Here is a 56,620-nt window from a genome sequence, read left to right on the forward strand (position 1 = left end):
GGGTAGGTGAGCAGAAGGCCGGTGAGCTCATGGCCCGAGGCCTTCATCTCGGCCTTGACCGTGGGGTTGCGAGCCAGCTCGGCCTCGGACACCAGCGACAGGAACGGCAGCATGAGCTGGTTGGCTGCGGGCACGGCGGAGTGCGCGTAGATCATGGTCTTGTCGGGATCGATACCGCAGGCAAGGTAGTCCATGACCATGTTGTACACGTTGTCCTGGATGTTATCGGTGCTGTCGCGGTCGGTGATGACCTGGTAGTCGGCGATGAGCACGTTGGTGTGCACGGCCATGTCCTGCAGCTCGACACGGCTCTTGAGCGTGCCGAAGTAGTGGCCGAGGTGCAGGCGGCCGGTGGGGCGGTCGCTGGTGAGCATGGTGTACTTCTCGGGGTGCTGCGGCAGGTCGGCGCGGATCTGGTTGCTGCGCTCGAGGCTGACCTCATAGCTGGGCTCGTTGGGCATGCTGTCTCCTTTTGGGTTGAGTGCCCGGCCGGCATTGTCGGTCTTGGTTGAAGATGAAGCTACCAGAGAAACGGCGTCTCTTGCCGGAATCAACGATGGTTTTCGCCTTGTCGTCCCGCAGGGTCGTTTCCCTTCTTGGGAAGGAGCCCCTCGATATGCTCGAGCCGCTCCTCATGGGCCACGTGCGCCGCGCGCTCCTCGGCGGCGAAAGCGTGGTCTTCGGGCGTGACGGTCTCATCTCGCTGAGTCTTGGGATTGTAGTGGTGACGCAGTACTGGCTCAAACAGGTGCAGGCGCGCGGCGAATAGCGCCGAGCACGCGAACAGCAAGAGGAAGATCACCACGCGGGCTCCCACGGGGACCTGGTTGATCACCATGGCGCCGAGGGAGAGCAGTAGACACCATGCGTAGATGAGCAGGACCGCCTGTCGCTGGTCGTAGCCCTCCTGGATCAGGCGATGGTGGATGTGGCCCTTGTCGGCCTCACCCATGTGGACCTTAATTACCCTGAGCACGTGGTGGGCATCCCCGCCGAGGAGATGAAGGCCAAGCTCGACGCACACGATCTTAAGCTCAACGGCACGGCTCTTCGCTTTCGCAGCGATTTTATCAATGGGGACCTGGGCAACCAGGATCCCGCGCTCGCTGGAGAGGCGCTTAAGCTCTGCTATGAGGCCTGCGATTACTGTCGCACCTGCGGCGGCGATACCGTGACGATCTGGCTCGGCCACGATGGCTTCGACTACAGCTTCCAGATCGACTACACCCACGTGTTTGACAACCTCGTTAAGGCGTTCCAGGCGGTCTGCGACTATGCGCCCGACCTGCATATCTTCATCGAGTACAAGCCCTATGAGGAGCGCAGCTACGCCTATATCGATACGATGGGCCTCACCGGCATGATCCTCAACGCGGCGGACCGCGAGAATCTGGGTGTCACGCTCGATTACTGTCACATGCTCATGAAGCACGAGAACCCCGCGATGGCTACCGATATCTTCGGCCGTGCCGGCAAGCTCTACGGCATTCACCTCAACGATGGTTACGGCGTGATGGACGACGGACTCATGATTGGCATGGCTACGCCTGTCAAGATGCTCGAAATGCTCTTCTATCTCAAGAAGTACGCCTTTGACCGCGCCGTCTACTTCGATACGTTCCCGATTATCGAGGATGCGGAAGGGGAGTGCGCTCATAACCTCGTTATGATGAAGCTTATGAATGACGCCCTGGAAAGCGTGGGCCAGGAAAAGATTCAGTCCGTGATCGATGCAAACGATGCGCTTGCAGCGGCCGCGCTCGTGCGCGAGCTCTTCTGCACGATGGGGGGTAATCATTATATGAAACGCGATTGGGAAGCTACTGCCAAGGGCATTCTTGCCGCCGTGGGCGGCCCCGAGAACATCTCGGGCATGACGCACTGCGCCACTCGTCTTCGCCTGAACCTACGCGACGATTCCAAGTGTGACGACGCGGCCGTCAAGGAGGTCGACGGCGTGGTCAACACCGTCAACTCGGCCGGCCAGTATCAAGTGCTGATCGGCACCGAGGTGCCCAAGCTCTATGAGAAGTTCGAGCCGCTCGTCAAGGGCTCGGGCGCCGAGGTCTCCACGAGCACCTCCTCCGATGAGGGTATCGTCTCCAGGATCTTCTCTGCTATCTCGGGCGTCTTTGCTCCGCTGCTGCCCGCCATGGCCGGCTCCGGTATCCTCCGTGGCCTGCTAATCCTTGCGGTTCAGCTTGGCCTTATCACCGAGGGCACGGGTACCTACACCATCCTCTACACCCTCTCGATGAGCGTGTTCTACTTCCTGCCGGTGCTTCTAGGCTTCTCCTCGGGCAAACGCTTCGGTGCGAGCCCGTACCTGTCGGCTCTGATCTGCGCCTGTTTGCTCTATCCCGATTTTATCGGCTTGATGGGCGATGCGGGCAACGGCGCCATGAGCGAGTTCTTCGGCATCCCCGTGGTGCTCATGAGCTACAACTCCACCGTTATCCCGGCCATCATCGCCATCTGGGTTTACTCGTTCCTCTATAAGTTCCTGGATGAGCATGTGCCCGAGACTCTCAGGCTCGTCGTGCTCCCCGCGGTCTCGCTGATCATCATGGTTCCCGCCACTATGCTCGTGATTGGTCCCTTGGGCGTCTATGCCGGCGAGGGCATTGCCTTCGTGGTCAACTGGCTCATCGCCTGCTCCAACGTACTTGCTGGCATCCTGGTGGGCGGCGGCTGGTCCGTGCTCGTCTCGATGGGTATTCACTGGGCCGTCAACCCTATCATGATCAACAACATCGCTTCCAACGGCTTCGACTACATTTGCCCGGCCACCTTTGCCTGCAACTTTGCCGTTATCGGCTGCGCCCTCGGCGTCTTCCTCAAGGCCCGCGACCAGAAGCTCAAGAGCTTTGCTATGACCGGCGCCGTGACCATCTGCCTCTCTGCCATCATCGAGCCCACGCTCTTTGGCATGCTCCTCAAGAATAAGAAGCTCTTCCTGGCTCAGATTATCGGCGGTGCCTGCGGTGGCGCGTTCCTCGGCGTTTTCAAGGTTGTCACCACTGCCTTTGTCTTTGGCTCCGTCACCACGTTCCCGGCCTTCGTCTCCTCCGATCCGATGAACTTCGCCTCCGCCATGATCGGTATGGTTATCTCGGCTGTTGTCGTCGGCGTGCTCGGCTACATCTTCACCGGTAAGGACGATCAGCTCGCCTAGTCTTGCTTTGAGGCCCCACACCATGTGTCCAAGGCTAAGACCGACTTCCATCTAATAAAGGGTCGCTGTTTATATCGCAGCGGCCCTTTTTTGCTTTTGATTGACATGATTGGAGTAAACTTTGAAAACAGATGAAAAGGACGGAACGCCGATGATTCCGTATGAGCGCATGAACTGATTCTCAATAAGCTTAAGGAGGTCGATCTGCTCAAGATCGACGAGCTCGCGGCCTTTATGCCCGATGTGTCGATGTCTACGCTTCGCCGTGACCTCAAAGAACTTGAGAAGCGGGGGAGCATCGAGTATCTGACCGGCGGCGCGGTTAAGTTGCATTCCGCGGCTCACGAGGCGAGCGTTTTTGAGAAGGGTGCGCAGCGGAGCAGCGAGAAGGACCTGATCGCGCGTTGTGCGGCGGCGGAGGTCGAGGACGGTGAGACGGTCTATGTCGACTCCGGTACCACCGCGATGGCGCTCCTGAGCCTGCTCGTCGACAAGCCGGTGACTATCTACACCACCAACGGCTATGCATGTTGGTTTACGGGCGAGCTTGCTGCTAAGGTGGTGGTAATTGGCGGCGACTTCAACCCCGTTACCTGCTCGCTCACCGGTCCTATGGTTGAGAGCGCGCTGCGCGAGCTGTACTTTGACCGAGCGTTTATAGGTGTCAACGCGGTGGACGAGGACCGCGGCATCATGACGCCAGGTTATCCCGAGGCTATCAAAAAACGTATCGTGATGCAGAATTCCCAGGCGAGTTACGTGCTCGCCGATAGCTCCAAGTTCCACGTGTTTTCAAATGTAAAGGTGTGCGACCTGGAGGGCTTTACTGTTATTTCCGACAAGCGCGACGCCAAAATCGGCGAACGCGTCAAAATGATCACGGCCTAGGACACTGGGGCATCGCATCTTGCCCTCAAGCCGTTGCCCACGTAACGAAGCGTGAGGCAAACGTGCGCCCCATTCCTGATTTGGGGACTAGCTTAGTTCGTCGGCTACTTGGTGCTCGTAGAAGGCTTCGACTACGGCGTTAAAGTCGCGGGCGAAGTCTTCCATGGTTCCGCGCCAGGTGGCGAGTCCCGGCTTTCCCTGGCCAACATAGGCAGTTTGGATACCGCAGGCGGGACTGGGGAAGTCGCGCTTGGGGTCGTTGCCTACCATAAGGACCTCGTGCGGCTCGAGCCCCATTGCCTGCAGCTGCTCGAGGTAATAGGTGGCATCGGGCTTGCAGCGGGTGGCATTTCCCATGTGCGTCACGAGCTCAAAGGGGGCGTCGGCCAGATCGCCCCAGCCCATACGGCACTCAATAGCCCCCTGGGGAAAGCTGGGGTTGGTGAAGAGCGCACAGCGCAGCCCTGCGTCCTGTACGGCCTGGAGTGCGGCGTGTGCGCCCGGCATGGCATGGGCGTTGATGAGTTCGTCATTCTTGTACGGAAGAACTTCGCGGTCGTAGTAGGTAAACGCCTCGTAGATAAGTGGGTCCGAGAGGCAAATGCCGCATCGGCGCTCGACCTCTTCTTGGTAAAACTCAAGATTGGTGCGATTGTCCGTGCTGCTGCGGCGATTGGCGTTGAGGTCGACCAGGATGGTGCCGAGGCGTGCCATCGTGCCACCGCGGCTGCGGCGCCCGATATCCGCGAGCATCGAAGAGACATCCTTAAAATATCGAAGGATGAACGCGTTGAGGTTGATGCTAAGAAGCGTTTCGTCCATATCGAAAACGACTGCTTTGAGCACGCGGGCACCTTTCTCGAAAAATCGATCTAGAATCGTTGGCTCCGGATACTTTACCCCAAAGCCGAATGCCTGGCTGGTTATCGTCAAGTTGCGGAGACGTGTGTTCATAAGATTACGAAAAAGTCTCCACACGAGTAAAAAATCGCAGTTCACGCTTGAAATCGAACTCATTTCCCCGTAACCTATACGAACGTGATTGCATAAGCGTCACATTAGTATCTGTCGGCTCCCGAGTGTTCCTAAACGTTGTGTGCTTGTCGCACCCTTCTGTAGGTCCTAGCAATCGGGGCCCCGTAGTTCGAAAGGGGTCCACCTTTGAGTGAGATTCAGAACTCGTCCATTTTCTCTCTTGACGATGTCAACGAGGAGGAGATGAACAACCTCATCGACGGTACGATTACCGACTTTGATGAGGGCGATCTCGTTAACGGCACTGTCGTTAAGATCGAGCATGACGAGGTGCTCGTTGACATCGGATTCAAGTCCGAGGGCGTTATCCCGGTCCGCGAGCTGTCCATCCGCAAGGACGCTAACCCTGCAGACATCGTTGCACTCGGTGATCCCATCGAGGCTCTGGTTCTCCAGAAGGAGGACAAGGACGGTCGTCTGGTCCTGTCCAAGAAGCGTGCCGAGTACGAGCGTGCTTGGAACCGCATCGAGGAGAAGTTCAACTCCGGCGAGAACGTCGAGGGCGAGGTTATCGAGGTTGTCAAGGGCGGCCTGATCCTCGACATCGGCCTGCGTGGCTTCCTGCCCGCTTCCCTCGTCGACCTCCGTCGCGTCAAGGACCTCACCTCCTACATGGGCACCCGCATCGAGGCCCGCGTCATCGAGATGGACCGCAACCGCAACAACGTTGTCCTCTCCCGTCGCGTCGTGCTCGAGGAGTCCCGTAAGGCCGAGCGCTCCGAGATCCTGTCCAAGCTCAAGTCTGGCATGCGTCTCCAGGGCACCGTTTCCTCCATCGTCGACTTCGGCGCCTTCGTCGACCTCGGCGGTATCGACGGCCTCATCCACATCTCCGAGCTCTCCTGGAACCACGTCAACCATCCTTCCGAGGTTGTCAAGGTCGGCCAGGAGGTCGAGGTCGAGGTTCTCGACGTCGACCTCAACCGCGAGCGCATCTCCCTGGGTCTCAAGCAGACCACCGAGGATCCGTGGCGCGCACTGGTCAAGAAGTACCCCGTCGGCGCTATCGTCGAGGGCACGGTGACCAAGCTTGTCCCGTTCGGCGCTTTCGTCGACCTGGGCGAGGGCATCGAGGGCCTGGTGCACATCTCCGAGATGGCCAACAAGCACGTGGACCAGCCTTCTCAGGTCACCCACGTTGGCGACAAGGTTCAGGTCAAGGTCATGGAGATCGACCTCGACCGTCGTCGTATCTCCCTGTCCATGAAGTCTGCTGCTGAGACTCTGGGCGTCGAGATCGAGGTTACCCCGCTGCCTTCCGAGAAGAAGGACGAGGAGACCGACGCCGAGTAAATCGGTTTGACGATCACTTGTTTTAAGGGATCCGTCCGTAATGGACGGGTCCCTTTTTGCATTTGGCACCGAGATGCGCAATGCTGCCGGGCTGTCCACAGGCTATTGGATTGTCGGTGCATGAAAAAAGCCGACATCCCGCCTCGGGGAGGAGGCGGGAACACACCGAGTAGACGGAGGGGTGCGGAGCGCGGTCGCGTCTCGACTGACGACGTTGCCCATCGACAGGATCATTGTAACGCATGGCGGTTCTTGGTTTATCGTGTCGAGCGTTTGCGTTGTGCCATTGCCTGCGGTAACGGTGTGTTACACTCTTGCACTGCTGAGTGGGCCAGACGGTCGCGCGATGTGCTGCTTGCAGTACGCGTGAGGAAAGTCCGGGCTCCAGAGGGCGGGATGCCGGCTAACGGCCGGGCGGAGTGATCCGACGGAAAGCGCCGCAGAAAAGAAGACTCCCACCTGCGCCGCAAGGCGTAAAGGGAAAAGCTGAAACGGTGGTGTAAGAGACCACCAGCGTCGTGGCAACATGGCGGCTTGGCAAGCCCCATCCGGAGCAAGCGCGAATAGGAACGCTATGGGCCGGCCCGGTCCGCGTTCGGGTAGCGTGCGTGGAGCTGCACGGTAACGTGCAGACAAGATAAATGACCGTTCACGACAGAACCCGGCTTATCGGCCCACTCGGCACTTTGTTGACGCTGCGAACCCGTCAGCGCGGCAATCTGCCTTTCAAGCCTTCGGGCATGACCATAAGGTCAATGCCCTCGGCTTTCAAGGCACCTTGCTCGCGCTGACGGGTTCTCGCTTTCGTTGACGGAATCATCGGCGTTGTCATTCTTTTTACTAGGGTTATCGTATTATTGAGGCTGTTTGTTGCTGCGCTTTATTTTGTTGAGGGTCTTTGTTGGACAGCTATTTTACTCTGCAATCGAATATTGAGGTTTCGGGCGAGTTTGTGGACCGCAAAAGCCGGTTTATTGCCCAGCTGGTCCATATTGAGTCCGAAGATGAGGCAAATGCCTTTATCGAGATGGTTCGCAAGCGTCATTACGATGCTCGGCACAATGTTCCCGCGTGGATTTTGGTCGATGGGCGCGAGCGTCAGAGCGATGACGGTGAGCCGAGCCGTACGAGCGGCATGCCGACGCTCGAGGTGCTGCGCGGCGTAGGACTCAAAAATGTTTGTTGCGTGGTGACGCGCTATTTTGGCGGCACGCTGCTGGGGCCCGGAGGCTTGGTACGCGCCTATACCGCGGCGACGCAGGCGGCGGTGGCCGCGGCTCAGGATGCCGGGCAGATCGTCGAGATGACGAGCGTCGTGCCCGTTGACGCGCATGTGGCCTATCCGCAGTATGAGCAGGTGCTTCGTTTGGCGCAGGATTGCGGTGCCAAGGTTTCGGACACCGATTACGCGGACGCTGTGACGATTCATTTGGTGTTTAAGGCGGGGGAGCAGGAACCGTTTTGCGCTAAGATGCGCGAGCTTATGGCGGGGCGCGAGCAGATTGAGGTCGGCGCCCCCGAATTTGCCGAGTTCTAACGACGAGGGCCGGCGTGCTTTTGGATGGATCCCAAGCGCGCCGGCCGTCGTTTTATGTCGCTGCCGTTTACTCGGCGAGCTGCTTTAGCACATCGCAGGCGATCTCGACCGCATCGTCGATGCAGCCGGGGCAGCTGCGCAGCGGTCCCTTATCCGATCCGATGCCCTTGAGCGTGCCGCAGATGGTCGTCGTGTTCTTCTCGCCAAAACGCTTGGCGACCTCGCGCGACAGCTTGTAGGTCTGGCCCTTGGTCTTGGGGTTTTCCATGCCGTCGCTCATCACGAAGCCCATGATGGCCACGGCGCCCGAGATGGCGCCGCAGGTTTCGGTCATGCCGCCCATGCCGGCGCCAAAGCCCTCGGTGAGAGTAAAGGCAATCTGGGGATCGAGGCCGACGGCTGGCGCGAGCGTACAGGCGACGGCCTGGGCACAGTTAAAGCCACGGGCGTGGTATTCGGCAGCCTGAGCCTGACAATCGGTGGTGTCGAGCTGGGTCGTATCGATGTGCTTCATCGTTGTCTCCTTGGTTGCGGTGTACCCGCCTATGGTACCCTTGCCGACGCATTCGTTCATCGAGAGCTTTGTGCATATCTCGCCGTTATTGTCGTACCAATACCTAAGTGTGGGGCAAATGAGCCCGATGTATCTGTCCAATAACCTACCTTGAGGATGGGTTGAGAGGGGTGCGGGGTAGCGGTATCGTGAACCGAATAAAAATGTAACCCAGGCAAGGGAGCTAAATATGAGTGAGCAGACCATCGGTACCACGTGTGTTCAGGGCGGTTATCGCCCGGGCGATGCGGAGCCGCGCCAGGTGCCCATCTATCAGTCCACCACGTGGAAGTACGACACGTCCGAGCATATGGGCAAGCTGTTTGACTTGGAGGAGTCGGGCTACTTCTACAGCCGCCTGCAGAATCCCACGTGCGACCTGGTTGCCGCCAAGATCTGCGAGATGGAGGGCGGTGCCGCGGCGATGCTCACGAGCTCGGGCATGGCTGCGAACTTCCTGGCGATCTTTAATGTGGCCGGTGCCGGCGATCACGTGGTCGCAAGCTCCGCTATCTACGGCGGTACCTACAACCTGCTCGCCCACACCATGGGCCGCATGGGCGTTACCTGCACGTTCGTTGCCCCCGACTGCACCGATGAGGAGCTCGAGGCAGCCTTTGAGCCCAACACCAAGCTCGTCTTTGGTGAGACCATCGCCAACCCCGCCCTTGCCGTGCTCGATATCGAGCGCTTTGCCAAGGCCGCGCATGACCACGGTGTGCCGCTGATGGTCGACAACACCTTCCCGACGCCCGTGATGTGCCGTCCCTTTGAGTGGGGCGCCGACATCGTTACGCACTCCACCACCAAGTATATGGATGGCCATGCGGCCTACCTGGGCGGCGTGATCGTCGACCACGGCCAGTTTGACTGGATGGCCCATGCGGACAAGTTCCCGGGTCTCACCACACCCGACGAGAGCTATCACGGCGTGACCTATGCCGAGAAGTTCGGCCGCGAGGGCGCCTTCATTACCAAGGCCACCGCACAGCTCATGCGCGATCTTGGCCCCATGCAGAACCCGCAGGCGGCATTTTTCCTGAACAGCTCGCTCGAGAGCCTGCATGTGCGCATGCCGCGTCATTGCGAGAACGGCCTGGCGGTCGCCAAGTTCCTGCAGAGCCATCCCAAGGTGCGCTTTGTGAGCTATCCGGGCCTGGAGGGCGACAAGTACTATGACATGGCTCAAAAGTACATGCCCAACGGTACGTGCGGCGTCGTGAGCTTTGGCTTTAACGGTGGTCGCGCGGCGGCCGAGACCTTTATGAAGAGTCTTAAGCTCGCCCAGATCGCCACGCATGTCGCGGATGCCCGCACCTGCTGCCTGCATCCTGCTAACGCCACGCACCGCCAGATGAACGACGAGGAGCTCATCGCCTGCGGCATCTCGGCCGACATGGTGCGCCTATCGTGCGGCCTCGAGGACACGGCCGATCTGATTGCCGACCTTGAGCAGGCGCTCGAGCAGTGCTAGGCTAGCTTTCGTACAAGGCGCTGATTCCGATAGATTGTCTCGGCGACCTTTAGTTCCGATTCCGTAGGCGGGACCCCAATCGCGATTGTCTATAGGCGATTGGGGCCCCGTTTTTGCGTTATGCCACTCGAAAGGATGGATATGGAGAAAACCGCAGAGCAGCTGCGCCGCGAGCGCATTGCCCTTGAGGGCGACACCCATGGCAAGAACAAATGGGCAATCTTGTTTACGGTGCTCATTATGACGTTTATGGCGTGTCTGGATTCGACCGTCGTGACCGTGGCGTTGCCCGTGATGCAAAAGGAGCTGGGTGTGGGCCTCGATCGCATTCAGCTGGTGAGCTCGGTGTATCTGCTTTCGACGTGCGTGGCCATGCTGCCGTTTGGTCGTTTGGGCGATGTGCGCGGCAAGGTGGGCGTGTTCCAGCTGGGTGTTATCGTCTTTACGGTTGGCTCGCTGCTGTGTGGCCTGTCGGCCTCGCTCGAGGTTCTTATTCTGGCGCGCATTGTTCAGGGTGTTGGTTGCGCGGCGGCCATGGCAAACAATATGGGCATCATCACCGAGTCGTTTCCGGCGCGCGAGCGCGGTCGTGCCATGGGCATTCTCGCGACCTTCGTGGCCCTCGGTATGATGTGCGGCCCCGTGCTCGGAGGCATGCTGGTGGCAAGTTTTCCTTGGGAGAGCATCTTCCTCATCAACCTGCCTATTGGCGTTATCTCGTTCATCGTGGGGCTCTACACGTTGCCGCATGTTAAGCCCGAGGCGGGCGAGCGTCCCATGCCCCTTTCGGAGGCTGCGCGTCGCTGCTTTGCAAATTCGGCCTTCACCATCAACCTTGCCTGCATGCTCATCGTGTTCGTTGGTATCGGTGCATCCGAGTTTATCCTGCCGTTCTATTTTCAGGACGCCCACGGCTTTGGTTCCGACATTTCCGGATTGCTCTTTTTGGCGCTGCCGATGGTGAATGCCTTTATCGGCCCGCTTTCGGGTACGGTTTCGGACCGCGTTGGCTGCGAGGGCCCCACGGCGGTGGGCCTGGGTGTGTACGTGTGCGGTCTTTTTGCGGTAAGCACGCTCGACGAGCACTCTTCCATCCCTGTGATCGTGTGCTGTGTCGCGTTTATGTCGTGCGGAACGTCGATTTTTCAGAGCCCCAATAACTCGCTGTACATGGGCTCGGCTCCGCGCGAAGCGCTCGGCTTTGCTGGCAGCCTGGGTAGCCTGGCGCGCTATGCGGGTATGGCAGTGGGCATTACGGTGGCGTCGAATATCCTGTATGGGCAGATGAGCGTGGCGATGGGCGAGGCCGTGACCAGTTTTGTTGCAGGCCGTCCGGATGTGTTCCTGTTTGGTTTTCGTTCGGTGTTCTATGTGTTGATGGCCGTGGCAGCCGTGGGCTTTGTCCTCTCGATGGTTCGTTTGGTGAGGATGCGCGCCCGCCATTAGCGTGTTGGGAGGCTGCCTGCCACGTATTCGCGCCGTCTCAAAAAACTGGTTTGTGGTGCGATGCGGCTTGTGGGACGGGCGGGGGTCGGTCCGTGGTAGACTATCGAACAACGTTTATTAATCGCGCGGTATCGTTGCCGCGAGAAGGGGTTGCGCCATGCAGGAGCTTGAGGATCGTATTCGCCATGACGGCATCGTAAAGGCCGGTAACGTCCTTAAGGTTGATGCCTTCCTCAACCACCAGTGCGACGTTGAGCTGTTCGATCACATGGGCGCTGAGTGGGCCCGTCTGTTCGAGGGCGTCGAGATCAACAAGATCCTGACGATCGAGGCTTCGGGCATTGGCATGGCCTGCATTGCAGCTCAGCATTTTGGCGGCGTGCCGGTGGTCTTTGCCAAGAAGGCCCAGTCCATTAACCTCGACGGCGAGCAGTACGCTACGACCATCTACTCCTTTACCAAGCAGAAGGAGTACCCCGTCATCGTGGGCAAGCGCTTCCTTTCCGAGGGCGATAAGGTCCTGATTATCGACGACTTCTTGGCCAACGGCTGTGCGCTCGAGGGTCTTATCAAGATCTGCGAGGCTGCGGGTGCCGAGGTGTCCGGCATTGGCATTGCGGTGGAGAAGGGCTTCCAGGGCGGTGGCGATAAGCTCCGCGAGCGCGGCTTTCGCGTTGAGAGCCTGGCCCGTATCGCCGATATGGACTGCGATAACGGCGAGATCACCTTCGCCTAAGCGCGCAACACAAGCGATTGGTATGCGATGTGACAAAGGGACTTTCCCTTTGTCACATTTTTTGTATGAGGGGAGGTGTTGATATGGATGAGAACAAGATGGGGTGGCGCGAGTATGCGCGCTATGCCGAGGTGTCGGCCGAGGAGCTGGCGCGTGATTGCGAGGTCCAGGTGTTTCGCGCGACGGGTCCGGGCGGCCAGGGCGTGAACACGACGGACTCGGCGGTGCGCATGAAGCATATCCCTTCGGGGATTACCGTGACGGCGCGCGAGAGCCGCAGCCAGTTCCAGAATCGCGCGAGCTGCCTGCGCAAACTACGCGCCGAGCTCGAGCGTCGCGGGCGTCCACCGCGCCGACGCGTAAAGACCAAGGTGCCCCAGCGCTCCCGCCAGCGCAGGCTCAACGACAAGCACTTCAACGCCATCAAAAAGGCCAACCGCCGCAAGCCGGGCAGCGACGAGTAGTCGAGTGCTCCACTGGCCTTGCTAGCGGGCGGGGTGCCAAACTTGGAGGGCGCTGCCGAGGACGTCAACCTCGATGCGCGAGGCGACAATGGGCTCGCCGTCGGCCTGGATGGGGTAATCGGGCTGCTCGAAGGTGAGCTCGGCATGGCGGCAGCGGCGCATACGAACCGGCGGCAACTTGGTGTGGTGGCCGTCCTTGGCCGAAAGAAACATAGGCAGGGCAACGGCGCGGGGGACGGGGCCGCAGGCGTAGCAGACGTCGAGGATGCCGTCGCAGGGGTCGGCATCGGGGCAGATGCGATAGCCCGAGCCATAGGTGGGGCCCAGCTGAATCGCCATGATGATCGCCCTCACGCGCTCGGCGGGCGCGCCGTCAAAGCTGACTGTCATGGGGTAGTTGCGATAGCGCAGACCAAACTGCTCAAGTCCCGAGAGGGTGTAGAGCGGCGCGCCTGTCAAGCCGGTCTTTTTGCGCAGCTCGGTGGTGCCAAGGCCGATGGCGGCATCGATGCCGACCGAAAGCGTCTGGTCGTAGTACTCAACGGTAGCATCGCCGCTGCCGCTCGCAGGGTTCCACGAGCGAATGCGCCCGATGTCCTGATGCTGCAGCTCGCAGGTGAGCAGCGCGCCAAAATCCTTGCCGGAGAAATCGTCGATACCGAGCGTCTGGGCAAAATCGTTGCCGGAGCCCACGGGCAGGACGGCAAGAGCGGGGCGGGCGTCCTGCTCTTGCGTCATAAGCCCGTTGACGACCTCGTGAATCACGCCGTCGCCGCCAAGAGCGATAACGGTGCGATAGCCCTGAGCCTGCGCGGCCAGCTCCTTGGCGTGTCCCATACGCTCGGTCAGCACCAGGTCAAACTGGGATGCGCGTGCAGTCATGTCCAAAAAGCGTTGCAGGCGCTCGGCAACTTCGCGTGCCGCGCCCGACTGGGCGGCTGGGTTGGCGATGATGAGCGTGCGACCAAAATCAGTTGCGTGCATGGGGCGACTCCCGGCGTGTGACATGATAGTGCGGTCGCGCTCAGGTCGAATTACCCCCGATTGTGGCTGCACGGCGATTATTACATCTACTCTATCAGGTCGTTGTGGCGCTCGATAGCATCCGCTACCGTACCTCCCTCATCCACAATAAGCGAGCGGCGCTTGGGTGAGATGATGCGCTGGGCGGGGTACACGCCGCGGTGTCCGCCGGTTAGGTAGCTGATAAAGGCCACGATGACAAAGAACCCGGCGGCCGTGCCGTGGAACAGGTCGATGGCCATCATGCAGGTGGTGATGGGCACGTTGAGGCCGGCGCAGAACACGCCGAGCATGCCGAGAGCCGCCAGAAAACTGGGGTCAAGCCCGGTAAGGCAACCGATCCAGCCACCGAGTGCCGCACCGATGCCAAACAGGGGCGTGACCTCGCCGCCTTGGAAGCCCGCGCCCAGGGTAAGCGCTGTGACGACCAACTTGATGGCTGCGTCCGCCAGGGTGGTGTTGCCTGCAAATCCGGCGCCGGAAAGCCATGTGGAAAGGCCGGCGTAGTCCCAGGCGTCAAGGAGGGCATAGGCGGCCAAAACCACGAGTGCGCCCACGAGTGCGCGAGTAAGGTAATTGGTGATAAAGCGACCGTAAAGGCTTTTGACGGTTCGAACCGACCAGGCAAAGAGGCGTGCCGTCAGACCGAAGATAATTGCGCTGATAACAACGATGACAACCGTCCGTGGTGTCATGTTGGGAACGCTGGCGATGACATTCGCCTCGTACTCGGTTCCCAAGGCAAGTGACGTAAAGTAGCCGGTAAACGAGGCGACCAGGCAGTAGATGCCCGCGGTGTAGTCGATCTTGCCGATAAAGCACATCTCCATGCCAAAGAAAGCTCCAGCAAGGGGCGAGCCGAATACGGCGCCAAAGGCCGACGAGATGCCGGCGAGCATGAGGTCGTGGTGGTCATGTTTTTTGAGGTGGGCGAGGCTCGAGATGTTGCTGGCGATGGTCCCGCCAATCTGCACCGCGGCCCCCTCGCGACCGGCCGATCCGCCCGTTAGGTGCGTGAGCGTGGAGCAGACGAAGGTGAGGACGGCCATGCGCATATGGATGAGGCGTGTGCCCAGAGCGGAGTCGATGACCAGGTTGTTACCGCGTTTGGCGGCAAGACCGTGATTTTTGTACACCCATGCGGTGGCAACGCCCACAACGGGAAGCAGCGCGTAAATCCACGCATGGTGCTCGCGATAGTCGGTCGCGATATTCAACGAGGCCAAAAACGCCCAAGCGGCAACGCCCATGGCGAGCGAGACGATGACGACGAGTACGAGCAACTTAGCGCTCGCTAGTAGGTTGCGGGCGTTGCGGCGCGTGTCGGCAGCCAAGAGATGCTCGGAGCGGGTAAGTTGATGCCTGCCTGCCGTGATGACGTCATTAAGGGAGAAAAATCCGCCGTCGTCGAGCGGCTGGGAATGATTCTGCGCTTCGTTTGCGCTTTCGGGTTTGTCGTTATGAGCCATACGTTCCTCTTTTGGGTTGCAACACGAGCATTATAAAACGCGGTAAACGCGACGAGCCGGTGGGTTGGTTTCCATTCTGTTTCGCGGCCTGCAACCGACAGGTGTATTTGCGGGTACAGGCCGAGTCACGGTCGTGCGTCGGGGGGATTATACTGAGACAAGCATAATGAATCGGCGCCCTTGTTGTGCGCCGTGGCATTAAGAGGTGCATATGGCAGAGAAACTCATACCGCTGGAGGATGCGCAATCGATTGTTTTGTCGCACGTTGCTCCGACGGATCTCATCGAGATTCCCGTGTGGCAGGCCGCCGGTCTTCCCTTGGCCGAGGACGCGGTGGCCGATATCGACATCTCGCCGTTTGCCAACAGCGCTATGGACGGATATGCCGTGCGCTCGGCGGACTTGGCGCAGGCGTCTGACGAGGCGCCGGTGACGCTCGACGTTATCGGACACGAGGCCGCGGGCCATGTGTTTGAGGACACAATCGGCGCGGGCGAGACGGTCCGCATCATGACGGGCGCGCCGGTACCCGAAGGTGCCGATGCCGTGGTGAAGTACGAGATCGTCGACGTACTCGATGGCGACGGCAACGAGGGCTCGCGCGTTCGCTTCTCGGCGCCTGCCAAGGTAGGGGAGAACGTTCGCTCTGCCGCCGAGGAGGCCCATGCCGGCGATGTCGTGATGCGCGCTGGCGAGGTCGTGGCTCCGGCGGGCGCCGGCTTGTTGGCGAGCGCCGGTTATGCGAGCGTGAAGGTGCATGCCGCGCCGCGTGTGGGCATTATCTCGCTGGGCACGGAGCTGGTCGCGCCGGGTGAGCTGCCGGCGCGCGGGCAGATTCGCGACTCCAATTCGTCGGCGTTGATGGCCGAAGCGCTCGATGCAGGAGCCGAGCCCGTGTTCTACGGCATTGCGCCCGATGATGAGCAGGCGATTGCCGAGCTGGTGCATCGTGCCGTGCAGGAGTGCGATTTTGTCATTACGAGCGGTGGCGCCTCGGCAGGCGACTACGACTACGTGACGGCGCTCGTCCGGCGCGAGGGTGAGGTGCTGTTCGATCGCATCTCGATGCGTCCGGGCAAGGCCATCACGTTTGGCTTGCTTGGGGGTAAGCCCTACCTGGGACTTTCAGGCAATCCGGCCGCGGCGTATGTAGGCTTTGAGATGCTTGCGCGTCCGGCGATTCGCAAGATGCGCGGCTTTGCCGAGGGCGTGCGTCCCGTGCAGCAGGCGACGCTCACGCACGGCGTGAAAAAGCGACAGCATCGCCGCTTCTTCGATCGCGCCACGGTTTTGCGCGACCCCGAGACCGGTGAGCTGTTGGTGACCGAGGCCAAGACACAGAATTCGGCGCTGCTCGGCACAATGCAGCGGGCTAACTGCCTGCTGCGTATTGACGAAGGACCGTGCGACCTCAAGGCGGGCGATGTCGTGGATGTCGTGCGAGTCGACCTGCCTGAGGGCACGGTGCTATAGGAGGAATGTTATGGAGCTAAAGATTTCGATCGTGACGTGCTCGGATACGCGCGACCTTGCCCAGGACGAGGCGGGTGCCGCACTCGAGGAGCTTATCGAGGCGCAGGGATGGACGGTCGCCTCGCATGTGGTCGTGCGCGACGACGTCAGCGAGATCGGTGATGCCATTGTGGAAGCCGCCGATGAGTGCCACGCCAATGTCGTGCTCACCTGCGGCGGCACGGGGCTTTCGATGCGCGATGTGACGCCCGAGGCGACGCGTACCGTCTGCGATCGCGATGTGCCGGGTATTGCCGAGGCGATCCGTGCGTACTCCATGACCAAGACGCGCCGCGCCATGCTCTCGCGCGCCGTGTGCATGCAGCGTGGGTATACGCTTGTCATCAACTTTCCGGGATCCACGAAAGCGGCCCGCGAAAGCTGGGAGGCCGTGAGCGACCAGCTGGAGCATGCGGCCCAGATGACGGCGGGCGGCGGGCACACCAAATAAGCGCACTACCTGCGGCGGAGCGACCTTGCGAGTCGCTCCGCCTTTTTATGCATCGACAGCGCGGGCCGTCTCGTGGTTATTGGTAAAAGAAAATTATCAGGCGAGAAATCTTTATCACTGATATTATTCGCACGAAAGTATAATCTAATTACAGAATAAAGCCTGCGGTGGGGTACCCGGGCACAAGGTCCGAAAGGGTTGAACATGTTCGATATGGTTTCTCGCCGCGGATTCGTCTCACTCTCCGCTGTCGCCGCTGCCGGCCTTGGCCTTGCCGGCTGCTCCGGCAACAAGGAGCCTGAGTCGACCGGTTCCGATGCCGGCTCCGCCAAGATTTCGTCCAAGAAGGCTGTCGAGCTGCAGGTCTTTGCCGCCAACTCGCTCGAGAAGGCTCTGCCCGAGGTTCAGGAGCTCTACACCGACCAGACCGGTACCACCTTTGCCGACACGCAGTTTAAGGCGTCCGGCGACCTTGTCGAGCAGATGCGCGCCGGCGCCACGGTCGACGTGCTCATCACAGCCTCCAAGGGCACCATGGACGACGCCGAGGCCGCCGAGCTCGTCGACGCCGACACGCGTGAGGATATGTTCGTCAACGATCTTGTGGTCATTCGCGCCGAGGGCTCCGACACCAAGGTCGAGGCCATCGCCGACATCGCGAGCCTGGACGGCAAGATCGCCATCGGCGACGCCAAGACCGTTCCTGCCGGCAAGTACGCCAATCAGGCACTGGCCTCCGCGGGCCTCTACACCGGTGCCGAGGGTGACGATGGCGAGTACGCACCCGAGATCGCCGACAAGGTCGCACTGGCCGACAAAGTTGGTACCGCCGCCGCCTATGTGTCTACGGGCGACTGCGTGGCCGGTTTTGTCTACAGCTCCGATATCTTCCGCTATGACGGCATCGAGGAGGCCTTCGTGTGCCCCGAGGATTCGCACAAGCCCATCGTGTACCCGGGCGCCGTTGCCGAGAGCTCCGAGCACGCCGACGAGGCCAAGGCATTTATCGACTTCTGTCTGACCAACAAGAAGGCTCAGAAGATTTGGGCTAAGTACGGCTTTGAGCTTTCCGAGTAGTGCGGCTTGGCGCGATAATTCCATCGTTTTGTGTCTCACTCCGTCCTTGTGTTCGCTTGGAGCTTTTCGTGCTTAATAGATTCCGCATGCTTGTCGTCTGTGCTTTGACCCTCGCGCTTTGCTGGGTGCCGGGACTTGCGTTTGCTGGGGACGCTGAGGACGGGGCCCAGGTTGCTGCGACCGCTCATGGGCTTTCCTATGGGATCGAGGGTTTTGAGCGGTTGGCCAAGGGGACCGCTCGTGCCATGGAGGGCCAGCCTGAGGGCTATCGGTTTCCCGTTGACGAGGACGTGGACCTTGTAGTGGCGCCCGCTGCCGATCGCGTTATGGTGTGGATATCGCCCAAGGCAGTCGAGAAGTATGGTTTGGATCCGCAGGACAACGAGTGCGTATCGGGTCTCAAGGCTCTCGTCTGTGAGCTCGACAGCGCAAACTGCATGGGAGGTGCGCAGCTGGGGGACGTGGATCTTCCTTGGTATGTCACGGCGGAAACAACGTTTGATGCCGGCGGGTATACCTATGGCTTTGATGTGCGTGGTGCGGATGGGGACCGCTATGTGGTGATTGCGTCAGCCTCGGGTGATGCCAAGGGCGGCGCGCGTTGGCTTGATAGCGCTCAAATGGTAGAAGCATCGTCTGTCGTGTTGCGGGATGAGCAGGGGCCCTTGGCCTCTCTGGCCTCCTTTTTGGGCAACATCGACTATCGCCCGTTTTGGGTGTCTATCAAAACGAGCGGCCTTGCCCTGCTGATCTCCTTTGCGCTGGGCCTGTTTGCCGCATGGAAGACCATGGGTACGACGAGCCGCGTGAAGGGCCTACTCGACTCGGTCTTTACCATCCCGATGGTGCTGCCTCCCACGGTGTGTGGCTTTCTGCTCCTCATGCTGTTTGGCCGCTCAACCGGGGTTGGCCAGTGGCTTATTGCACACAGTATCTCGATCGTCTTTACGTGGCCCGCGGCGGTGATATCTGCCGTGGTGGTGTCGTTTCCCCTGGTCTACCGTACGGCACTCGGAGCCTTCGAGAGCCTTGACACGCAGATGCTCGATGCGGCGCGAACCCTGGGATGGTCCGAGCGTCGCATCTTTACCAAGCTTATGATGCCGCTTGGCTGGCCCTCGATTGCCGCCGGCACGGTGCTCGCCTTTGCCCGCGCGATGGGCGAGTTTGGTTGCACCCTGTTCCTTGCGGGCAACTACGCCGGCATTACCCAGACCATCCCTATCGCCATCTACTTTGAGTGGATGGGCGGCAACACCTCGGTGGCCCTCTTTTGGGTCGTCGTCGTGATCGTGTTTAGTTTCCTGGTCATCCTGTTCATCAACATGTACACGGCGCATTCGCAAAAGTATCGCGAGCGTGGTCTCTCCCGTGCAGAGCGCAAACAGGCCAAGCAGCTGGGTAGCCAGATCGATTCGCTCGACCCAGTGGGCGGCGATGCGCTGCGTATCGATCGCGAGGCGCTGGCCGAGCTCATGCGCGATGACGCCGTCTCGAAGGGAGGTCGATAGACCATGTCGCTTGTCCTGGATATCAAAAAGCGCTATCCCGGGTTTATGCTCGACATGCAGCTCGATGCCGGCGAGGAGCGTGTGGCGCTGCTCGGCGCCTCCGGATGCGGCAAGAGCTGCACCTTGCGCTGTATTGCCGGCGTGGAGACGCCCGACGAGGGCAAGATCGTCGTCAACGGCGTGACCTTCTTTGACTCTGCGACGGGCATCAACCTTTCGCCCCAGGAGCGAAAATGCGCCCTGATGTTTCAAAACTATCAGCTGTTCCCTAATATGACGGTGGCCGATAACGTGTGCGCCGGCGTTGAGGGTGCAGGCGACGCCGCAGCGCGCAGACGACTTGCCGAGCGCTACCTGGGTATCTTTGGACTGGTCGACTTTGCCGACCGTTATCCCGCGCGCCTCTCGGGCGGCCAGCAGCAGCGTGTGGCGCTTGCTCGCATGGTGGCGGCACACCCGGGCATTTTTATGTTCGATGAGCCCATGAGCGCGCTCGACGCGTATCTCAAGAGCGCGCTTGAGCAGAACATGCTCGACCTGTTCGACGTCTGTAACCGTACCGTGCTCTACGTGAGCCACGATATTGACGAGGCATGCCGCCTGTGCGAGCGCATTTGCGTGATGCATAACGGACATGTGGAGGAGATCGGCTCCGTCGAGGACGTGGTCCGCCGGCCGCAATCCTTGGCTGCGCTGCGCCTGACGGGCTGCAAGAATACGAGCCGCGCGCGCAAGATCGGGCTTCAGGAAGTTGAGGCCCTGGACTGGGGCATGACCTTCAACGTGGGCCGTGAGGTTCCCGATAACGTGGCGTACCTGGGTATTCGTGCGAGCTACTTCCATGTGGACAACCGTGCCGAGCGGGGTCGCAACAGCTATGACCTGCACGTGGCCCGAGTGAGCGATTCGCGTTTTGAGCGCCTGGTGCTGCTGGACGCGCCGCGTGCCGATGCGCCGACGCGCCTGCAGTGGAAGGTCAACAAAGTGGGCATGCCTGTCGACGAGCTGCCGCAAGCAGGCGAGACGCTGCGCATGCATTTTGATGCCAGCAGGATCCATTTGGTTTGTCGATAGCGCCGGGTAGTGCCGTCGGGGGATATAAGCCTCGGCGGCTTTGTTTTTGCCGTTCGCCGAATGAGGAATGACAAATTCTTATCAATCAAGATAATTATTTATTAAACGACGGCACACGATGCTGTCGTACGAATGTCAACGGTGTTCGCATGGTCGATGACCGTTGATATAGTTGACTTCAACTTGTTAAGGAGGGTGCGCACATGCCGCAGACGACATATATTCGCCGCATTGCCGCGCGCGCCCTCTATATGGCTCGGAGTCGCATATGAGCAGGTATGTTCACGGCTCCGGGAGAGACGACGCACAACTAAATAATCGACCGCAAAGCAGGTTCCCCAAAATTCCGGGTTTGAGCACGGTCGGGCAATCGCCGTCCGTCGTGCATCGATACCGCTGTTATCCGTTTTTGGTTCGAGAGGGGAACCGTTATGGCTGAAGAATTCGATTTCCATCCGATGTGGGAGAGCCTCGGCATGAATCTTGCCGACCACGATATGCTGCTGGGCGCCGTGGGCCAGATGTACGGCGACATATTCCTGACGCAGAACAATCGCCCCAAGTCCACGTCCTACCTGGACTTTGTGGCCACCAACATCCATAGCGGCCGCATTAAGGAGATGCTCGACAAGAAGGAGGCTGGCGAGGCCACCAAAATCGTGGGCTCGTTCTGCGTGTACGTGCCCGAGGAGATCGTGCTTGCCTGTGACGGCATTCCCGTTGGTCTGTGCACGGGTGCCGATTGGGCAACGGACAAGGTCGAGGAGCATCTGCCGCGCAACACCTGTCCGCTTATCAAGAGCTTTGCCGGCTTTAAGCTGGGCGAGGTCTGCCCCTACATTGAGTCGAGTGACCTAGTGGTAGGCGAGAACACCTGCGATGGCAAGAAGAAGGCCTACGAGTTCTTTGCAACGCAAAAGAACATGTACGTCATGGATATTCCCAACGTGCACGACGAGTCGACGCTCGTGACCTGGAAGGCCGAGGTCAAGAAACTCGCCGCCAAGATCGAGGAAGAGTGCGGCGTCAAGATTACGCCCGAGCGTCTGAAGGCTGCCATCCACGCCGTCAATGAGAAGCGCCGCGCCCTGCAGCGCCTCGCTGCCACGCGCGCTGCCGACCCTGCACCTATTAGCGGTCTCGACAGCCTACTGACCGTTCAGGCCGCCTTTATGGACGACACGCCGCGTCTGACCGGAGCCATCAACGATATGGCGGCTGAGTGCGAGCAGCGTGTCGAGGCTGGCGAGGGCGTGGCGCCCAAGGGGACCAAGCGCATCCTGTACACCGGCACGCCCATGGCCGTGCCCAACTGGAAGCTGTTCAACCTCATCGAGAAAGCCGGCGGCGTTGTGGTAGGCGAGGAGTCCTGCACGGGCTCGCGCTACTACAAGGACCTGGTCGACGAGTCCGGTGAGACGGTGGACGAGATGCTCGATGCCATCGCCGAGCGCTACTTTAAGATCAACTGCGCCGTCTTTACGCCCAACGACCAGCGTATGAAGGACATTGTCCAGATGGCCAAGGACCTGCATGCCGACGGCATCGTCGACGTGGCCCTGCAGTTCTGCACGCTCTATGAGATGGAGTCGTTTGCCGTGGAGAAGGCCGCCGAGGAAGCCGGCATTCCGTTTATGCACATCACGACCGACTACGCCGGTGAGGATGCAGGCCAACTGCAAACCAGGATCGAGGCCTTCTTGGAAACCATTTAGGGCTATCCGTCCCGGCGGCTTTCCCAGGCACCCGATCTTGCCGTTCAAACCGTCGCTTGCGTGCGAAAGTACGCGGCGCGTCTCTTTCACGGCAACCTCGGGCACCTGGGAAAGCCGCTTCCTTGGTTGGTTAAAAGGTTTAGGAGTTATATGTCGGAAAATATTGAGCAGCCGTTGCCCAGCACGTTTGAGGAGTTTAACGAACAACGCAAGGCGGCGTTTATTCGCGTTAAGGATTACAAGCAGGCGGGTAATCGCCTGGTCGGCTTTTTGTGCAGCTATACGCCGCTCGAGATTATCGATGCCGCGGGCGCCTCGAGCGTGGCTCTGTGCGGTACGTCCGACGAGGTGATTCCCGAGGCCGAGAAGGTGCTGCCGGCAAACCTCTGCCCGCTCATCAAGTCGACGTATGGTTTTGCCTATTCGCAAAAGTGCCCGTTTACGTACTTTAGCGACATGATCATCGGCGAGACCACCTGCGACGGCAAGAAGAAGATGTACGAGCTGCTCAACGAGCTCAAGCGCACGCACATTCTGCACCTACCGCAGGGCCGCGACCGCGCCTACGAGCGCGAGGGCTGGTACGAGGAGTGCCGTCTGCTCAAGGAGGAGCTCGAGAACTTCTACGGCATTACGATTACTGATGACGACCTGCGCGCCGCCGTCCGACGCCGCAACCGTCTGCGTGCGGCACAGCTCGATATGTTCGCGCTGCAGGCCAACCAGCCGGCGGCCATGAGCGGCGTCGACCTGATGAGCACCATGTTCGCCGGCACGTTCAGCTTTGATATCGAGACCTATACGGAGCAGCTGGAGCAAAAGGTCGCCAAGCTGCGCGAGGCCTACGACGCGGGCGAGCGCCCGGTTGCGGCGGATGCCAAGCGCATTCTGATCACCGGTTGCCCGGTGGGCGGCGTGATCAACAAAATCGGCCGCACTATCGAGTCCAACGGCGGCGTGGTCGTGTGCATGGACGACTGCTCGGGCGAGCGCACGGCGGCGATGATGATCGACCCGGATGCGCCCGACATCCTGCGCGCCATCGCCGACCGCTACCTGGACATCAACTGCTCGGTCATGACGCCCAACGACGGTCGTATGGAAAACACGCTGGCCATGTGCGAGAAGTATCATGTCGATGGCGTGGTGGAGAGCGTGCTGCAGGCCTGCCACACCTTTAACGTGGAGAGTGCGCGCATGCAGGAGGCTGTCGAGGGTGCGGGTATTCCGTATATGAAGATCGAGACCGACTACAGCAACGGTGACATGGGCCAGATTGAGACCCGTATCGCCGCCTTTATCGAGACGCTCTAGCTTCCTCAGGCACCGGATCTTGCCCCTCAAACCGTCGCTTGCGTACCAAAGTACGCTACGCTCCTCTTTCGGGGCAACCTCCGGCACCTGAGAAACCTAGAGCTAAGGCGCCTGAACTCGCCACTGTCTTTGATGTTTTGATGAGGAGAGAGCCATGATAGGGATCGGGATTGATATCGGGTCTACGGCGGCTAAGGCTGCTGTGGTCGACGGGGAGGGTTCATTGGCGTGGACGTGCGTGCAGCCAACCGGGTTCTCCTCGGTCGATGCTTCCGAGCGGCTGCGCGAGGCACTGGCAGCGGCCGGCTATGGCGTGACAGCCGACGACGTGCGCGTGATCGCGACCGGCTACGGTCGTGTCGCCGTGCCCTATGCGCACAAGGTCGTGACCGAGATCACCTGCCACGGTACCGGTGCCGTGCGTCTGTTTGGTGACCATGGCACCGTGATCGATGTGGGCGGCCAGGATACCAAGGTCATTCAGCTTAAAAGTGGCCGCGTGGCCAAGTTTGCCATGAACGACAAGTGCGCCGCCGGCACGGGGCGCTTTTTGGAGATCATGGCCGACCGCCTGGGCATTTCCCAGCAGCAGATGGCCGACCTGGCGCGTTCCGGCGAGCCTACCAAGATCAGCAGCATGTGCACGGTGTTTGCCGAAAGCGAGGTCATCAGCCTGATCGGTCGCGGTGAGCCGCGCGAGAACATCGCCCGTGGTGTGATCGACAGCGTGGTCTCGCGCGTGGCGACCATGGCCGGGCAGGCGGCGGGTGCTCCGTACTACCTGACGGGAGGCCTGTGCGAGAACGCCTACGTTGTGGAGCGGTTGGGCGAGCTACTGGGGTCGCCGGTGACCACCTCGCCCCAGGCTCGCTTTGCCGGTGCCATCGGCGCGGCGATTCGCGCACAGGCGCTCAATTAATGCATCCGCCTTGGGCTCGCATTCATGCGTATACTGAGAGAAAATGATTGACCGATGAGGGGAGGTATCGATGCCTGACGATCAGATTAAGCTCACGTCTATGACTGCCGCGAGCGGTTGAGCCGCTAAGTTGGCTCCTGGAGCCCTCGCCCAGGTCCTGGGCGACTTACCCAATGTGCATAACGACAACCTGCTCGTGGGGTTCGATACCTCCGACGATGCGAGCGTCTTCCGTGTAGGGGAGAACCTGGGGCTCGTGCAGTCCATCGACTTCTTCCCGCCGATGGTCGACGACCCGTTCCTGTTTGGCCAGATCGCCGCGGCCAACTCGCTGTCGGACATCTACGCCATGGGCGGGCGGCCGAGCCATGCCATGAACTTGCTGTGCATCCCGAGCTGCCTGGGCGTTGAGGTTGCCGGCAAGATTTTGGCAGGCGGTGCCGATAAGTGCGTCGAGGCCGGTTGCTCTATCGCGGGCGGCCATACCATCAACGACGACGAGCCCAAGTACGGCCTGTCCGTGAGCGGCTTTGTCTCGCTCGACCGCATGCTCGCCAACAGCGGCGCGCGCGCTGGCGATGTCCTGTTGCTGACCAAGGCGATCGGCTCTGGCATCATCACCACGGCCATTAAGGGCGAGCTCATCGAGCAGGACGAGGCCGCAGCCATGTTTGACTCGATGCGCACCCTCAACGAGGCGCCGATTCGTCTGGCCGAGGGACTTGAGCTTCACGGCTGCACCGATGTCACGGGCTTTGGCCTGATCGGGCACGCGTGCGAGATGGCCGAGGGCTCGGGCGTGCAGGTTGAGCTTGCGTCGGGGGCGGTGCCGCTCTTTGATCAGGTGCTCGACATGGCACGTCTGGGCATTATCCCAGCGGGCTCCTACCGCAACCAGGACTTTTTTGGCCCGCGTGTGGCTGCCGACGAGGACCTGGAGCCGGGCATGCTCGACGCGCTGTACGATCCGCAGACGTCTGGTGGCCTGCTTATCGCGGCGCCCGCGGCGGATGTGGATGAGCTTGCGCGTCGCCTGGATGCCGAGGGGTGCATCGCCGCCGTTATCGGGCGCGTGTGCGAGGCGATGCCGAGCGGTCCTGCTGTTCGCGTTGTGCATTAAAGAAAACCGTTTATGCGACCGCCTACTGTTCTGGGCGGTCCCTTTTGAAAGGATGTAGCTATGTCTATCAAGATTGAAGTCAATGCCATGGGCGATGCCTGCCCGCTGCCCGTCGTCAAGACGCTTAAGGCACTCAAACAGCTTGATGGCGAGGGTGCCGTGGTGACCTCGGTCGACAACGAGACCGCCGTCAAGAACATCTCCAAGATGGCGCAGGAGAAGGGCTGCACGGCTTCGGTCGAGAAGATCTCGAACGCCGAGTGGCACGTGAGTGTCGCGACCGCCGGTGCCGTGGCCGTTGCGGACCCCGAGCAGGACGGTGCCGCTTTCTGCGACGCCAGCGCCGGCAAGGGCAAGCTCGTCATTTCCGTCTACACCGACTGCATGGGCCGTGGCGACGACGTGCTGGGCCACAAGCTCATGAAGGCCTTCATCTTTGCCGTGACGCAGCAGGAGGAGCTGCCCGCGACTATGCTGTTCTACAACGGCGGTGCCAAGCTGACCGTCGAGGGATCTCCAGTGCTCGACGACCTGAAGGGCCTGGCCGAGCAGGGTGTCGAGATTCTCACCTGCGGTACCTGTCTCGACCACTATGGCATTAAAGACCAGCTTGCGGTGGGCGAGGTCACCAACATGTATGTGATCGTGGAGAAGATGGAGCAGGCCGTGCGCGTCGTGCGCCCGTAGCGTATTGGTTGGAGTTGCCATGAGGGAGAAGCGCCCGGCGCTTGTCATCACGTTTCCCACCACGGCGGCCGCCATGGGTTGCGAGTCCCTGTGCATCGAGCGCGGCCTTCCCGGGCGAACGATTCCCGTGCCCGGGGAGGTCGCTGCCGGCTGCGGTCTGGCGTGGAAGGCGTTGCCTGCCGATGAGGAGCTGCTGCGCAGCGAACTTGCCGCGGCGGGCGTTCCCACCGAGGGCTATACCGTGATTGATATGTGGGAGGTCGTGCGATGATCTACCTGGATAACGCGGCGACGACCATGCACAAGCCGCAGGCGGTCATCGATGCCGTGACGCAGGCGATGTGCTCGCTCGGCAATGCCGGGCGCGGCGCCACGTCGGGTGCCCTCGACGCGGCGCGTGCCATCCACGGCTGTCGCGCCAAGCTTGCGCGCTTGCTGGGCTGCCCGCGTGCTGACCATGTTTGTTTTACGCCCAACTCCACCACGGCGCTCAACACCGTCATCAATGGCGTGGTGCGCCCCGGCGACCGCGTGGTCACAACGGTGCTCGAGCACAACTCCGTGCTGCGTCCGCTCAACCGCCTGGCGGCAGAGCAGGGCGTGACCGTTGAGCACGCGGGCTGCGACGCGAACGGCGTGCTCGACTACGATGAGCTCGAGCGGTTGGTCACGCCGGGCACGCGTGCTGTGGTGGTGGCGCACGCCTCCAATGTGACCGGCAACGCGGTCGACATTGCACGCGTGGCCGCTATGGCCCATGCTGCCGGTGCGCTGGTGATCGTCGATGCCTCGCAGTCTGCCGGCACGGCGCATATCGATATGCGGGCCATGGGGCTCGACGTGGTGTGCTTTACCGGCCACAAGGGGCTCATGGGACCTCAAGGCACGGGTGGCCTGGCCGTGGCGGAGGGCATTGACGTGGCTCCTTGGGCCATGGGCGGCACGGGCGTGCACAGCTTCGATGCGCTGCAGCCGCGGGAGTGGCCCACGCGCCTTGAGGCGGGCACGCTCAACGGTCACGGTATCGCCGGCCTTTCTGCCGGCCTCGACTTTATCGAGGCCCAGGGTGGGGTCGAGGCGATTGCTTCCCACGAGCGTGCGCTCGCTGATCGCTTCCTTGCCGGTGTACGCGAGATTCCAGGGATTAAGCTCTACGGTGCGTTTGACCTGCCCACACGCTCGGCGATCGTCTCGCTCAACGTGGGCGATATCGATTCGGCCGAGGTCTCGGACGCGCTCATGCAAGGGTGGGGGATTGCGACGCGCCCCGGTGCTCACTGCGCTCCGCTCATGCACCGCGCGTTGGGGACCGAGCGCCAGGGTGTCGTTCGCTTCTCGTTTGGGTATTTCAACACGGACGAGGAAGTTGACGCCGCGATTGAAGCTTTGCGCGATTTAGCTTACTAAAGCGTATATACTTGCGGGATGGGCCTTTTGCCCGTCCCGTTTTTGTTTCGACCCGAAAGGTGGTCCCATGGCCTCATCCGCGCCGCGCGGCCTGCGCTCCGACCATGTCGTTACCGTCGGTATCGCCCTGTTCTCGATGCTCTTTGGCGCCGGCAACCTCATTATTCCGCCGCTGCTGGCGCTGCAGGCAGGTTCTGCCACGCCGGTCGCCATGCTTGGCTTTCTCATCGCCGCCATCGGCTTGCCCGTTATGGGCTTTATCGCCGTGGCACTTGCCGGAACGGCGCGCGAGCTTGCCGGCCGCGTGCACCCCAAATTTGGCGAGTTCTTTGTCGCGGCGGTGTATCTGGCTATCGGCCCGTGCCTGGCCATTCCGCGCACGAGCTCCACGGCCTTCGAGATGCTGGTGCCGCTGCTGCCCGAGGGCGTCTCGCTCGCCACGGCTCGCCTGGTGTTTGCCGTCGGGTTCTTTATCGTCGCATTTGCGCTCACGCTGCGTCCCGGCGTCATCACGCGCGTACTCGGCCGCATTACGGGCCCCGCGCTCATCGCCCTTATCGTATTGGTCGTGGGCGCTGCCGTGGTCTCGCCGCTGGGTCCCGCTGCCGCGCCACAGGCTCCCTATAATGCCGGTGCTGCCGTGCAGGGCTTTTTGACCGGCTATCAGACCATGGACCTGCTCGCGTCGCTCGCCTTTGGCATCATCATCGCCGAGACCATTCATGAGCTGGGTGTTACCGATGACAAGCGTGTGGCCTTCGAGATTTCGCGCTCTGGTGTTATCGCCGGCGTGCTCATGGCCATCATCTACTGCGGCTTGGGCCTTGCCGGTATGCAGCTCGGCACCGTGATGCCCGACGCTACCAACGGCGCCGCTATCCTTGCGCGTTCGGCCTCTATGCATTTTGGTCTTGCCGGCACGGTCGTGGTCTTTGCGATCTTTTTCCTCGCCTGCATGAACGTGTGCATCGGCCTTATCAGCTGCTGCTCGCGTTACTTCTGCGAGACGTATGTGGTCGAAGGGGGAGCGGAGGCTTCCGAGGAGGCCATGCGCCGTCCTTTTGCGGTTCTCGCCTTTGTGTTCGCCGCATTTTCGTGCGTGCTTTCCAACGTGGGCCTCGACGTGATCCTTATGTTCTCGGTGCCCATGCTCAACGCCTTGTATCCCGTTGCCATTGTGCTGGTGCTGATGGGCCTGGTGCACGGCTTTTGCGACGCACATCCGCAGGTTTGGGTCTGGGTCGGCGGCGTTGTCGCGGTGCAGAGCGTAATCACTTCGGTCCGCGATGCGTTCTTTGCGGGCGCGTGGCTACCGTTCGATGCGTTGCCGCTGGCAGATATCGGCGCTGCGTGGGCACCGGTTGCCGTGGTTGCCTTTGTGATCGGTCTGCTCCATAGCCGGTTTGTCGCACATTCGAGGAGCTAGGGTATCGTCGCTTGCACAGGCGGGGAGTCTCACCTATAATTTCCTTCGCTTTGGGACACGCAAGGTTTAGACCTTAGCTGCTCAACACCTTCGGGACGTGGCGCAGTTTGGTAGCGCGCCTGCTTTGGGAGCAGGATGTCGCAGGTTCAAATCCTGTCGTCCCGACCATATCTTGCGGGCGTAGTTCAATGGTAGAACCCCAGCCTTCCAAGCTGATGACGCGGGTTCGATTCCCGTCGCCCGCTCCACAAGATTGGTTAACGGCTTTGATTCTTTTTGGGATCAAGGCCGTTTTTGTGAGAGTACCGGGTGACGAACCCGTCGCTCCAAGTAATTTGCAGGTCAGAGGTACGTTTACTTCTGGCCTGTTTTGTTTTGACCATCCGGCGCGGGACATGTGCTTTGGCAATGCTTGTCCCACAACGTAAGAAAGAAGTGATCGACATGGCAGATTCCAAGGCAGAATACCCCACCTCCGATTGCCTGGCGCCCGCCGCGATCGAGGCGAAGACCGAGGCCGCAGGCGTTACCAAGGCCAACCTGCCGGTCTCGAAGGCCTTTTTGCTCGCCATGTTCGCCGGCGCGTTCATCGCCTTTGGCGGCCTGTTCTTCACGGTCTTTCTGAGCGATGCGTCCCTTGGCTGGGGCGCTCAGCGCTTTGTGGGTGGCCTTGCTTTTTGCCTGGGGCTGGTGCTCGTGCTTATTTGCGGCGCGGAGCTGTTTACCGGCAACTCGCTTATGGTCTGCGCGCTTAAGAGCAACAAGATCACGCTCGTCCAGATGCTCAAGGCTTGGGCTATTGTGTGGATCGGCAATTTTGCCGGCGCCCTGTTCGTTGTCTTTTTGATTTACATGGCAGCCATTTACAAACTCAACGGCGAGGCCGTCGCCAACACCATGGTGAGTGTCGCCGCCGGTAAGGTTACGATCGGCGCCGTTACCATCTTCTTCCGCGGTATTCTGTGCAACATCTTTGTGTGCCTGGCCGTATGGATCGGCACTGCCGGCAAGACCGTGGTCGACAAGGTCGTGGGCATTTTGCTGCCCATCGCCGCCTTTGTAGCATGCGGTTTTGAGCACTGCGTTGCCAACATGTACTTTTTGCCCATGGGCATTTTGATGCACTCCTGCGGCTATGGAGCCGATGTCGCCGGCGCCGATGCCCTCAACGCTGCCGGGTTGGCGCTCAACCTTACGGTCGCCACGCTGGGCAATATCGTGGGTGGCGCCCTGATCGTGGCGCTGGGCTACTGGTTTATCTACGCCAATAAGGAGGCCTAAAGCCACCAAGCCATAACCGACCAAAAAGGGACAGGTTTATTTTGGCAGGTTTTAGACGAGGCTCTTCGACGTCTTGTCACGAGCTGCCATAATGGACCTGTCCCTTTTGCGTGCGCGCCGGTATTTATTTGCCCGATGACGATCGCGGGGGACCAGCTTTTTATTGAACATGTCGAAAGGCTTTTCATGAGCGACTGCGAATCCATGTCTGCCGAGGTGCGCGGCCGCCTGCGTTCCATTCCCGCCGTTCACGAGCTGCTTGCCGAGTGGCCGGTCATGAAGGCTGCTGGCGATGCAGGCGACACGATGGTACGCGAGGCGATTGACGCCGAGCTCGATGCCGAGCGCGCGGCGATTCGCTCCGGCGCCCCTGCAAGGGACAAGCGCGAGCTCGCCTTGGCAATTGAGCAGCGGACCCATCGCCTGTCGCTGCCGACCCTGCGCCCTGCCGTCAACGCGACGGGCGTTGTGATTCACACCAATCTGGGCCGCGCTCCGCTCGCTCCCGCGGCGGTGCAGGCGGTGACCGATGTCGCCCGAGGTTACAGCACGCTTGAGTATGACGTCTCAACCTGCGCTCGCGGGGGCCGCAAAGAGCATGCCGCGCGTCTGCTGCGCACGCTCACGGGGGCGCAGGACGCCTTAGTTGTCAACAACAACGCCGCGGCGGTGCTGCTGGTGCTTGCCGCGCATGCAAGCGGCAAAGAGGTCATCGTGAGCCGTGGCGAGCTTGTCGAGGTGGGCGGCAGCTTCCGCATTCCCGATATCATGGCGGCTTCGGGTGCCAAGCTTGTCGAGGTGGGCTCCACCAACCGCACGCATCTGGATGATTACCGAAGCGCCATTACGCCCAATACGGCGATGATCTTGAAAGTTCATCCTTCTAACTACCGTATCGAGGGTTTCCACGAGGAGGTTTCCGCGGCGGAGCTTTCTGCGCTGGCGCATGAGCACGGGCTGTTACTGTACGAGGACCAGGGCTCGGGCGCTTTGCTTACAGATGAGGTGCTCGTCGATGCTGGGGAGAAGCCCACGTCCGCCTCGCTTTGCGCCGGCGTTGACGTCGTCTCGTGCTCGGGCGACAAGCTGCTCGGCGCCTCGCAAGCGGGCATTATTCTCGGTAGCGCCCAGGTAATCGCCGCCTGTGCCTCGCATCCGCTTATGCGCGCGCTTCGCCCCGGCAAGCTCACGCTCGCGGCGCTCGAGGCCACTTTGCGCCTGTATGTGACCGGATCCGATACAGCGCATCGGGAGATCCCGGTGCTCAACATGCTTTCCGGCGCGCCGGCTCCGCTCGAGCGTCAGGCCAAGCGCCTGCATGACCGCATGCTGCGCAAGCTTCGCGAGTCTCAGTGTGAGGAGGCGGTGGAGCTGCAGGTTGTCGAGGGCGTGTCTGCTCCGGGCGGCGGTTCGCTGCCGACCGTCGAGCTCCCAACTTTTTGCGTTGCCGTCTGTCCCGTCGATGGGCGTCTATCCGCCGATGGCCTAAAGCGCGCTATGGTACAGGAGCCCGATACGCCGGTTGTGACGCGCGTGCGGCACGACCAGGTGCTTTTTGACGTTCGCACGCTTTTGCGCGACACCGACCTTGACCTGTGTGCGTCTGCGTTGGCGGATGCCGTGCGGGCAGGTTTGCGTCGATGACCGCGCGCGAGCTTGTCGAATGTCCCGTTATCGTCGGAACGGCAGGACACGTCGACCACGGAAAGTCGGCCCTTATCGAGGCGCTGACCGGCAAAAATCCCGACCGTCTGGAGGTCGAACGGCGCCGAGGCATGACCACTGAGCTCGGCTTTGGCGAGCTCGAGCTTCCCAGCGGCAAGCTTGTCGGCTTGGTCGACGTACCCGGGCATGCGCACTATCTGCGCGCCATGGTGCAGGGCGCCACCGGCGTGGACGTTGCGTTGCTGGCGGTTTCGGCCGTTGAGGGCGTGATGCCGCAGACCCGCGAGCACGTTCGGGTTCTGGAGCTGTTGGGTGTGACGCGCATGGTCGTCGCACTCACGATGCGCGATTTGGCCGACCACGAGATTGCCGCGCTGGCGGAGCTCGATGTCGAGGCGTTTCTGGACGGGACCGTGTTTGCGGGTGCCTCTATAGTGCCGGTGTCCTCCAAGACGGGCGAGGGCCTGGACGAGCTGCTTACGACGCTCGATAACACGGTTTGTTCGTGCTGGTCGGAGCATCTGGAGGCGACCGCTGGCTCGGGCGCCGCGCCCCGTCTTCCCATCGACCGTTGCTTTAGCATCCGCGGCACCGGAACCGTCGTGACGGGTACGCTGCACGACGGTCCCGTTTCGGTTGGCGATGAGCTCGTTGCGCTGCCGTCGCAAACGCGCTGTCGCGTGCGCGGGGTGCAGGTTCACGGGGATACCCAGTGCGCGGTTCCCGGCCAGCGCGTCGCCCTGAACCTGGTGGGCGATGGCGTGGCGGGCCTCAAGCGCGGCGAGATGCTCGGCGTCGAGGGTCGCGTGGGCCAGACGCTGCGCTTTTTGATGCAACTGACATATGTGGGGCGCGATGGCGTGCGAGCCGGCGTTCTTGCTTCGGGTACACGCGTGCACGTTATGGCGGGCACGGCTGAGGTGCTCGGCCGCATAATGCTTTTAGACGACGAGCCGCCTATTGCGGTCGGCGAGACGCGTGTGGTGCAGGTGCGCCTGGAACGGCCGCTGCCGTTGCGCGCCGGCGATCATGCCGTCATTCTGTCGTATTCGCCGATTTCGCTGCTTGGCGGCGGACGCGTCCTGCTATCGCGCTGTCGCCGCGCGCGGGTCCTGTCGGCGGGGGAGCGCGCGTTGTATGCGGCGCTTGAGTCCGGAGATGTCGCGGACGGCGTACACGCGTGGCTGGCGCTGCAAACGCTGCCTGTTGCTGCTGCCGGTGTTGCCGCAGCGCTCGATCTTGTTACCGGCGAGGTCGAGATCGTTTTGCGTGGGCTTGTGGACCAGGCTGCCGTGTGCGAGCTTGCTGCGGGCGGTGCGGTGCTCTACGCAGATGCCTCGGCTCTCGATGCTGCAATGGATGTGCTGGCTGCGGCCTTGTCCTCCATGCACGCGGCGGCTCCCAAGGAGATCGGCTTTACGTCCGGTGCGGTCGCGCACGCGGCTTGGCCGGGCGCCGGTAACGATGTCGCGATGGCACTTATTGCCGAGGGCTGTGCACGTGGCGTGTGCGCCGTCGACGGTGCCGAGGTGTTCGACCCGCATTCCGCCGCCGCGGCGATACGCGTGGTGCGCGAGGCTGGCCAGCGTATCGTTGCCCTGCTGGATGAGGCCGGTCTTAATGCGCCGACGCTTCCCGAGGTGAGCGAACAGTTGCAGCTCGATCGCGACACCATGACGCGTGCACTGCGCGAGCTTTCGCTCAACCACTCGATCGTTAAGGTCGAGCGCGACGTTGCCTTGTCCGCCGCTGCCGAGGCCCATGCGCGTGAGGTTGTTGCGACGGCTATCGAGGCTGCTGGCGGCGCCGCCACCACGAGTGTGCTGCGCGAAGCCCTGGGCGTGTCGCGCAAACGAACCATTAGCATCTTGGAGCACCTGGATGCCGTGCGCTTTACAGTACTCGACAAGGAGTCCGGCGGTCTGAGATCGCTGCGTTAGCGGTTTCCGCATCGCTCTTTTCGGTTGTGGTCTGTTGGGTTTGGTAAAATACCGCCACGTTTGGGAGCGGATGGGCTCCGGTGGGCCCCGCGGTCTTCAAAACCGTTGTGAGGCGTGCAAAACGTCTTGGATGTGTTCGATTCACATCCGTTCCCGCCAACGCATCTCGCCAAAACCACCACAAAGGTGCCTGTCCTCTTTGTGGTGGTATGGACCATGTGGACGAAACAGCTTCGAAACACGCGATTTGTACGTCGGGTGCTCAAAAACGCTTCTACCTGCATCGTAATCAAAACGAAACATCTGCTCGTCGGTTTATGCGAAACTTTGCTGCAACAGTGCGATATTATCCATACTCGATAAAGCTCGCGGCGCATAGGGTGCCGCGACCAACATTTTTCGTTTCCCATCATTGGAGGAAGCATGAGCTACACGCAGAAAGTTCTCGAAGAGCTCAAGGCCCGCTATCCCGAGCAGCCTGAGTTCATCCAGGCCGCGACCGAGATCCTCGGCACCATTCAGCCGGCGCTCGACGCCCACCCCGAGTACGAGGAGGCCGCCCTGCTGGAGCGCCTCGTCGAGCCCGAGCGCATCGTCATGTTCCGTGTTCCCTGGGTCGACGACCAGGGCAAGGTCCAGGTCAACCGCGGCTATCGTGTCGAGTTCAACTCTGCCATTGGACCCTACAAGGGCGGCCTGCGCTTTAACCCGACGGTCACCCTGGGTATGCTCAAGTTCCTGGGCCTGGAGCAGATCCTCAAGAACAGCCTGACCACCCTTCCCATGGGCGGCGGCAAGGGCGGCTCCGACTTTGACCCCAAGGGCAAGTCCAACAACGAGATCATGCACTTCTGCCAGTCCTTCATGACCGAGCTCTATCGTCACATCGGCCCCAACACCGACGTTCCCGCCGGCGACCTGGGCGTTGGCGGCCGCGAGGTTGCCTACCTGTTCGGTCAGTATAAGCGCCTGACCAACGAGTGGACTGGCGTCCTCACCGGCAAGGGCCTCTCCTTTGGCGGCTCGCTCGCCCGTACCGAGGCCACCGGCTACGGTCTGGTCTACTTTGTGGACGAGTACCTCAAGAGCCGCGGCGACTCCTTCGAGGGCAAGAACGTCGTCGTTCACGGCTCCGGCAACGTCGCCATCTACGCCGTCCAGAAGGTCTCCCAGCTCGGCGGCAAGGTGCTCGCCTGCTCCGATACTCACGGCTGGGTCGAGGATCCCGACGGCATCGACTACACCGTGCTCGAGCATGTCTACAACAAGAAGCGCTCCGGCCACGACAAGGGCGTCACGCTCGCTATGTACGTCGACGAGAAGCCTAATGCCACGTGGCACGAGGGCGACGGCCGCGGCGTGTGGCAGCTTCCCTGCGACATCGCGCTGCCCTGCGCTCGCGAGAACACGCTGCTGCTCGAGGATGCCCAGGCACTCGTCGCCAACGGCTGCAAGGTGGTCGGCGAGGGCGCGAACATGCCCACGACCATCGAGGCCACGACCCACTTCCAGGAGAACGGTGTCGCCTTTATGCCCGGCAAGGCTGCCAACGCCGGCGGCGTGCTCGTGTCCGGCCTGGAGATGAGCCAGAACGCCGAGCACCTGTCCTGGACCTTCGAGGAGGTCGACGGCAAGCTCGAGCAGCTCATGCGCGGCATGTTCCACAACGTGGACGACACCGCCAAGGAGTACGGCGAGGAGGGCAACTTCGTCATGGGCGCCAACATCGCCGGCTTCCTGAAGGTTGCCGACGCCATGCTCGCCCAGGGCGTCTGCTAAATTTTCGCTCGACATAGCATCGCAGAAGGCTCCCAGTCATCTTGGCTGGGAGCCTTTTCTATCCCGGAGGACTCCTCATAACTTGCGGTGGAATACGGATTGTTTTGCGTTCCAGAACGGCTAATCAGTCCGTATATCACCGCAAGTTATGGATGGGTGGGTGGATTTTGTCCTAAATCGGTGTGCGGCCCCTCGTTTGGTACACTTAAAAGTACTGGACAAGTAAAGAGATGGGGGAGAACGTGCTCAAGTTCGGTACCTACGTCCGTGTTGGAAACGCGGCCGAAGCCTATGAGCTCTTACAGAAGAACCGCAACAACAAGATTGTGGGCGGCGGCATCTGGATGCGCCTGGGTTCGCGTCGCGTGGCGACGGCGATTGACCTTTCGGCCTGCGGACTCGATCAGATCGAGGAGACCGAGACCGAGTTTCGCATCGGTGCCATGTGCACCCTACGCCAGCTCGAGCGCCATGCCGAGCTCAACGCGCTCGTCAACAATGTCTTTGAGTTTGCCGTCCACGATATCGTGGGCGTGCAGCTGCGCAATACCGCCACGGTGGGCGGCAGCATCTACGGCCGCTTTGGCTTCTCGGACGTGCTTTCGGCTTTTTTGGCACTCGATTCATACGTTAAGCTGACAGGTGCCGGCCGCGTGCCGCTCGCCGAGTTTGTGAACATGGGCTACGTGCGCGACGTGATCGAGCATGTTGTGGTCGTTAAACACGACTACCGCGCAAGCTACGAGGCCGTGCGCAAGGCCGCGACCGACTTCCCCTCGCTGAACGTCACCGCCGCCTGGTGGGACGGCTCCTGGCACGTCACCGTGGGTGCCCGCCCGCTGCGCGCGACCCTGCTGCGGGGCGAGGCATGCGGCCTGGTGAACGAGCAGCCTTCCGAGGACGAGCTGTGCGCCCTTGCCGCATCCGTGCGTACCCTGAGCTACGGCACCAACCTGTGGGGCTCGGCCGACTACCGCCGCCGCATCTCGGCCCCGCTGGCGATTCAGGCCGTGCGCCGCGCCGCCGGCATTGAGCTTTCGGCCGCGCTTGTCCGCGAGCTCGAGGGCGTGCAGATTCCCAAGCACGCCACGGACGAGTATTCCTGCCGCCGCGTGCCCGGCGTCGATTCTAGCGAGGTGCGCTAATGGCTGCCAAACTCATCGATCTTTCTTTTACGCTCAACGGTCGCAAGGTCAAGGTTCAGATTGCCCCCGACACCATGCTCTTTGCGCTGCTGCGCGAGCAGGGCTGCGCGTCGGTACGCTGCGCCTGCGAAACCACCAACTGCGGCCTGTGCACGGTGTGGCTCGACGGCGACCCGGTGCTGAGCTGCTCGGTTCCCGCCGCGCGCGTCGAGGGCCGCTCCGTCACCACGCTCGAGGGCCTCAAGGCCGAGTCCGAGGCGCTCGCCCGCGCGATGGCTGCCGAAGGCGCCGAGCAGTGCGGTTTTTGCGCCCCCGGCCTCATCATGAACGTGCTGGCGCTCGCCCGCGCCGCCAAGGAGGACCCGACGCTCGTCGCCACGCGCGAGGAGCTCTCGCGCCAGCTCGCCGGCAATCTTTGCCGCTGCAGCGGCTACGAGAGCCAGCTGCGCGCCATCGTGCGCTTTCTCAACGAGTCCGGCGTGCGGGTGGGCTTTGAGATGCCCGAGCTGCCGGTCAACGACACCAGCTGCGACGGCGTCTCCTACAAGCAAATCACCCACAAACAGCCCAAGAAGGACTCGAAGGCCCTGCTCGAGGGCCGTCCGGTCTACACGGGCGACCTGGTGCCCGCCGGCGCCCTGATCGTCAAGCTCAAGCGCAGCCCGTATGCCCGCGCCAAGATCCGCTCCATCGACACGTCGCGCGCCCTGAAGGTGCCCGGCGTGGTGGGCGTCTATACCTACGAGGACGTGCCCAAGCGTCGCTTTACCATCGCCGGTCAGAGCTATCCGCAGCCGAGTCCCTACGACCGTCTGATCCTCGAGAACCTCGTGCGCTACCAAAACGAAGAGGTGGCGATCGTCGCCGCCGAGACCGAGGAGGCCGCCGATAAGGCGCTCAAGCTCATCAAGGTCGACTACGAGGTGCTCGAGCCCCTGCTCGACTTTACCCAGGCGCTCGATAACGACATCGTGGTCCACCCCGAGGGCGACGTGACCTTCATGTTCCCGCAGGGCGGCGACGTTCCCCGTAACCTGGTGTGCAGCGGTACCAGCGACTTTGGCGACCTGGACGAGGCCTTTGCCCAGAGCGACATCGTCTTTGAGCGCACCTACACCAGCCAGGCCACGCAGACCGCGCCCATGGAGACCTTCCGCGCCTTCGCGACGACCGACGCGTTCGGCCGCATCTCGGTGACCTCCTCCACGCAGGTGCCCTTCCACGTGCGCCGCATGGTCGCGCAGTCGCTCGACATTCCGCAGTCGCAGGTGCAGGTTATCAAGCCGCGCATCGGCGGCGGCTTTGGCTCCAAGCAGACGGGCTGCTGTGAGATCTTCGTGGCGTTCGTGACACAGCAGACCGGCCGTCCGAGCTACTGCTGCTACACCCGCGAGGAGACCATCACCGCGGGCAACTCGCGCCATCAGATGCAGATGACCGTTAAGCTGGGCGCCATGAACGACGGCACCATCACGGCCATCGACCTGCATACGCTGTCCAACGCCGGCGCGTACGGCGAGCACGCCACCACGACCATCGGCCTTTCGGGCCACAAGAGCCTGCCCATCTACAACCATGTGAAGGCGAGCCGCTTTAGGTGGGACGCCGTCTACACCAACACCAACCGCGGCGGCGCGTATCGCGGCTACGGTGCTACCCAGGGCCAGTTTGCCGTGGAGAGCGCCGTCAACGAGCTCGCCGACATGCTGCACATGGACCCTGCCGACCTGCGCCTTAAGAACATCGTGCGCGAGGGCGAGGTCATGCCGCAGTACTACAACGAGAAGCTCAACGCCTGCGCGCTCGACCGCTGCCTGCTGCGTGCGATGGACATGATCGGCTGGCGCGACAAGCCGCTGGCCGTGGACCTGGGCGACCGCGTGCGCGCCCTGGGCTGCGCGCTCACCATGCAGGGCTCGGGCATCTCCAACGTGGACATCGCCGGCATCGACATGCGCCTGGAAGAGGACGGCTTTATTACGCTTTCGACCGGCGCCACCGATAACGGCATGGGCGTCGATACGATTCTGGCGCAGATTGCCGCCGAGGAGTTGGGCGTTGAAAGCTCGCTCATTGTGGTGCGCGGCGTGGATACCGACGTGTCGCCGTTCGACGCCGGCTCGTACGCGAGCTCCGGTACCTACGTGACGGGCCTGGCAGCCAAGAACGCCGCGACCGAGCTGCGCGAGAAGATTTGCGTCAAGGCCGCCCAGATGTGGGATGTGGACGCCGCCGACGTGGTCTTTGATGGCCAGTACGTGCGCCTGTCCGACGAGCGTGCCGCGCGCGAGCAGAACCGCTACCTCACGCTGCGCGACTTTGCCAACCTATGCGTCAAGAACATCGCGGGCGGCGACGCGCTCACCTCGCATGCCTCTGCCTGCCTGCCCGTTTCGCCTCCGCCGTTTATGGCCGGCATTGCCGAGGTCGAGGTCGATAAGGCCACCGGCAAGGTGACCGTGGTGGACTACGCGGCGGCTGTGGACTGCGGCACCGTGATCAACGAGGCGCTCGCGCGCGTCCAGGCCGAGGGCGGCATTGCCCAGGGTATCGGTCATGCGCTCTACGAGATCGTCGAGCACGACGACCGTGGCCGCCTGCGCACCGGCAACTTTATGAGCTACAAGCTGCCCACGCGCCTGGATATCGGCAGCATTCGCGTGGCCTTTGAGCCGAGCTACGAGCCGACGGGTCCGTTTGGCGCCAAGTCGATCGGCGAGGTCGTCATCAACACGCCGCTCGCCGCCGTTGCCTCGGCCGTGGCACACGCCACCGGCCACCAGGTGCGCTCGCTGCCGATCACGCCCGAAAAGGCCCTGCTGGGGGAGTAGCGGGTCGGCGAACAAGTCGTAATGGGCGGGGCGGGGCAACTCGCCCCGCCTTTCGCACTCGTGGTGAGGTCGTGAGCTTGTAAAAGGTGTGCGTGCGCTTGTCGTTCGTATCTGCTATCATTCCTAGTCTGTGCGCTCATGCGGGCGTGGCGGAATTGGTAGACGCGCCAGATTTAGGTTCTGGTGGGATTCCCGTGAAGGTTCGAGTCCTTTCGCCCGCACCAACGCATCTGCGTCGGCTTCGGCCGTCGCGACTCTTTGTTGCATAAAGGTACCAGCACCTCAGATAAGCTGGGCAGTATGAGGAGGAACGTGTTGAACATCACCGCTTCTGACGTCAAGGACGCCAAGCTCACCGCTACGGTCACCATCCCGGCCGCCGACGTCGACGCCGCGATCAAGAAGGCCTACAAGGACACCGCCAAGAAGTACCGCTTCCCGGGCTTCCGTGCCGGTAAGGCTCCCCGTCCGGTCATCGACTCTGCTCTTGGCGCCGAGGCAACCCTCGCTCAGGCCACCAACGACCTGATCGCCGCCAACGAGCCCGCCGTCCTCAACGAGCTGGACATCGTCCCCACCAAGAACGGTGACTACAAGGAGCTTGACCTCGCCAAGGATCACGAGGACTACACCTACACCGTCGAGTTCTCCCTGCGTCCTGCTGCCGAGCTCTCTTCCTTCGACGCCGTCGAGATCGAGATGCCCCCTGCGGAGGTCACCGAGTCCGAGATCAACAACCAGGTCGAGATGCTCCTCAACTACCGTGCCACCTTCGAGGGCGTCGAGGGTCGCGCCGTCGAGGCCGAGGACTACGTTACCGTCGACCTCAAGGCCGTCGAGAACGCCGACAACTTCGCTGCCGAGGGCCGCATGCTCATCGCCGGTAGCGACAGCAACCCCAAGGAGTTCAACGAGGCCCTGATCGGCGCTAACGTCGACGACGTCAAGACCGTCACCTGGACCGACGAGGCCGAGGAGGGCGAGGAGGCCGAGACCCACACCGTCGAGGTCACCGTCAAAGGCATCAAGGTCCGCAACACCCCCGAGCTCACCGACGAGCTCGTTAAGTCCGACTTCGGCTTCGACAGCATCGACGCCATGCGCGACGCCATCAAGATCGAGATCGAGCAGGACAAGGCTTCCCGCCTGCCGACCGAGAAGGAGAACCGTTGCGTCTCCGCTCTCGCCGAGCGTCTGCAGCTCGACGAGATGAATGCCGACTACGAGCAGTCCGTCTTTGAGGAGCTTGGCCAGAACTTCCTGTCCAACCTCGCTGCCCGCGGCATGACCCTGGACACCTGGCTGCCCGCTTCCGGTCTGACCATGGAGCAGTTCATCGGCGACCTGCATAAGCAGGCCAACGACGTTGCCCGTGAGTCCCTGGCTCTGGACGCCCTCGCCCGCGAGCTCAAGATCGAGGTCACCGAGGACGACATCAACGCCGAGTTCGAGAAGGCCGGCGTCAAGGACGTCGAGGCTTCTAAGGCCGAGTTCATCGCCGATGGCCGCATGCCTGCCGTCCGCGAGTCCATCCGTCGCTCCAAGGCCGTCGATCACCTGGTCGAGAATGCCAAGGTGACCGAGGTCGACGAGACCGCCAAGGACGCCGAGTAATTCTCGCCACCTTGCCCGCGAGCGCATGTATGTGCCCGTGATGGGGTAAAGTTATAAGCCGGTTATCCGGTTGCTTCGTACGGTGCCAGCCAATGCATAGCATGCGGGCACCGTACGTTTGTCTAGAACCACTATTGGTCCGTAAGAGAAATGGAGATGCGTATGATCGCTAAGTTCGATTCCGCCCTCGTGCCATACGTTATCGAGCAGACGCCGCGCGGCGAGCGCAGCTACGATATCTATTCGCGCCTGCTCAACGACCGCATCATCTTCTTGGGCGAGGAGATTAACTCCGTCAGCGCCAACCTGGTCGTTGCCCAGCTACTGCATCTTGAGAGCCAGGATGCCGAGAAGGATATCTCGCTCTACATCAATTCGCCCGGTGGCGAGGTTTACTCCGGCCTGGCGATTCTTGACACCATGAACTTCATCAAGCCGCAGGTCTCCACCATCTGCGTCGGTATGGCCGCGTCCATGGCCGCCGTGCTGCTTTCGGCCGGCGCTAAGGGCAAGCGCTTCTGCCTGCCTCACTCCAAAGTCATGATTCACCAGCCCAGCGGCGGTGCCCAGGGTCAGCAGACCGAGATCGAGATCGTGGCCGAGGAGATTAAGAAGACCCGTCGCGAGCTCAACCAGATTCTGTCCGACGCCTCGGGCCAGCCCATCGAGAAGGTCCAGGCCGATACCGAGCGCGACAACTACCTGACCGCTGCCGAGGCCCTCGACTACGGCCTGATTGACCGTATCGTCACCTCTCGCGATCTCGCCGCGAAGGACGCCTAGGATGGCAGGAAACATGCAGGACAACTTTGACGAGAACGGCAACCCCATTCGCTGCTCCTTCTGCGGAAAAGAGCAGGGCCAGGTCCGTCGCCTCGTAAAGGGCCCGACCAACATCTTTATCTGTGACGAGTGCGTCGCCGCTTGCTCTGAGATCTTGGAGGAGTCGCTGGCTTCGGACTTTATGGACGCTGCCCGCAACGGCAAGCTGCCGGGCTTCCTCAACGATCACGGCCAGGCTGCTGGGCAGCCCGCCGTGGACCCCGAGGCCGAGGGCTTTGAGCTCGAGGACGACCGCCAGGTCATCACGCACGTGCCGACGCCGCACGAGATCTATGACGAGCTTTCGGCCTATGTTATGGGTCAGGAGGACGCCAAGCGCGCCATGTCGGTGGCCGTGTACAATCACTATCGCCGCGTGATCGAGGGCGGCGCCGCGTTGTCTGCCTTTGACGACGGCATGGGCTCGCAGCTTGACGATGACATGGACGAGGTGGAGCTCGCCAAGTCCAACATTTTGCTGCTCGGCCCCACCGGTACCGGCAAGACCCTGCTCGCCCAGACGCTCGCGCGCATCCTCGAGGTTCCGTTTGCCATCGCCGACGCCACCGCGCTCACCGAGGCTGGCTACGTGGGAGAGGATGTGGAGAACATCCTGCTCAAGCTCATCAACGCCGCCGATGGCGACATTGAGCGCGCTCAGGTGGGCATTATCTACGTGGACGAGATTGACAAGATCGCCCGCAAGGCCGAGAACCTCTCTATTACCCGTGATGTTTCGGGCGAGGGCGTTCAGCAGGCACTGCTTAAGATTCTTGAGGGCACGGTGGCCAGCGTTCCGCCCACCGGCGGCCGCAAGCATCCCCAGCAGGAGCTCCTGCAGATCGACACGACCAACATCCTGTTTATCTGCGGCGGTGCCTTTGTGGGTCTGGACAAGATCATTGCCGATCGCGTGGGCAACAAGGGCGTGGGCTTTAACTCCGAGATTGCCGGCCCCACCTCGGTCGACGAGAACGACCTGCTGCGTCAGGTGCTTCCGCAGGACCTTAACGCCTTTGGCATGATCCCCGAGTTCGTGGGCCGTACGCCCGTTGTCACCCAGACGCAGGCGCTCGATGAGGACGACCTGGTGTCGATCCTGACCGAGCCCAAGAACGCCGTGGTGCGCCAGTACCGCAAGATGTTCCAGCTCGAGGACGTTGAGCTTGAGTTTGAGGACGCGGCCCTGCACGAGATCGCCCGCATGGCGCTTGCCCGCAAGACCGGCGCCCGCGGCCTGCGCGCCATCTGCGAGGACGTGCTGCAGCAGACGATGTTCGACCTTCCCAGCGAGGAGGGCGTCGCCAAGGTCATCGTGACCGAAGCCTCCGTAAAGGGCGAAGAACAGCCCCAGCGCATCTATGGGTAAATAGCGCCCGTTTAGGTCCCGCGGCAACCACTGCGGGACCTGCCTTTTAGGGACAGGTTTATTTTGGTCGGTTTTATATGGGCAAACGTCATTCTGCCTGATAAAACCTGCCAAAATAAACCTGTCCCTTTTTGGTAGGTATGCCTGTGCTATTCTGTGAGATTGTTTAGCTAGTATCTTCAGACTGAAGTAATCGATACCTAAGGCGTGTCCGCCTGCTTGGTTTTCGTAGATTCCGCACGAGCCGAAGGCCACTTAATGTGGCCTTCGTGCGAGCCAGGACTTGACCGAGCGAAAACCAAGCAGGCGGACACGCCGGCGGGACAGGGAGAGATATATGGAAGAAATGCCCAAGAACTACGATCCGTCGACCAACGAGCCGGCGATCCTGCAGAAGTGGCTCGACGGCGGCTACTACAAGCGCCGTGAGGGCGTGGGCGACTGCACCGTCACCATTCCGCCTCCCAACGTGACCGGCAAGCTCCATATGGGTCACGCTACTGACGACTCCATCCAGGACGCCATCATCCGTATGGCCCGCATGCGCGGCAAGTCCACGCGCTGGGTGCTGGGCACCGATCACGCCGGTATCGCCACGCAGACCAAGGTCGACAAGAAGCTCAAGAGCGAGGGCATCAGCCGCCTGGAGATCGGTCGCGATAAGTTTGTCGACGCCTGCTGGGACTGGACCCACGAGTACGGCGGCATCATCGTCGAGCAGATCAAGCGCATGGGCTGCTCCGTCGACTTTGATAACGAGCGCTTTACCATGGACGAGGACTACGCGCAGGCCGTGCGCAAGGTCTTTTGCGACTGGTACCACGACGGTCTGATCTACCGCGGCAAGCGCATCGTCAACTGGTGCCCCAACTGCACCACCGCCATTTCGGACGATGAGGCCGAGTATAAGGACGAGAAGGGTCACCTGTGGCACCTGCGCTACCCGCTGACCGAGCCGGTTAACGGCCAGGACTACATCGTCGTCGCCACCACGCGCCCCGAGACCATGCTCGGCGACACGGGCGTCGCCGTCTCCCCGAAGGATCCCGAGAAGGCCGCCTTCGTGGGTAAGACCGTCAAGCTCCCCATCGTCGACCGCGAGATTCCCATCTTTGAGGATTGGCACGTCGATGCCAACTTTGGCTCCGGCTTCGTCAAGGTCACCCCCGCCCACGACCCCAACGACTACGCCATGGGTCAGGCCCACGACCTGCCGCAGATCAATATCTTCGACGAGCACGCGGTGGTCGTCGAGGGTTACGGCGAGTTCACCGGCATGAACCGCGAGGAGTGCCGCGAGGCCGTCATCAAGTGGTTTGAGGAGCACGGCCTGCTCGATCACGTCGAGGACCTCGACCACTCCGTCATGCACTGCTACCGTTGCGACTCCGCGCTGGAGCCGTGGCTGTCCGAGCAGTGGTTTGTGGCCGTCGACAAGCTCAAGGGACCGGCGCTCGACGCCGTCAACTCCGGCAAGGTCACTTTCCACCCCGCGCGCTGGACGCAGACCTACACCACCTGGATGGAAAACCTCAAGGACTGGTGCATCTCGCGCCAGCTGTGGTGGGGCCATCGCATTCCCGTGTTCTACTGCGAGGACTGCGGCTGGGAGGACGCCCTCACCGAGGACACCGATGTGTGTCCCAAGTGCGGCGGCCATCACGTGCATCAGGACGAGAACGTGCTGGACACCTGGTTCAGCTCGCAGCTGTGGACCTTCGCCACGCAGGGCTGGCCGCAAAAGCCGGAGCTGCTCGAGGGCCATCACCCCACGACGGCGCTCGTCACCGCACGCGACATCATCGCGCTGTGGGTCGCCCGCATGGTCATGAGTTCGCTGTATTTCTTGGACGAGGTGCCGTTTAAGGACGTCGTCATATACCCGACGATCTTGGCCAAGGACGGCAGCCGCATGTCCAAGTCCAAGGGCAACGGCGTTGACCCCATGGACCTCATTGGCATGTACGGCGCCGACGCCATGCGCTTCAACTTGCTCACGCTGTGCACCAACAACCAGGACGTCAAGTTTGACGCGAACATCGACAAGAAGACCAAGAAGCTCATCGACAGCCCGCGTACCGACCAGGCCAAGAGCTTTGTGACCAAGATCTGGAACGCCAGCCGCTTCCTGCTCATGAACATGGAGGGCTACACGCCCGGCGAGCCTGTCGTGGAGACGCCGGCCGACGCTTGGATGTTCAGCCGCCTGGCCAAGGCCGTGAAGATGGTCACCGAGGGTATTGAGAACTACACCTTTGGCGACATGGCCCGCGGCCTGCAGCAGTTCTTCTGGAACGAGGTCTGCGACTGGTACGTCGAGGTCACCAAGGCCCGTCTGAAGGGCGAGGGCCGTCTACAGGCGCAGCGCAACCTGATCTTTGTGCTCGACACCTCCATTCGCCTGATGCACCCGCTTATGCCGTTTGTCACCGAGGAGATTTGGGACAACATGCCGGCGAGCGTGCTCGACCTGGACGCCGAGGGCAACGTGAACCGCGCCGAGGCGCTCATGATCGCCAAGTGGCCCGAGCCCGCCGACTACGCCAAGTACGTCGACGAGCCCGCCGAGCGCGCGTTTGAGCTGTGCCGTGCCGTCGTTTCCGCCGCCCGTGCCACCCGTTCGCGTTATCGCTTAAGCCCCAAGGCGGAGCTCGACGTGGTCGTGCGCGCCGGTGCCGAGGACATCGAGAAGCTCGAGAGCCTGCGCTCCACGATTGAGCCGCTGGCGAACACCGCTTCGCTGGTCATGGGCACCGATGTTGAGAAGCCGGCTGCGAGCATTGCCGTGGTCGATAGCGGTGTCGAGGTCTTTGTGGTGCTCGAGGGCAAGGTTGACCTTTCGGCCGAGAAGGCACGCCTGGAGAAGGAGATCGCCGCGGCCCAGAAGGAGCTTGCTGGCTGCGAGAAGACCCTTGCCAACGAGGGCTTTGTGGCCAAGGCCGCACCCGCGGTGGTCCAGAAGAAGAGGGACCGTGCAGCTGAGCTCAAGGAGATCCTGGCGGCGCTGACTGCTCAGGTTGCTGACTTCTCGTAGGCGTTACTGGGGGACGCGGTTTTGGGGCTTTACTCGCTACTGCGGACAGTCCTGCTCGCACGAAGGCCACATTAAGTGGCCTTCGGCTCGTGCGGAACTTGTATCGAGCAAAGCCCCAAACCGCTCCCATAGCGGTTACGTGGTTGTTTGCAGCTGGTGGGTTAGGGCCACTTGGTTGTGGCCTTTAGCTCGCTGCAAAGCGGTGTTTGGCTGATATTTTGAATGGGATGGGCTCGTTGTTTATTACGGGCCTCTTTTTATGTAATGGGGGACTTTGGGTTATGGCTAAGCGTTCTGGGTCGTATGTCGTTCCTTTCTCGTTTGAGTTGCTTTCGTTTGATGAGGCTGTTGGGCTGGCTGCCGATGCGGGGCGGATTTCTGGGGATGCTGGTCCTCTGCTTGAGACAGTTGTCGATATGCTTGATGAGCTGGGACGTCCGGACGAGTATTTCGATTGCATTCAGGTCGCCGGTACCAATGGCAAGACTTCGACTACGCGTTTTTCGGCTGCTATTCTTCATGGTGAGGGGCTCAAGACCGCGCTGTATACGTCGCCACAGCTGGTACGCTATCCCGAGCGCATGGAAGTCGATGGATGCGTCGTGAGCGATGAGGCATTCGCCCGTGGCGTTTCGGCCGCTGTTGAGGCGGGGCATCGAGTGAATGCCCGTCGTGTGGCGGCGGGGGAGCGCGCCTATACCATCACGCCGTTTGACCTTTTGACGGCTGCTGCACTTGTGGTGTTTGCCGAGGCCGCGGTGGATGTTGCCGTGCTCGAGGTTGGCATGGGCGGGCGTTGGGACGCCACGAGCGCGACCGATCCCGTTGCCGTTGCCATTACGGGCATTGGGCTCGATCACACACGTATTTTGGGCGATACGCTCGAGGCCATTGCGGGGGAGAAGGCTGCGGTCATTAAGCCCGGACGCCTGGTTGTACTGGGCGAGGGCACGCATGAGGCGAGCGTTCAGCGCGTGATGGATGCCCGTTGTCGCGAGTGCGGCGTCGTGCCGCTGGTGGTGAACCATGCCACGACCAAGGTGCCGGCGCATGTGGGCGATACGGTTGAGTTTAGCTGCACTACGCCGCGTGCGATTTATACGTCGAGCATGGTCAAGCCGGCGTATCAGCCGCAGAATGCTGCGTGCGCGATTATGCTTTGCGAGGGGTATCTGGCTCGCGAGCTCGATCATGACAAGCTCGATGTGTCGCTTGTGGGCTGCCCCACGCCGGGCCGATTTGATGTGCTGGGAACTGATCCGCTCAAGCTGATCGACGCCTGCCATAACCCTCAGAGCTGCGAGAACTTTGTGAGCGCGCTGGACGAGATCGATCCGTGCGTAGAGAATCGCCCCACGCTGCTGTGCGCTGCGCTGGCCGACAAGGACGTGGCGGGTATCGTTGACCTTTTGGTTCCGGCGTTCCCCCGTGTGGTCGTGACACAGACCGATTCCGATCGCGCCCTGCCGGCGGAGGAGCTCGCCGGCCTCGTTGATGCCGATAAGCTCGCGGGCGTATACCCGAGCGTGCCCGAGGCCCTCGCTGCCTTCGATGCCGCGGGCGAGTCCTTCGTTGCCGCCGGTACCATCACCCTAGCCGGCGAAGTAGCAGGCCTGTTGCGCTAACCCATCCCCTCATCAGTTGCGGTGAAATACGGACTGTTTTACAAGCCAGAAGCCTCAAACGGTCCGTATATCACTGCAGCTCAAAAGCAGTCAATTTGGGACGGGGCTTTTTGGCTGCCCTGTGCCCCGAGTTGACTCGCTTGCCACGAAATGGGCCTATCTACTACGTTTTAGCGAATACCCCCGACCACACCGAGAATTGCAAAATTAAAACCGCAGGTAGACGGCTTGCGGATTTTGCGAAAACGCGGGTATGGTCGCCCTATGCGGGTTAAACGTAGTAGATAGGCCGTTTTTGTGGCGCGGTATTGGTGGGATGCGGCAAAGGGACAGCGCCTTTGCCGCATTGCCTAGTCCAGACGGACCGGATCGTGGGGGTAGGCGTTGAGAATCTCGACGCCGTTCTCGGTCACCAGGGCCAGGTCCTCGATGCGGACGCCGGTGCGGCCGGGGAGGTAGATGCCCGGTTCGATGGAGAACGTCATGCCAGGCTCTACGACCTGCTCGTTGACGAGCGAGACGTCGCCCGGCTCGTGGTCCTGCAGACCAATCGAGTGGCCCAGGCGATGTGTGAAGTATTTGCCATAGCCTGCGTCCTCAATCACGTCGCGCGCGGCACGGTCCAGGTCGCACATGCGCACGCCCGGTGCGATGAGTGCTTCGGCGGCCTCGTTGGCACGGCGTACGATATCGTAGATGTGTGTTGTCTCCTCGTCCGGCTCGCCCCAAAAGAACGTGCGCGTCATGTCCGAGCAGTAGTTGCGATGCCGTCCGCCAATGTCGAACAGCACCACGTCGCCACGCTTGAGCACGGTATCGTCGGGTTCGTGATGCGGGTCGCCGGCGTTGGCACCAAAGCTCACGATCGGCGGAAAGCTAAAGCCCTCGCAGCCGTGCTTGCGATACAGGCCGAGCATTTGGTCAGCAATTTCGCGTTCCGTCACACCCCCGTGGACGAGCTTAATCGCGTCGGCCATCACGGCGTCGTTGGCGGCAGAGGACACGCGCATGAGCTCCTGTTCGGCGGCGTCTTTGTAGGTGCGCGCGGCAGTGACGGCAAAGTCACCCAGGAAAAACTCGCTTGCGGCGTGGCGCTCCATGAGCGGCATCAAAAAGCCGGAGCGCATGACGGTGTCGATGCCGAGCGGTTTGGTCGGATCGACCTCGCGAGCGATGGCGTCGGCCACGACATCGGTATCGGTGTGATAGGCGACGCGGGCATTGTCGTACTCGGGCAGTTGATGCAGTGCGTTGACCAGGATCACCGGCTCGGCATCGCGCACGAGCAGCACGCCGCAAAAACGCTCGAACATATCGGCATAAAAGCCGGTCAGGTAATAGATCGACCATGGGTCGTTTACGAGCAGCTGTGCGCCGGGGTGCTGAGCCTCGAGCGCATCGAGCACGCGCGCCACACGCTGGTCATCGACATGTGCCATGAAACATCCTTTCGCTAGGTTGCCACCATGGTATCCCCAATGCCAGGGTAGTCAATTTGCGACGGGCTATTTTAGCTGCGTCCAACATGCGGAATGATAGGTAAAAGTAGCCATAAGAGGTCCGTCCCAAATGGGCTGGTTTCAAAACTATGGCGGATTACGGGGCTGGACCTGTATTGCTTGACCATGGGAAAAATTGCGAAATTAAAACCGCAGGTAGACGGCTTATCAAAAATCGAAAAATGCCTGTATGGATGGGGGTCTCCGAATCAGCCCCGTAAACCGGGGTAGTTTTGAAATGGCACAAATCCGATAGCAGCCAAGAGGGCGCTTTTGCAACCGAAAAGAAGGGAGCGGGGTAGCTAAAAGTGCCCCGTCCCAAATTTGCTTCTTAGGCTGGGTCGATGTCCATACTGGCGACTAGGTCAATGTTGGTGTCGAGAAGATCTTCCAGCACGACGTCGCCCATGCGGATGGGGGCGTTGACGACTAGGCCTCGGATGAGGTTCATGGCTTGGGCGTGGAGTTCTAGCGGGATGGCTTCGGCCGTGCGGACGGGGAGTAGGGCTTCGTCGCCGCCGGAGACGGCCACGGTCGTTGTGAGCACGCGCATGGGGCAGGTGAGCTCCTGATGTGCGAACGTATCGCCGCGCGGGCAGTTGTTACCGGTTACGGAGCGCACTTCCACCACGGTGCCATTGGCGTCGTGCTCCACCTCTACGGTCAGGAGGCACTCGGATGGGCAGGTGGTGCAGTTGAACTGCAGCGTCTCGGTCACATTCGTACTCATGAGCTATGCCTCCTCAACGGGATCGACGGACAGGACGATTTCGCTGGCACCCAGGTCGAGTGCGCGTTGAATCACCTTAGCCGGCAGCGGGAAGCTTTCCATGACGCTCGGTTTAAACGCGCGGACTTTGCCCGCAAACACTTCTTCGCCGTTGGCCAAGATGCGTACTCGAGCGGTATCGACCGGCCGGCGTACGCGGAAGTTGAGCTTGGTGAGCGCCACAGCCGTAATGCGTCCCGGCAGCGCGTAGCCCGCAATGCCGGCAGGGGAGACCGTGAGCTCGCAGCTCGTGTCCGCGACCGCGTTCGTTTCGGCCCCGCCAACCAGCGCGTACGCCGCCGCGGCTGCACCGGCGCGCTCGGACTCGGTCGTCACGTTGTCGGCCAGGTCGTGCACGTGCAGCACGTTGCCGCAGGCAAAGATGCCTGGTACGCCCGTCTGCAGGCTCTGGTCCACCACGGCGCCTCGCGTGCGCGGGTCAAGCTCTACACCCGCGGCAACCGAAAGCTCGTTCTCGGGAATCAGGCCCACCGAGAGCAGCAGTGTGTCGCACGAAACGATGCGCTCGGTTCCCGGAATGGGTGCCAGGTGCTCATCGACCTGACTTACCTCGACGGCCTCCACGCGGTCGTGCCCGATCACGCGCGTGACCGTGGTAGACAGATGCAGCGGAATGCCAAAGTCGTCCAGACAATTTTTCACATTGCGGCGCAGGCCGTTGGCGTACGGCATGAGCTCGTACACGCCCTCGACCGAAATCCCCTCGAGCGTGCAGCGGCGCGCCATGATCAGCCCGATGTCACCCGAGCCCAAAATGACGGCGCGCGAGCCGGGTTTGAGGTTCTCGATATTGATGTATCGCTGCGCCAGGCCGGCCGTAAACACGCCGGCGGGTCGGCTGCCGGGAATCTTGATCTCGCTACGGGTGCGCTCGCGGCAACCCATGGCAAGGACGACCGCGCGCCCGGTGAGCTGCAGCATGCCGGTGGGGCTCATGAGCGTGACGGTGTGGGCCGCGGCGTCTTCCGTGGACTCGTCCGAATCAATCCCAAGCACCATGCTATTCAAGAACAGCGCGATGTCGATCGCGCGCACCTGGTCGATAAAGCGCTGTGCGTACTCGGGGCCGGTGAGCTCCTGCTTAAAGTGCGAAAGGCCAAAGCCGGGGTGGATGCACTGGCGCAGGATGCCGCCTAAGTGCTGCTCACGCTCCACGATGGCCACGCGCGCGCCGGCCTTATGCGCCGAAAGCGCGGCCGCCATGCCGGCGGGCCCGCCGCCGATAACGACCACGTCGAATGCCTGCGTCGACACCGACGCTACGGCTCCTGCCTCTGCGCGTTCGTCGCGCATATCAAGCGTCGCCATCCTAGCGCACCCCCTTCAGCGGTCCCTCAACCAGCCACGAGCCAGTGTCCTCCAGCAGCACCTCGCTGGGGTCGCAGCCCAGCTCGCGGGCTAGAATCGCCACCACGCGGCTCTGGCAAAAGCCGCTCTGGCAGCGGCCCATGCCGGCGCGGCAGCGGCGCTTGACGCCCTCGACCGAAACCGCGCCCGGGCGGCGCCTGATCGCGGCTACAATCTCGGCCTCGGGCACCGTCTCGCAGCGGCAGACAATCTGCCCCCACGCGGGGTCGGAATCAATAAGTTCTTCCTTGCGCGCAAGCGGCGCGCGGTCAAAGTCGTCCAGCGCTTGGCGAATCGGGTTCCAGTCGTCCCGTTCGCGCAGGTCCACGCCAGCATCGCGCAGGACCTGCTCCATGCGCTCGGCAATGGCCGGCGCGCTCGCCACGCCCGGCGACTGAATGCCTGCGGCCTGGAACAGCCCCGGCACCATGGCCGACTGCCCAATAAAAAAGTCGTTCGTCCCCTTAATGACGGGGCGCCCGCCGGCAAATGCACGCACCACGCGACGCGTGTCCAGATCGGGCACCAGCTTGCGCGCACCGGTCAGGAGCGCGTTGACGTCATCCGCATAGGTCTGCGTGTCGCCCGGCTCGCGCACGGCGGCGGTCGCGGTAATCACGGTGTTGCCGTGTACGGTACCCGTGACGATAACGCCCTTGGACACCGGCGTGGGCACGGGGTAGAGCGGCATGAGCGCACGCGGTTCCTTGTCCAGCACCACGATGTTGCCCTGGCGCCAGACCATCTGGAACTCCTCGGCACCGGCCATATGCGAGATGTCCGCGGCTCCGTTGCCTGCGGCGTTGATCAGGTAACGGCAGTGCACGTCTCCAGCGGGCGTTGCCAGCGTAAAGCGCACGGCCCCGTCGGTAGCCTCGCCGCCAGCAACCTCAATCGCTTCCACCGGCGCAGACCGCATAAATGTCACGCCGCTGGCGACGGCGTTCTCCAGCGCGGCAATGGCGACCTCAAAGGGATCGACAAAGCTAGTCGAGGGGCACCATAGCGCGCACGTGGCCAGGGCACTCGCGCGCGGTTCCAGCTCGTGGATGCGCTCGGGGCCGATAATCGACAGCTCGGGCACGCCGTTGGCTATGCCATTCTGGCGCAGCTTCTCCAGATGCGTGCGGTCCTCGTCGCTAAACCCCAGCACCATCGAACCGGTGCGGCGGAACAAAAAGCCGAGCTCCTGGGCCCACGTGCTATACAGCTCGCAGCCGCGGGCGTTGACCTGCGCCTTTACGGTGCCCGGGGCCGGATCGTAGCCGGCGTGCACCAGACCGCCGTTGGCCTTCGATGCGCCCAGTGCGATATCGTTTGCTGCCTCGACCACGCAAATGGATAGGTCATAACGCGCGAGCTGCCTCGCGATGGCGCACCCGGTAATGCCCGCGCCCACAATTGCGATATCAAACGCTTCTGCCACGGTGCCTCCCAGACAAGTTGACAGGCTGTCAATAAAACCATCCTACGGTCTGCGCGCCCCCAGCGCGGCGGCAATGCGGCGAACAGCCCGGCAACACCCGCCAACGGCAGGCGAGGGGAGACTCAGTAACGTCGATAACCTCGTCTGCCGCCCCTGGTGTCAGAGTTTTGTCTCGTTCTGTAACATCTGGGACTGTTTTTGCCGAGTAACTGTTACAGATTGAGACATTCGGTTTGAACGGTTTTCTTTGTCTCGATCTGTAACAGTAAGAGGGGTTTTGGAGCCCAAGATGTTACAGATCGAGATTGAAGTCGGGGAGGGACCTCTGTGTCTCGATCTGTAACATCTAGACCCGGATTCCGGTCCTAACTGTTACAGATTGAGATGTTTGTGTCCGCACCAGCCCCGCCCCTAGCCGTGGTCCCATATAAACAAACCCCGTGGTAAACTTGACCGGACTGTTAATATTCCGAAAGGTACCCGTAATGTCCAAGTACATCTCCGAGCTCATGTCGCCGCAGCTTATGGGCGTCGTCTATGCCTTCGTTGGCTTTATCATCGCCCTGTATGTGCTGTCGGTCGTCTATGTGTTCATCGACGCTCGCCGCCGCGGCGCCAGCGCCTACGTGGCGTGGGGCATCATCGCCCTCATCCCGTTTGTGGGCCTCATCGCCTACCTGGTCCTGCGCCCGCACTCCTATGCGTCCGACCGCGAGGAGCAGGAGCTGGACATGGCTCTGCGCGAGCGCCAGCTTGCCCAGTACGGCACCTGCCCGCAGTGCGGGGCGCCCATCGAGAAGGACTTCGTCGTCTGCCCGGTGTGCGATACCCAGGTTCGCAACGTGTGTCCCAGCTGCCATCGCCCGCTCGATGCGCATTGGAAGGTCTGCCCCTACTGCCGAACTCGCATCCAGTAGCGCATCCATCGCCGGGCCGGCCGCAAGCCACGGGCACGCCGCAAACCGCACGCGCGCTCCGCAGCCCCGCCCCACACGATGAAGCATGCGTAGAAAATCGCCCGCCGTGCCATTAAGGTGCGGCGGGCGCTTGTATACCAAGGCAACCTGCCTATAATGATGCAAGTCAAAAATGCCGAGCGCATCGCACGCACTTGCACCAGGCATCCGAGAGGAGAAAACATACCCATGAAGGCACTCTACAATGACGGTTCGGTGGCCGAGCTCCCGCAGGACGAGGTCACGCACGTCATCCGCCACTCCGCCGCACACATCATGGCGCAGGCCATCAAGCGCTTGTACCCCCAGGCCGACTTTGCCTACGGCCCTGCGACCGACAACGGCTTCTACTACGACGTCGACCTGCCCGAGGGCGTCAAGATCAGCGAGGACGACTTCCCCGCGATCGAGGCCGAGATGAAGAAGATCGTCAAGGAGAACCTCAAGTTCTCCGTGTACGAGAAGCCCCGCGCCGAGGCCATCGCCCTTATGGAGGAGCGCGGCGAGAAGTACAAGGTCGAGCACATCGGCGACCTGGACGACGACGCCCGCATCACCTTCTACCAGCAGGGCGACTACATCGACATGTGCGTCGGCCCCCACATCTGCTACACCAAGGCGCTCAAGGCCTTTAAGCTCACCGGCGTCTCGGGCGCCTACTGGAAGGGCGACAAGGACAACAAGATGCTCACCCGCATCAACGGCGTCGCCTTTGCCACCAAGGAAGAGCTCGACGAGCACATGCACATGCTGGAGGAGGCCAAGAAGCGCGATCACCGCAAGATCGGCCGCGAGATGGACCTCTTTATGATGCGCGACGAGGCCCCCGGCTTCCCGTTCTTCCTGCCCAACGGCATGATCCTTAAGAACACGCTGCTGGACTACTGGCGCGAGATCCACCACAAGGCCGGCTACGTGGAGATCTCCACGCCGCTCATCATGAACAAGCAGCTGTGGAAGACCTCGGGTCACTGGGACCACTACAAGGACAACATGTACTCCACCGTTATTGACGACGAAGAGTACTGCATTAAGCCCATGAACTGCCCGGGCGGCGTGCTGGTGTACGCCTCCAAGCCGCACTCCTACCGCGAGCTGCCCATTCGCGCCGGCGAGATTGGCCTGGTGCACCGTCACGAGCTGCGCGGCGCCCTGCACGGCCTGTTCCGCGTGCGCTGCTTTAACCAGGACGACGCCCACCTGTTTGTGCGTCCCGACCAGCTGACCGACGAGATCGTGGGCGTGGTCAACCTCATCGACTCCGTGTACCAGAAGTTTGGCTTTAAGTACCACGTTGAGCTTTCCACCCGCCCCGAGGACTCCATGGGTTCTGACGAGGACTGGGCTCGCGCCGAGGAGGGCCTGCGCACCGCTCTGGAGAAGCTGGGCATGGACTACGAGGTCAATGAGGGCGACGGCGCCTTCTACGGCCCCAAGATCGACTTCCACCTGGAGGACTCGCTCGGCCGTACCTGGCAGTGCGGTACCGTGCAGCTCGACTTCCAGATGCCGCTCAACTTTGACTTGGAGTACGTGGACGCCGATGGCACCAAGAAGCGCCCCATCATGCTGCATCGCGTGTGCTTTGGCTCCATCGAGCGCTTTATCGGTATTCTGATTGAGCACTTTGCGGGCAAGTTCCCCACCTGGCTGGCCCCCGTGCAGGTCAAGGCGCTTCCCGTCTCTGAGAAGAGCCGCGACTACGCCCACGAGGTGTGCGCCAAGCTGGAGGAGGCCGGCATTCGCGTGGTCTGCGATGACCGCGACGAGAAGATCGGCTACAAGATCCGCGAGGCCCGCAGCATCGACCGCGTGCCCTACATGCTCATCCTGGGCGAGAAGGAGGTCGAGGCCGGCAACATCTCCGTCCGCGATCGCTCCAACGAGACCGTTCAGATGGGTGTCGATGAGTTTGTTGCGAAGGTGACCGAGGAGATTAAGACTCGCGCCTAAGGCAAGCTTCACAACAATTAACAAAGGCGACCGTCCACACAGGGCGGTCGCCTTTTTTCCTACCAAAATTAGAAAAGCCGCTGGTTGAGCGGCTTTTTTGTTGCACAAAAAGGTACAGGTTTTTGTATCTTTCGACATAGACAATTATACGAGCAATTAATCAGCGATTGCCCAGATTACGCAAAATGTCCTGCCGGTAGATACATCTCCCTTGATTCTCATCTTCATTGCAACAGA

At 61.5% G+C, this 56,620-nt stretch carries 43 protein-coding genes, 4 tRNA genes, 1 other RNA gene and 1 pseudogene; 39 read left to right on the forward strand and 10 right to left on the reverse strand.

The features are described from left to right. Together DW850_RS05355 and DW850_RS05360 are read right to left on the reverse strand one after the other, a co-directional pair. Positions 1-461 (reverse strand): annotated as a pseudogene (locus DW850_RS05355) (tryptophan--tRNA ligase); the annotation flags it as partial. 89 nt (positions 462-550) lie between these two features. Then, positions 551-952: a hypothetical protein gene (locus DW850_RS05360; RefSeq protein ID WP_233539156.1), complete on the reverse strand. Its 402-nt coding sequence runs from the start codon at positions 950-952 to the stop codon at positions 551-553. Between DW850_RS05360 and DW850_RS10280 the strand changes: the two genes are divergently transcribed. Further along, the gene (locus tag DW850_RS10280) at positions 929-3,175 is read left to right on the forward strand and encodes a PTS transporter subunit EIIC (protein WP_233540624.1); all 2,247 of its coding nucleotides are present in this window, start codon (positions 929-931) and stop codon (positions 3,173-3,175) included. The genes DW850_RS05360 and DW850_RS10280 overlap by 24 nt on opposite strands. A gap of 213 nt (positions 3,176-3,388) precedes the next feature. Continuing rightward, on the forward strand, positions 3,389-4,063 hold the full coding sequence (locus DW850_RS05375; RefSeq protein ID WP_233539157.1) for a DeoR/GlpR family DNA-binding transcription regulator: 675 nt from the start codon (positions 3,389-3,391) through the stop codon (positions 4,061-4,063). 87 nt (positions 4,064-4,150) lie between these two features. On the opposite strand, the gene DW850_RS05380 is transcribed toward DW850_RS05375, so the two are convergent. Next, entirely contained in the window at positions 4,151-4,909 is a 759-nt protein-coding gene (locus DW850_RS05380; RefSeq protein ID WP_117786459.1) for an HAD family hydrolase, read from the reverse strand. Between the two features lie 315 nt (positions 4,910-5,224). Here DW850_RS05380 and rpsA point away from each other — a divergent pair, with 315 nt between their 5' ends. The 3 genes from rpsA (at position 5,225) to DW850_RS05395 (ending at position 7,928) form a co-directional block, all read left to right on the forward strand. Further along, on the forward strand, positions 5,225-6,391 hold the full coding sequence (gene rpsA, locus DW850_RS05385; protein WP_022095232.1) for a 30S ribosomal protein S1: 1,167 nt from the start codon (positions 5,225-5,227) through the stop codon (positions 6,389-6,391). 323 nt (positions 6,392-6,714) lie between these two features. Then, positions 6,715-7,076, forward strand: an RNA gene (gene rnpB, locus DW850_RS05390) — RNase P RNA component class A. Positions 7,077-7,289: 213 nt separating this feature from the next. Further along, positions 7,290-7,928: a YigZ family protein gene (locus DW850_RS05395; RefSeq protein WP_199575579.1), complete on the forward strand. Its 639-nt coding sequence runs from the start codon at positions 7,290-7,292 to the stop codon at positions 7,926-7,928. Positions 7,929-7,995: 67 nt separating this feature from the next. On the opposite strand, the gene DW850_RS05400 is transcribed toward DW850_RS05395, so the two are convergent. Continuing rightward, positions 7,996-8,442 carry a C-GCAxxG-C-C family protein gene (locus DW850_RS05400; protein ID WP_117786461.1) on the reverse strand — a complete coding sequence of 149 codons (447 nt, stop codon included), beginning with the start codon at positions 8,440-8,442 and terminating at the stop codon, positions 7,996-7,998. A gap of 229 nt (positions 8,443-8,671) precedes the next feature. Between DW850_RS05400 and DW850_RS05405 the strand changes: the two genes are divergently transcribed. The 4 genes from DW850_RS05405 (at position 8,672) to DW850_RS05420 (ending at position 12,601) form a co-directional block, all read left to right on the forward strand. Further along, positions 8,672-9,955 (forward strand): O-acetylhomoserine aminocarboxypropyltransferase/cysteine synthase family protein, encoded by a 1,284-nt coding sequence (locus DW850_RS05405; RefSeq protein ID WP_117786462.1) that lies wholly within the window; start codon positions 8,672-8,674, stop codon positions 9,953-9,955. 141 nt (positions 9,956-10,096) lie between these two features. Beyond that, the gene (locus DW850_RS05410) at positions 10,097-11,401 is read left to right on the forward strand and encodes an MFS transporter (protein WP_117786463.1); all 1,305 of its coding nucleotides are present in this window, start codon (positions 10,097-10,099) and stop codon (positions 11,399-11,401) included. Between the two features lie 157 nt (positions 11,402-11,558). Then, entirely contained in the window at positions 11,559-12,137 is a 579-nt protein-coding gene (locus tag DW850_RS05415; RefSeq protein WP_117786464.1) for a xanthine phosphoribosyltransferase, read from the forward strand. Positions 12,138-12,220: 83 nt separating this feature from the next. Then, positions 12,221-12,601 carry a peptide chain release factor-like protein gene (locus tag DW850_RS05420; RefSeq protein WP_369832413.1) on the forward strand — a complete coding sequence of 127 codons (381 nt, stop codon included), beginning with the start codon at positions 12,221-12,223 and terminating at the stop codon, positions 12,599-12,601. Positions 12,602-12,622: 21 nt separating this feature from the next. Here DW850_RS05420 and DW850_RS05425 read toward each other — a convergent pair whose 3' ends face one another. After that, positions 12,623-13,585 carry a diacylglycerol kinase family protein gene (locus DW850_RS05425; protein WP_117786465.1) on the reverse strand — a complete coding sequence of 321 codons (963 nt, stop codon included), beginning with the start codon at positions 13,583-13,585 and terminating at the stop codon, positions 12,623-12,625. An 86-nt stretch (positions 13,586-13,671) separates the two neighbouring features. Further along, the gene (locus tag DW850_RS05430) at positions 13,672-15,093 is read right to left on the reverse strand and encodes a chloride channel protein (RefSeq protein ID WP_199575590.1); all 1,422 of its coding nucleotides are present in this window, start codon (positions 15,091-15,093) and stop codon (positions 13,672-13,674) included. Positions 15,094-15,304: 211 nt separating this feature from the next. On the opposite strand from DW850_RS05430, the gene glp reads away from it, so the two are divergent. From glp to DW850_RS05565, 28 genes are all read left to right on the forward strand, one after another. Continuing rightward, positions 15,305-16,567: a gephyrin-like molybdotransferase Glp gene (gene glp / locus DW850_RS05435; protein ID WP_117786466.1), complete on the forward strand. Its 1,263-nt coding sequence runs from the start codon at positions 15,305-15,307 to the stop codon at positions 16,565-16,567. A gap of 10 nt (positions 16,568-16,577) precedes the next feature. Then, the gene (locus tag DW850_RS05440) at positions 16,578-17,057 is read left to right on the forward strand and encodes a molybdenum cofactor biosynthesis protein B (RefSeq protein ID WP_117786467.1); all 480 of its coding nucleotides are present in this window, start codon (positions 16,578-16,580) and stop codon (positions 17,055-17,057) included. 204 nt (positions 17,058-17,261) lie between these two features. After that, positions 17,262-18,134 (forward strand): molybdate ABC transporter substrate-binding protein, encoded by an 873-nt coding sequence (gene modA, locus DW850_RS05445; protein ID WP_117786468.1) that lies wholly within the window; start codon positions 17,262-17,264, stop codon positions 18,132-18,134. Between the two features lie 68 nt (positions 18,135-18,202). Next, positions 18,203-19,645: a molybdate ABC transporter permease subunit gene (gene modB, locus DW850_RS05450; protein ID WP_233540625.1), complete on the forward strand. Its 1,443-nt coding sequence runs from the start codon at positions 18,203-18,205 to the stop codon at positions 19,643-19,645. A gap of 3 nt (positions 19,646-19,648) precedes the next feature. Continuing rightward, entirely contained in the window at positions 19,649-20,719 is a 1,071-nt protein-coding gene (locus tag DW850_RS05455; protein WP_117786470.1) for a sulfate/molybdate ABC transporter ATP-binding protein, read from the forward strand. A gap of 431 nt (positions 20,720-21,150) precedes the next feature. Next, complete coding sequence (locus DW850_RS05460; RefSeq protein ID WP_117786471.1) at positions 21,151-22,434, forward strand: double-cubane-cluster-containing anaerobic reductase; 1,284 nt, start codon at positions 21,151-21,153, stop codon at positions 22,432-22,434. Positions 22,435-22,584: 150 nt separating this feature from the next. Next, positions 22,585-23,748, forward strand: a complete 1,164-nt coding sequence (locus DW850_RS05465) for a double-cubane-cluster-containing anaerobic reductase (RefSeq protein ID WP_117786472.1) — start codon at positions 22,585-22,587, stop codon at positions 23,746-23,748. Between the two features lie 154 nt (positions 23,749-23,902). Continuing rightward, complete coding sequence (locus tag DW850_RS05470; protein WP_117769981.1) at positions 23,903-24,667, forward strand: acyl-CoA dehydratase activase; 765 nt, start codon at positions 23,903-23,905, stop codon at positions 24,665-24,667. A gap of 70 nt (positions 24,668-24,737) precedes the next feature. After that, positions 24,738-25,787 carry a selenide, water dikinase SelD gene (gene selD / locus DW850_RS05475; protein ID WP_117769980.1) on the forward strand — a complete coding sequence of 350 codons (1,050 nt, stop codon included), beginning with the start codon at positions 24,738-24,740 and terminating at the stop codon, positions 25,785-25,787. Positions 25,788-25,847: 60 nt separating this feature from the next. After that, positions 25,848-26,474: a sulfurtransferase-like selenium metabolism protein YedF gene (yedF, locus tag DW850_RS05480; protein WP_117765839.1), complete on the forward strand. Its 627-nt coding sequence runs from the start codon at positions 25,848-25,850 to the stop codon at positions 26,472-26,474. 19 nt (positions 26,475-26,493) lie between these two features. Beyond that, positions 26,494-26,745, forward strand: coding sequence for a DUF3343 domain-containing protein (locus DW850_RS05485; protein WP_117765837.1), 252 nt, complete (start codon positions 26,494-26,496; stop codon positions 26,743-26,745). Next, positions 26,742-27,881: an aminotransferase class V-fold PLP-dependent enzyme gene (locus DW850_RS05490; protein ID WP_117786473.1), complete on the forward strand. Its 1,140-nt coding sequence runs from the start codon at positions 26,742-26,744 to the stop codon at positions 27,879-27,881. Before DW850_RS05485 ends, DW850_RS05490 begins: the two co-directional genes overlap by 4 nt. Before the next feature lie 67 nt (positions 27,882-27,948). Next, positions 27,949-29,307, forward strand: coding sequence for a branched-chain amino acid transport system II carrier protein (brnQ, locus tag DW850_RS05495; RefSeq protein ID WP_117765833.1), 1,359 nt, complete (start codon positions 27,949-27,951; stop codon positions 29,305-29,307). Between the two features lie 91 nt (positions 29,308-29,398). Further along, positions 29,399-29,475 (forward strand) — tRNA-Pro (locus tag DW850_RS05500). Between the two features lie 6 nt (positions 29,476-29,481). Next, positions 29,482-29,555: transfer RNA gene (locus DW850_RS05505), tRNA-Gly, on the forward strand. Between the two features lie 196 nt (positions 29,556-29,751). After that, positions 29,752-30,588 carry a formate/nitrite transporter family protein gene (locus DW850_RS05510; RefSeq protein WP_117786474.1) on the forward strand — a complete coding sequence of 279 codons (837 nt, stop codon included), beginning with the start codon at positions 29,752-29,754 and terminating at the stop codon, positions 30,586-30,588. Positions 30,589-30,774: 186 nt separating this feature from the next. Next, positions 30,775-32,232 carry an L-seryl-tRNA(Sec) selenium transferase gene (gene selA, locus DW850_RS05515; protein WP_158565227.1) on the forward strand — a complete coding sequence of 486 codons (1,458 nt, stop codon included), beginning with the start codon at positions 30,775-30,777 and terminating at the stop codon, positions 32,230-32,232. Next, positions 32,229-34,193 (forward strand): selenocysteine-specific translation elongation factor, encoded by a 1,965-nt coding sequence (gene selB, locus DW850_RS05520; protein WP_117786476.1) that lies wholly within the window; start codon positions 32,229-32,231, stop codon positions 34,191-34,193. The genes selA and selB overlap by 4 nt, the downstream gene beginning before the upstream one ends. A gap of 62 nt (positions 34,194-34,255) precedes the next feature. Further along, a tRNA-Sec gene (locus DW850_RS10175) sits at positions 34,256-34,352 on the forward strand. A gap of 264 nt (positions 34,353-34,616) precedes the next feature. Continuing rightward, on the forward strand, positions 34,617-35,972 hold the full coding sequence (gene gdhA / locus DW850_RS05525; protein WP_117786477.1) for an NADP-specific glutamate dehydrogenase: 1,356 nt from the start codon (positions 34,617-34,619) through the stop codon (positions 35,970-35,972). A gap of 242 nt (positions 35,973-36,214) precedes the next feature. Continuing rightward, positions 36,215-37,117, forward strand: a complete 903-nt coding sequence (locus tag DW850_RS05530) for a xanthine dehydrogenase family protein subunit M (RefSeq protein ID WP_199575592.1) — start codon at positions 36,215-36,217, stop codon at positions 37,115-37,117. Next, the gene (locus DW850_RS05535) at positions 37,117-39,948 is read left to right on the forward strand and encodes a molybdopterin cofactor-binding domain-containing protein (protein WP_117786479.1); all 2,832 of its coding nucleotides are present in this window, start codon (positions 37,117-37,119) and stop codon (positions 39,946-39,948) included. Before DW850_RS05530 ends, DW850_RS05535 begins: the two co-directional genes overlap by 1 nt. Positions 39,949-40,088: 140 nt before the next feature. Continuing rightward, positions 40,089-40,172: transfer RNA gene (locus tag DW850_RS05540), tRNA-Leu, on the forward strand. Between the two features lie 88 nt (positions 40,173-40,260). Next, entirely contained in the window at positions 40,261-41,562 is a 1,302-nt protein-coding gene (gene tig, locus DW850_RS05545) for a trigger factor (protein ID WP_233540626.1), read from the forward strand. A 162-nt stretch (positions 41,563-41,724) separates the two neighbouring features. Then, on the forward strand, positions 41,725-42,345 hold the full coding sequence (locus tag DW850_RS05550) for an ATP-dependent Clp protease proteolytic subunit (protein ID WP_022095182.1): 621 nt from the start codon (positions 41,725-41,727) through the stop codon (positions 42,343-42,345). Position 42,346: 1 nt separating this feature from the next. Further along, positions 42,347-43,753 carry an ATP-dependent Clp protease ATP-binding subunit ClpX gene (gene clpX / locus DW850_RS05555; protein ID WP_117786481.1) on the forward strand — a complete coding sequence of 469 codons (1,407 nt, stop codon included), beginning with the start codon at positions 42,347-42,349 and terminating at the stop codon, positions 43,751-43,753. Between the two features lie 337 nt (positions 43,754-44,090). Next, the gene (locus DW850_RS05560; protein WP_117637570.1) at positions 44,091-46,787 is read left to right on the forward strand and encodes a valine--tRNA ligase; all 2,697 of its coding nucleotides are present in this window, start codon (positions 44,091-44,093) and stop codon (positions 46,785-46,787) included. A gap of 281 nt (positions 46,788-47,068) precedes the next feature. Further along, positions 47,069-48,412 carry a folylpolyglutamate synthase/dihydrofolate synthase family protein gene (locus DW850_RS05565; RefSeq protein WP_117786482.1) on the forward strand — a complete coding sequence of 448 codons (1,344 nt, stop codon included), beginning with the start codon at positions 47,069-47,071 and terminating at the stop codon, positions 48,410-48,412. A 350-nt stretch (positions 48,413-48,762) separates the two neighbouring features. On the opposite strand, the gene DW850_RS05570 is transcribed toward DW850_RS05565, so the two are convergent. From DW850_RS05570 to DW850_RS05585, 4 genes are all read right to left on the reverse strand, one after another. Beyond that, positions 48,763-49,851 carry a Xaa-Pro peptidase family protein gene (locus DW850_RS05570; protein ID WP_117786483.1) on the reverse strand — a complete coding sequence of 363 codons (1,089 nt, stop codon included), beginning with the start codon at positions 49,849-49,851 and terminating at the stop codon, positions 48,763-48,765. Positions 49,852-50,242: 391 nt separating this feature from the next. Further along, complete coding sequence (locus tag DW850_RS05575; protein ID WP_117639243.1) at positions 50,243-50,641, reverse strand: DUF1667 domain-containing protein; 399 nt, start codon at positions 50,639-50,641, stop codon at positions 50,243-50,245. A 3-nt stretch (positions 50,642-50,644) separates the two neighbouring features. Further along, positions 50,645-52,009 (reverse strand): NAD(P)/FAD-dependent oxidoreductase, encoded by a 1,365-nt coding sequence (locus DW850_RS05580; protein WP_117786484.1) that lies wholly within the window; start codon positions 52,007-52,009, stop codon positions 50,645-50,647. 1 nt (position 52,010) lies between these two features. Beyond that, entirely contained in the window at positions 52,011-53,474 is a 1,464-nt protein-coding gene (locus tag DW850_RS05585) for an NAD(P)/FAD-dependent oxidoreductase (protein ID WP_117786485.1), read from the reverse strand. 485 nt (positions 53,475-53,959) lie between these two features. Between DW850_RS05585 and DW850_RS05590 the strand changes: the two genes are divergently transcribed. Then, positions 53,960-54,391: a zinc ribbon domain-containing protein gene (locus DW850_RS05590; protein ID WP_055251579.1), complete on the forward strand. Its 432-nt coding sequence runs from the start codon at positions 53,960-53,962 to the stop codon at positions 54,389-54,391. Between the two features lie 228 nt (positions 54,392-54,619). Continuing rightward, on the forward strand, positions 54,620-56,383 hold the full coding sequence (thrS, locus tag DW850_RS05595; protein WP_117776318.1) for a threonine--tRNA ligase: 1,764 nt from the start codon (positions 54,620-54,622) through the stop codon (positions 56,381-56,383). The last annotated feature ends 237 nt before the right edge of the window (positions 56,384-56,620 follow it).

Origin of the sequence: Collinsella sp. AM36-4AA (assembly GCF_003467795.1) — a bacterium.
Lineage (GTDB): Bacteria > Actinomycetota > Coriobacteriia > Coriobacteriales > Coriobacteriaceae > Collinsella.

Excerpts from the sequence above, each read along its gene's own strand:
- DW850_RS05360 (WP_233539156.1), bottom strand. The coding sequence starts at position 952 with ATGGGTGAGGCCGACAAGGGCCACATCCACCATCGCCTGATCCAGGAG.
- DW850_RS05400 (WP_117786461.1), bottom strand. The coding sequence starts at position 8,442 with ATGAAGCACATCGATACGACCCAGCTCGACACCACCGATTGTCAGGCT.
- DW850_RS05405 (WP_117786462.1), top strand. The coding sequence starts at position 8,672 with ATGAGTGAGCAGACCATCGGTACCACGTGTGTTCAGGGCGGTTATCGC.
- DW850_RS05410 (WP_117786463.1), top strand. The coding sequence starts at position 10,097 with ATGGAGAAAACCGCAGAGCAGCTGCGCCGCGAGCGCATTGCCCTTGAG.
- DW850_RS05415 (WP_117786464.1), top strand. The coding sequence starts at position 11,559 with ATGCAGGAGCTTGAGGATCGTATTCGCCATGACGGCATCGTAAAGGCC.
- DW850_RS05420 (WP_369832413.1), top strand. The coding sequence starts at position 12,221 with ATGGATGAGAACAAGATGGGGTGGCGCGAGTATGCGCGCTATGCCGAG.
- DW850_RS05425 (WP_117786465.1), bottom strand. The coding sequence starts at position 13,585 with ATGCACGCAACTGATTTTGGTCGCACGCTCATCATCGCCAACCCAGCC.
- DW850_RS05430 (WP_199575590.1), bottom strand. The coding sequence starts at position 15,093 with ATGGCTCATAACGACAAACCCGAAAGCGCAAACGAAGCGCAGAATCAT.
- glp (WP_117786466.1), top strand. The coding sequence starts at position 15,305 with ATGGCAGAGAAACTCATACCGCTGGAGGATGCGCAATCGATTGTTTTG.
- DW850_RS05440 (WP_117786467.1), top strand. The coding sequence starts at position 16,578 with ATGGAGCTAAAGATTTCGATCGTGACGTGCTCGGATACGCGCGACCTT.
- modA (WP_117786468.1), top strand. The coding sequence starts at position 17,262 with ATGTTCGATATGGTTTCTCGCCGCGGATTCGTCTCACTCTCCGCTGTC.
- DW850_RS05455 (WP_117786470.1), top strand. The coding sequence starts at position 19,649 with ATGTCGCTTGTCCTGGATATCAAAAAGCGCTATCCCGGGTTTATGCTC.
- DW850_RS05460 (WP_117786471.1), top strand. The coding sequence starts at position 21,151 with ATGGCTGAAGAATTCGATTTCCATCCGATGTGGGAGAGCCTCGGCATG.
- DW850_RS05465 (WP_117786472.1), top strand. The coding sequence starts at position 22,585 with ATGTCGGAAAATATTGAGCAGCCGTTGCCCAGCACGTTTGAGGAGTTT.
- DW850_RS05470 (WP_117769981.1), top strand. The coding sequence starts at position 23,903 with ATGATAGGGATCGGGATTGATATCGGGTCTACGGCGGCTAAGGCTGCT.
- yedF (WP_117765839.1), top strand. The coding sequence starts at position 25,848 with ATGTCTATCAAGATTGAAGTCAATGCCATGGGCGATGCCTGCCCGCTG.
- DW850_RS05485 (WP_117765837.1), top strand. The coding sequence starts at position 26,494 with ATGAGGGAGAAGCGCCCGGCGCTTGTCATCACGTTTCCCACCACGGCG.
- DW850_RS05490 (WP_117786473.1), top strand. The coding sequence starts at position 26,742 with ATGATCTACCTGGATAACGCGGCGACGACCATGCACAAGCCGCAGGCG.
- brnQ (WP_117765833.1), top strand. The coding sequence starts at position 27,949 with ATGGCCTCATCCGCGCCGCGCGGCCTGCGCTCCGACCATGTCGTTACC.
- DW850_RS05510 (WP_117786474.1), top strand. The coding sequence starts at position 29,752 with ATGGCAGATTCCAAGGCAGAATACCCCACCTCCGATTGCCTGGCGCCC.
- selA (WP_158565227.1), top strand. The coding sequence starts at position 30,775 with ATGAGCGACTGCGAATCCATGTCTGCCGAGGTGCGCGGCCGCCTGCGT.
- selB (WP_117786476.1), top strand. The coding sequence starts at position 32,229 with ATGACCGCGCGCGAGCTTGTCGAATGTCCCGTTATCGTCGGAACGGCA.
- gdhA (WP_117786477.1), top strand. The coding sequence starts at position 34,617 with ATGAGCTACACGCAGAAAGTTCTCGAAGAGCTCAAGGCCCGCTATCCC.
- DW850_RS05535 (WP_117786479.1), top strand. The coding sequence starts at position 37,117 with ATGGCTGCCAAACTCATCGATCTTTCTTTTACGCTCAACGGTCGCAAG.
- DW850_RS05550 (WP_022095182.1), top strand. The coding sequence starts at position 41,725 with ATGATCGCTAAGTTCGATTCCGCCCTCGTGCCATACGTTATCGAGCAG.
- clpX (WP_117786481.1), top strand. The coding sequence starts at position 42,347 with ATGGCAGGAAACATGCAGGACAACTTTGACGAGAACGGCAACCCCATT.
- DW850_RS05560 (WP_117637570.1), top strand. The coding sequence starts at position 44,091 with ATGGAAGAAATGCCCAAGAACTACGATCCGTCGACCAACGAGCCGGCG.
- DW850_RS05565 (WP_117786482.1), top strand. The coding sequence starts at position 47,069 with ATGGCTAAGCGTTCTGGGTCGTATGTCGTTCCTTTCTCGTTTGAGTTG.
- DW850_RS05570 (WP_117786483.1), bottom strand. The coding sequence starts at position 49,851 with ATGGCACATGTCGATGACCAGCGTGTGGCGCGCGTGCTCGATGCGCTC.
- DW850_RS05575 (WP_117639243.1), bottom strand. The coding sequence starts at position 50,641 with ATGAGTACGAATGTGACCGAGACGCTGCAGTTCAACTGCACCACCTGC.
- DW850_RS05580 (WP_117786484.1), bottom strand. The coding sequence starts at position 52,009 with ATGGCGACGCTTGATATGCGCGACGAACGCGCAGAGGCAGGAGCCGTA.
- DW850_RS05590 (WP_055251579.1), top strand. The coding sequence starts at position 53,960 with ATGTCCAAGTACATCTCCGAGCTCATGTCGCCGCAGCTTATGGGCGTC.
- thrS (WP_117776318.1), top strand. The coding sequence starts at position 54,620 with ATGAAGGCACTCTACAATGACGGTTCGGTGGCCGAGCTCCCGCAGGAC.